51 protein-coding genes are annotated in these 52,946 nt (G+C 72.9%); 20 read left to right on the forward strand and 31 right to left on the reverse strand.

Annotated elements, in window-relative coordinates; all coding sequences use genetic code 11:
• The 5 genes from AC07D6_RS31500 to AC07D6_RS31520 all read left to right on the forward strand — a co-directional run.
• On the forward strand, positions 1-396 hold a 396-nt coding region (locus tag AC07D6_RS31500), incomplete at its 5' end, for a hypothetical protein (protein ID WP_479050100.1).
• 355 nt (positions 397-751) lie between these two features.
• Entirely contained in the window at positions 752-934 is a 183-nt protein-coding gene (locus AC07D6_RS31505) for a DUF397 domain-containing protein (protein ID WP_479050102.1), read from the forward strand.
• Entirely contained in the window at positions 931-1,161 is a 231-nt protein-coding gene (locus AC07D6_RS31510; protein WP_250335498.1) for a hypothetical protein, read from the forward strand. Before AC07D6_RS31505 ends, AC07D6_RS31510 begins: the two co-directional genes overlap by 4 nt.
• Complete coding sequence (locus AC07D6_RS31515; protein ID WP_479050104.1) at positions 1,158-1,406, forward strand: hypothetical protein; 249 nt, start codon at positions 1,158-1,160, stop codon at positions 1,404-1,406. The genes AC07D6_RS31510 and AC07D6_RS31515 overlap by 4 nt, the downstream gene beginning before the upstream one ends.
• A gap of 226 nt (positions 1,407-1,632) precedes the next feature.
• Positions 1,633-2,022 carry a beta/gamma crystallin domain-containing protein gene (locus AC07D6_RS31520; protein WP_479050106.1) on the forward strand — a complete coding sequence of 130 codons (390 nt, stop codon included), beginning with the start codon at positions 1,633-1,635 and terminating at the stop codon, positions 2,020-2,022.
• On the opposite strand, the gene AC07D6_RS31525 is transcribed toward AC07D6_RS31520, so the two are convergent.
• Positions 2,012-2,158, reverse strand: a complete 147-nt coding sequence (locus tag AC07D6_RS31525; protein WP_479050108.1) for a hypothetical protein — start codon at positions 2,156-2,158, stop codon at positions 2,012-2,014. The two genes, AC07D6_RS31520 and AC07D6_RS31525, sit on opposite strands and share 11 nt — an antisense overlap.
• A gap of 483 nt (positions 2,159-2,641) precedes the next feature.
• On the opposite strand from AC07D6_RS31525, the gene AC07D6_RS31530 reads away from it, so the two are divergent.
• Positions 2,642-3,637, forward strand: coding sequence for an NAD(P)/FAD-dependent oxidoreductase (locus AC07D6_RS31530; RefSeq protein ID WP_479050110.1), 996 nt, complete (start codon positions 2,642-2,644; stop codon positions 3,635-3,637).
• 265 nt (positions 3,638-3,902) lie between these two features.
• On the opposite strand, the gene AC07D6_RS31535 is transcribed toward AC07D6_RS31530, so the two are convergent.
• On the reverse strand, positions 3,903-4,793 hold the full coding sequence (locus AC07D6_RS31535) for an NAD(P)-dependent oxidoreductase (protein ID WP_479050112.1): 891 nt from the start codon (positions 4,791-4,793) through the stop codon (positions 3,903-3,905).
• A 112-nt stretch (positions 4,794-4,905) separates the two neighbouring features.
• Between AC07D6_RS31535 and AC07D6_RS31540 the strand changes: the two genes are divergently transcribed.
• The 4 genes from AC07D6_RS31540 (at position 4,906) to AC07D6_RS31555 (ending at position 8,967) form a co-directional block, all read left to right on the forward strand.
• Positions 4,906-5,499, forward strand: a complete 594-nt coding sequence (locus AC07D6_RS31540) for a TetR/AcrR family transcriptional regulator (RefSeq protein ID WP_315877600.1) — start codon at positions 4,906-4,908, stop codon at positions 5,497-5,499.
• Between the two features lie 433 nt (positions 5,500-5,932).
• Positions 5,933-7,027 carry a peptidoglycan-binding domain-containing protein gene (locus AC07D6_RS31545; RefSeq protein WP_479050114.1) on the forward strand — a complete coding sequence of 365 codons (1,095 nt, stop codon included), beginning with the start codon at positions 5,933-5,935 and terminating at the stop codon, positions 7,025-7,027.
• 458 nt (positions 7,028-7,485) lie between these two features.
• Positions 7,486-7,929, forward strand: a complete 444-nt coding sequence (locus AC07D6_RS31550) for an N-acetyltransferase family protein (protein ID WP_479050116.1) — start codon at positions 7,486-7,488, stop codon at positions 7,927-7,929.
• Between the two features lie 159 nt (positions 7,930-8,088).
• On the forward strand, positions 8,089-8,967 hold the full coding sequence (locus tag AC07D6_RS31555) for an alpha/beta fold hydrolase (RefSeq protein WP_479050118.1): 879 nt from the start codon (positions 8,089-8,091) through the stop codon (positions 8,965-8,967).
• Positions 8,968-9,349: 382 nt separating this feature from the next.
• Here the strand turns inward: AC07D6_RS31555 and AC07D6_RS31560 are convergent, their stop codons facing one another.
• Both AC07D6_RS31560 and AC07D6_RS31565 read right to left on the reverse strand, forming a co-directional pair.
• Positions 9,350-10,246, reverse strand: a complete 897-nt coding sequence (locus AC07D6_RS31560) for a glycoside hydrolase family 19 protein (RefSeq protein ID WP_479050120.1) — start codon at positions 10,244-10,246, stop codon at positions 9,350-9,352.
• Positions 10,247-10,416: 170 nt separating this feature from the next.
• Positions 10,417-12,141: a PP2C family protein-serine/threonine phosphatase gene (locus tag AC07D6_RS31565; protein WP_479050122.1), complete on the reverse strand. Its 1,725-nt coding sequence runs from the start codon at positions 12,139-12,141 to the stop codon at positions 10,417-10,419.
• Positions 12,142-12,385: 244 nt separating this feature from the next.
• Between AC07D6_RS31565 and AC07D6_RS31570 the strand changes: the two genes are divergently transcribed.
• The gene (locus AC07D6_RS31570; protein WP_479050124.1) at positions 12,386-13,924 is read left to right on the forward strand and encodes a substrate-binding domain-containing protein; all 1,539 of its coding nucleotides are present in this window, start codon (positions 12,386-12,388) and stop codon (positions 13,922-13,924) included.
• Between the two features lie 188 nt (positions 13,925-14,112).
• Here the strand turns inward: AC07D6_RS31570 and AC07D6_RS31575 are convergent, their stop codons facing one another.
• Complete coding sequence (locus tag AC07D6_RS31575; protein ID WP_315877607.1) at positions 14,113-15,396, reverse strand: adenylosuccinate synthase; 1,284 nt, start codon at positions 15,394-15,396, stop codon at positions 14,113-14,115.
• Between the two features lie 173 nt (positions 15,397-15,569).
• On the opposite strand from AC07D6_RS31575, the gene AC07D6_RS31580 reads away from it, so the two are divergent.
• A complete protein-coding gene (locus tag AC07D6_RS31580; RefSeq protein WP_479050126.1) occupies positions 15,570-16,448 on the forward strand; it encodes a diacylglycerol kinase in 879 nt (292 codons plus the stop codon).
• Positions 16,449-16,467: 19 nt separating this feature from the next.
• Here the strand turns inward: AC07D6_RS31580 and AC07D6_RS31585 are convergent, their stop codons facing one another.
• Positions 16,468-17,016: a GbsR/MarR family transcriptional regulator gene (locus AC07D6_RS31585; RefSeq protein WP_479050128.1), complete on the reverse strand. Its 549-nt coding sequence runs from the start codon at positions 17,014-17,016 to the stop codon at positions 16,468-16,470.
• A 93-nt stretch (positions 17,017-17,109) separates the two neighbouring features.
• Here AC07D6_RS31585 and AC07D6_RS31590 point away from each other — a divergent pair, with 93 nt between their 5' ends.
• Complete coding sequence (locus AC07D6_RS31590; RefSeq protein WP_315877610.1) at positions 17,110-18,006, forward strand: ABC transporter ATP-binding protein; 897 nt, start codon at positions 17,110-17,112, stop codon at positions 18,004-18,006.
• Positions 18,007-18,146: 140 nt separating this feature from the next.
• Positions 18,147-19,658, forward strand: a complete 1,512-nt coding sequence (locus AC07D6_RS31595) for an ABC transporter permease (RefSeq protein WP_479050168.1) — start codon at positions 18,147-18,149, stop codon at positions 19,656-19,658.
• Here AC07D6_RS31595 and AC07D6_RS31600 read toward each other — a convergent pair.
• The 15 genes from AC07D6_RS31600 to AC07D6_RS31670 form a co-directional block, all read right to left on the reverse strand.
• The gene (locus tag AC07D6_RS31600) at positions 19,648-20,853 is read right to left on the reverse strand and encodes a cytochrome P450 (protein ID WP_315877611.1); all 1,206 of its coding nucleotides are present in this window, start codon (positions 20,851-20,853) and stop codon (positions 19,648-19,650) included. The two genes, AC07D6_RS31595 and AC07D6_RS31600, sit on opposite strands and share 11 nt — an antisense overlap.
• Before the next feature lie 261 nt (positions 20,854-21,114).
• Positions 21,115-21,774, reverse strand: a complete 660-nt coding sequence (locus tag AC07D6_RS31605; protein WP_315877612.1) for a response regulator transcription factor — start codon at positions 21,772-21,774, stop codon at positions 21,115-21,117.
• Positions 21,771-23,069, reverse strand: a complete 1,299-nt coding sequence (locus AC07D6_RS31610) for a sensor histidine kinase (RefSeq protein WP_479050132.1) — start codon at positions 23,067-23,069, stop codon at positions 21,771-21,773. The genes AC07D6_RS31605 and AC07D6_RS31610 overlap by 4 nt, the downstream gene beginning before the upstream one ends.
• Positions 23,070-23,152: 83 nt before the next feature.
• On the reverse strand, positions 23,153-23,980 hold the full coding sequence (locus AC07D6_RS31615; RefSeq protein ID WP_315877614.1) for an NmrA family NAD(P)-binding protein: 828 nt from the start codon (positions 23,978-23,980) through the stop codon (positions 23,153-23,155).
• Positions 23,981-24,334: 354 nt separating this feature from the next.
• Complete coding sequence (locus AC07D6_RS31620) at positions 24,335-25,204, reverse strand: alpha/beta hydrolase family protein (protein ID WP_479050134.1); 870 nt, start codon at positions 25,202-25,204, stop codon at positions 24,335-24,337.
• 94 nt (positions 25,205-25,298) lie between these two features.
• On the reverse strand, positions 25,299-26,678 hold the full coding sequence (gene kynU, locus AC07D6_RS31625; protein ID WP_479050136.1) for a kynureninase: 1,380 nt from the start codon (positions 26,676-26,678) through the stop codon (positions 25,299-25,301).
• Complete coding sequence (locus tag AC07D6_RS31630) at positions 26,671-27,525, reverse strand: tryptophan 2,3-dioxygenase (protein ID WP_479050138.1); 855 nt, start codon at positions 27,523-27,525, stop codon at positions 26,671-26,673. The genes kynU and AC07D6_RS31630 overlap by 8 nt, the downstream gene beginning before the upstream one ends.
• Positions 27,526-27,994: 469 nt before the next feature.
• On the reverse strand, positions 27,995-28,408 hold the full coding sequence (locus AC07D6_RS31635; protein WP_315877618.1) for a DUF3151 domain-containing protein: 414 nt from the start codon (positions 28,406-28,408) through the stop codon (positions 27,995-27,997).
• A 43-nt stretch (positions 28,409-28,451) separates the two neighbouring features.
• Positions 28,452-29,621: a MalY/PatB family protein gene (locus AC07D6_RS31640; RefSeq protein ID WP_479050141.1), complete on the reverse strand. Its 1,170-nt coding sequence runs from the start codon at positions 29,619-29,621 to the stop codon at positions 28,452-28,454.
• A gap of 73 nt (positions 29,622-29,694) precedes the next feature.
• A complete protein-coding gene (gene fbaA, locus AC07D6_RS31645) occupies positions 29,695-30,735 on the reverse strand; it encodes a class II fructose-bisphosphate aldolase (RefSeq protein ID WP_315877730.1) in 1,041 nt (346 codons plus the stop codon).
• 177 nt (positions 30,736-30,912) lie between these two features.
• Positions 30,913-31,461, reverse strand: coding sequence for an orotate phosphoribosyltransferase (pyrE, locus tag AC07D6_RS31650; protein WP_479050143.1), 549 nt, complete (start codon positions 31,459-31,461; stop codon positions 30,913-30,915).
• 35 nt (positions 31,462-31,496) lie between these two features.
• Positions 31,497-32,288, reverse strand: a complete 792-nt coding sequence (locus AC07D6_RS31655) for an aldose epimerase family protein (protein ID WP_479050145.1) — start codon at positions 32,286-32,288, stop codon at positions 31,497-31,499.
• A gap of 11 nt (positions 32,289-32,299) precedes the next feature.
• A complete protein-coding gene (locus tag AC07D6_RS31660) occupies positions 32,300-33,298 on the reverse strand; it encodes an SRPBCC domain-containing protein (RefSeq protein WP_479050147.1) in 999 nt (332 codons plus the stop codon).
• Positions 33,299-33,361: 63 nt separating this feature from the next.
• Positions 33,362-33,898 (reverse strand): DUF2617 family protein, encoded by a 537-nt coding sequence (locus AC07D6_RS31665; RefSeq protein WP_479050149.1) that lies wholly within the window; start codon positions 33,896-33,898, stop codon positions 33,362-33,364.
• Between the two features lie 338 nt (positions 33,899-34,236).
• Entirely contained in the window at positions 34,237-34,500 is a 264-nt protein-coding gene (locus tag AC07D6_RS31670; RefSeq protein WP_479050151.1) for a hypothetical protein, read from the reverse strand.
• A gap of 435 nt (positions 34,501-34,935) precedes the next feature.
• Here AC07D6_RS31670 and AC07D6_RS31675 point away from each other — a divergent pair, with 435 nt between their 5' ends.
• On the forward strand, positions 34,936-36,117 hold the full coding sequence (locus tag AC07D6_RS31675; RefSeq protein ID WP_479050153.1) for a pyridoxal phosphate-dependent aminotransferase: 1,182 nt from the start codon (positions 34,936-34,938) through the stop codon (positions 36,115-36,117).
• A gap of 98 nt (positions 36,118-36,215) precedes the next feature.
• On the opposite strand, the gene AC07D6_RS31680 is transcribed toward AC07D6_RS31675, so the two are convergent.
• A complete protein-coding gene (locus AC07D6_RS31680) occupies positions 36,216-36,791 on the reverse strand; it encodes a type III secretion system chaperone family protein (RefSeq protein ID WP_315877625.1) in 576 nt (191 codons plus the stop codon).
• A 271-nt stretch (positions 36,792-37,062) separates the two neighbouring features.
• Positions 37,063-39,666, reverse strand: a complete 2,604-nt coding sequence (gene clpB / locus AC07D6_RS31685) for an ATP-dependent chaperone ClpB (RefSeq protein WP_315877626.1) — start codon at positions 39,664-39,666, stop codon at positions 37,063-37,065.
• A gap of 125 nt (positions 39,667-39,791) precedes the next feature.
• On the opposite strand from clpB, the gene AC07D6_RS31690 reads away from it, so the two are divergent.
• Complete coding sequence (locus AC07D6_RS31690) at positions 39,792-40,205, forward strand: pyridoxamine 5'-phosphate oxidase family protein (protein WP_479050156.1); 414 nt, start codon at positions 39,792-39,794, stop codon at positions 40,203-40,205.
• Positions 40,206-40,338: 133 nt separating this feature from the next.
• Here the strand turns inward: AC07D6_RS31690 and AC07D6_RS31695 are convergent, their stop codons facing one another.
• A complete protein-coding gene (locus AC07D6_RS31695; protein ID WP_023587884.1) occupies positions 40,339-40,656 on the reverse strand; it encodes a Rieske (2Fe-2S) protein in 318 nt (105 codons plus the stop codon).
• A 334-nt stretch (positions 40,657-40,990) separates the two neighbouring features.
• Here AC07D6_RS31695 and AC07D6_RS31700 point away from each other — a divergent pair, with 334 nt between their 5' ends.
• Positions 40,991-42,052, forward strand: a complete 1,062-nt coding sequence (locus AC07D6_RS31700) for a helix-turn-helix transcriptional regulator (RefSeq protein ID WP_315877629.1) — start codon at positions 40,991-40,993, stop codon at positions 42,050-42,052.
• Positions 42,053-42,219: 167 nt separating this feature from the next.
• On the opposite strand, the gene AC07D6_RS31705 is transcribed toward AC07D6_RS31700, so the two are convergent.
• The 5 genes from AC07D6_RS31705 to dnaK form a co-directional block, all read right to left on the reverse strand.
• On the reverse strand, positions 42,220-42,807 hold the full coding sequence (locus AC07D6_RS31705; RefSeq protein ID WP_479050159.1) for a DUF4232 domain-containing protein: 588 nt from the start codon (positions 42,805-42,807) through the stop codon (positions 42,220-42,222).
• Between the two features lie 102 nt (positions 42,808-42,909).
• Positions 42,910-43,362 carry a heat shock protein transcriptional repressor HspR gene (locus AC07D6_RS31710; RefSeq protein WP_315877631.1) on the reverse strand — a complete coding sequence of 151 codons (453 nt, stop codon included), beginning with the start codon at positions 43,360-43,362 and terminating at the stop codon, positions 42,910-42,912.
• Between the two features lie 4 nt (positions 43,363-43,366).
• Positions 43,367-44,542: a molecular chaperone DnaJ gene (gene dnaJ, locus AC07D6_RS31715; RefSeq protein ID WP_315877632.1), complete on the reverse strand. Its 1,176-nt coding sequence runs from the start codon at positions 44,540-44,542 to the stop codon at positions 43,367-43,369.
• 75 nt (positions 44,543-44,617) lie between these two features.
• Complete coding sequence (gene grpE / locus AC07D6_RS31720) at positions 44,618-45,277, reverse strand: nucleotide exchange factor GrpE (RefSeq protein WP_315877633.1); 660 nt, start codon at positions 45,275-45,277, stop codon at positions 44,618-44,620.
• Positions 45,274-47,121 carry a molecular chaperone DnaK gene (dnaK, locus tag AC07D6_RS31725; RefSeq protein ID WP_479050162.1) on the reverse strand — a complete coding sequence of 616 codons (1,848 nt, stop codon included), beginning with the start codon at positions 47,119-47,121 and terminating at the stop codon, positions 45,274-45,276. Before dnaK ends, grpE begins: the two co-directional genes overlap by 4 nt.
• Positions 47,122-47,449: 328 nt before the next feature.
• Between dnaK and AC07D6_RS31730 the strand changes: the two genes are divergently transcribed.
• The 3 genes from AC07D6_RS31730 to AC07D6_RS31740 all read left to right on the forward strand — a co-directional run bounded on the left by AC07D6_RS31730 (position 47,450) and on the right by AC07D6_RS31740 (position 51,465).
• Positions 47,450-47,929, forward strand: coding sequence for a sugar transferase (locus AC07D6_RS31730; RefSeq protein ID WP_315877635.1), 480 nt, complete (start codon positions 47,450-47,452; stop codon positions 47,927-47,929).
• A 146-nt stretch (positions 47,930-48,075) separates the two neighbouring features.
• The gene (locus tag AC07D6_RS31735; protein ID WP_479050164.1) at positions 48,076-50,370 is read left to right on the forward strand and encodes a (Fe-S)-binding protein; all 2,295 of its coding nucleotides are present in this window, start codon (positions 48,076-48,078) and stop codon (positions 50,368-50,370) included.
• Between the two features lie 183 nt (positions 50,371-50,553).
• Positions 50,554-51,465 (forward strand): Yip1 family protein, encoded by a 912-nt coding sequence (locus AC07D6_RS31740; RefSeq protein ID WP_315877637.1) that lies wholly within the window; start codon positions 50,554-50,556, stop codon positions 51,463-51,465.
• Between the two features lie 213 nt (positions 51,466-51,678).
• Here AC07D6_RS31740 and AC07D6_RS31745 read toward each other — a convergent pair whose 3' ends face one another.
• Both AC07D6_RS31745 and dcd read right to left on the reverse strand, forming a co-directional pair.
• Entirely contained in the window at positions 51,679-52,176 is a 498-nt protein-coding gene (locus AC07D6_RS31745) for a phosphoribosyltransferase (protein ID WP_479050166.1), read from the reverse strand.
• A gap of 2 nt (positions 52,177-52,178) precedes the next feature.
• Positions 52,179-52,754, reverse strand: a complete 576-nt coding sequence (dcd, locus tag AC07D6_RS31750) for a dCTP deaminase (RefSeq protein WP_315877639.1) — start codon at positions 52,752-52,754, stop codon at positions 52,179-52,181.
• Between the last annotated feature and the right edge of the window lie 192 nt (positions 52,755-52,946).

A 52,946-nucleotide genomic window follows, 5' to 3' on the forward strand; every position in this document is an offset into this window, starting at 1 on the left:
CGGCGCCGGCGGCCGGGTGCTGCACCTGGCCGGCCGGCCCCGACCCTGGGTCATGACGCCCGGCTCACGGCAGGTGTACCGACCAACGTGATCGGAAACTGCTGGTACGGATTCACCCTCCCCAAGGAAACCACGGCGGAAATCACCGAACGGTGGCGCGAACCACCGGGAATCGGACCGGTCTTCTGCCTGGAGCCGGGCGGACACGACGCACCGCACCGGGCCTGCGTGATCAGCCTGACCGTGGGAGCGGTGTGGGTGGAATGGACGGAGTGGAGCAACCCGGAACCACGGCTCCTCCTGCTGCCCGACTGCCCGGCAACCAGCCCCGACGGCATGGACGCATGCTCGATGTACGACGAACACGAAGGCCCACACACCTGGGAGAGGATCTGAACGACCCCTCCTTGCAGACCCCACCCCTGCTGAGGGGCACACTGCCTCCCCCTCCGAGACCCCAGCGGAGGCGGCTTCCACGGAACTTCCCTCTCGTGTCTCGGTCGGCGCGGTGCCGGGCGGCGGCGATCAGCCAGGGCAGACCGACGGTCGGGCGCGCGGGTGCGGTGGGCATGATCGTGGAGACTCCGGGGCACGAACACCTCGTCCACCTGGAACCCCGGGACGGGATCCCTCTGTTCGGTGACCCGGCGAAGGCGCGCACGTACGCGCAGCGGTGTGCGAGGATCCGAGGACAGTCCCTTTCCCTTCCTGAATCGCTGTGTCCCATCGAGCAGTCGGCAGGAGAACAGCCATGAGCGACACCCCCCAGTGGTTCAAGTCCAGCCACGGCATCCCCCACGGCGGTGAGTGCATCGAGGCCGCCGTCTGCTCCCGCACCGGTCACGTCCGGGGCCCCAAGAACCCCGGCGGCGGCTCCTTCGCCGTCGCACCCTCGTCCTGGACGGCGTCCCTCGCGGACGCCACGGCCCCGTGAGAACGGTGATCGCCGGGCGGCTCGTCGAACTGCCCGGCACCATCGCGGCGATCCGGGCGGCCCTGGACGAGGACCGGGCGCGGGCCTTCGACGCGGAGATCCCGCACGTCCCGGTGGCGGAGCTGCCCATCGCGCTCGCCCGCTGGGCGCTGTCCACGACGGACGCGGACCGGGAGGACGCCGAGTTGTTCGACCGTCTGGCACGCGGCGAGGGCGTACGGGAGTGAGCTGTTACCGCCTCCAGTACGCGCCGCCGGCGGACCTCGCCCTCGACTCCATGGGCGCCTCCCTCCGCACCCGGTTCGACGCGGGGATGCGTGCCCAACTGGCCCCGGACCCCTACGGGTACGGCTCGGTGCCGATCGGCACGGACGAGGACCGGCGGGAGGCGACGGTGTCGGGCGTGGTGATCCGGTACTACGTGAGCCGTGGCGTCGCGACCGTCACGGTCGTCCGCGTCGTCTACCTCTGAGGGACCGTCGACGCGATCCGCCGTACCGTGGGCGCCGGATGCGAACGGCGGGCACCGCCGGTGGACTTCCGCCCTGGCGGACAACGGGCGCACGGCATGGGGCTTCACGGCTCGCCGGGTCGCCGGGCGGTTCCCTCCGAACATTCGGGCAACTCCCCGGGGCTGAACGGGCAGAACCGATGCGAACCGTTGAATTCCGATCGACAGGGCAAGTAGCGTAACCGCCGTGAAAAATAATCGCCTTGTCAATATTCAGAGATTCTTCACGAGGGCTCTCGTCGCAGTGGTGGCCGCTGCCGGTTTGACGGTCGCGGTTCCAGCGGCCCCCGCTTTCGCGATCAACGTCACTTCTTGCGGAGACCCCATCCTCCCCCCGCGGACCGACCTCGTGTGGTTGACGACGAGCTCCGGCAGCCGAACGTGTTACGCCAACGCCGGCAGCTTGTCGCCGAACCTCACTCATGTCAGGCACTTCCACTCGGGCAACAACAAGGTCACGTTCAGCTACACCATTATGGAGAGTGGCTACACGAACAACCTCACCTTGGAGAAGTGGCAGGACCAAACCCTTTCGTTCGGTCTCCACGCCCACGTGACCCACATGGTCATCTGGTGACGCCGTCGAAGTAGCGCAGGGTCGGGGCGGCACGACGCCGTACCGACGAGGCCGGCGCCACCCCGGCGTCCGCAGGGGCCGCGGGACCGCGCAGCGTGATCACGGGTGAGGCGGAGGGGTCGGTCCTCTTGTTCACCGGGTATTTCCGTGGCGCCTTCCCGTTACCGCCAGACGGATTTCCGGGCACAGAAGTGAACGAGGCAGGTGACCGTACTTCTGTCCCGGAGAGCGTCATTCATCGCCCGCGGGGAAAAGTCTTCGGCCTAGTTCAGGAATGAGGCCACTTCCAGGACCGGAACCGAACAAGCGGCCTCTGGAAATTTCCTCCCGCGCCCATTTCCCAGGGCCGGACCGGCCGCCGGTGGGACCGCCTGCCGCAGGTTCTGCCGCCAAAAGTGCGACGTCCCACCATTCCGTCGCGCGGCGGGACGACGGGACCGGCCGGGCCGTCCATGTACATCGCTTCGTGGACCGCTCAGGCGCGGCCTCACAGCGCCGACCGCCACGAAAGCGGCAAACACAGCCGCTGTACGCGCACACCGCGCACGGACGATCGGGATCATTGCGGAAACGGCAACGAGGTTTGCCCTCGGGGGCCGGGCGGGGCGACGGTGCCGATATGGACACCAACGGGCTGAAGAACATCGAAGATCGCATCTGGGACGTCGTCGTGGTCGGCGGTGGCGCCGCCGGCCTCTCCGCCGCGCTGCTGCTGACCCGCGTACGGCGCTCTGTCCTGGTCATCGACGCAGGCGAACCCCGCAACGCCCCGGCCGTCCGGGTCGGCGCCCACAACATCCTCGGCCGGGAGGGCATCTCCCCCTTGGAACTCCTGCGCGTGGGCCGCGAAGAGGTCGCCTCCTACGGCGGAGAATTCGTCACCGGACGGGTCGAGCGGGTCGCACGCGACGACAGCGGGTTCGTCCTCACCACCCAGGACGGGCAGCGCGCCCGTGCGCGGCGCGTCCTGGTGGCCACCGGCCTGGTCGACGAACTGCCCGACATCCCCGGCCTGGCCGAGCGGTGGGGACACGACGTGATCCACTGCGTGTACTGCCACGGCTGGGAGGCCCGCGACACCAAGGTCGGCGTCCTCGGCAACTTCCACCAGGCCCTGCTGTTCCGGCAGATGACCGACCGGGTCGCCCTGTTCGCGCACCACGCGCGGACGGAACTCACCGAGGAGCAGTGGGACCAGCTCGCCGCCCTCGGCATCGAAGTGGTCCACGGCGATGTCGTGGCCCTGGAATCCGACCCCGAGCAGGACAAGCTGACCGGCGCCCGCCTCGCCTCCGGCACCGTCGTCCCCCTCGACACCCTCGTCGTCGCCCCCGCCTTCACCGCCCGCGGCGGCTTCCTCGAAGACCTGGGCCTGACCCTCGGCCCCCACCCCGCCGTCCCCGGCGTCCAGGTCGCCGTCGACCCCTCCGGCTTCACCGGCGTACCCGGCGTGTGGGCCGCCGGGAACGTCAGCGACGTCCTCGCCGCCGTCCCCCAGTCCGCCGGCGCCGGCACCACCGCGGGCGGCGCCATCAACATGGACCTCATCCTCGAAGACGCCCGGCGAGCCACCGAGGCACGCGCGCGGCGCCGGCCCGGGCGTGCGACGGCGTGAGGGAAGCGGAAGTGCCACGACACGCCCTGGGGATCCGCGCCCATGGCTCCGGAGGGCCGCGCACGGCCGGCGGCCCCACCCCGCCGGTGGGGTCCGGTGAAGACGGCTCGCTACGGGAAGTCCCCGGCGATCCCCCACCGCCCGGCCCGCTCACGGGCGGACCGCCGGTACGGGCGGCGGCCCCAGGACCGCGGAGAACACAACGGCGGTGGGGAACCGGGGCGCCGGGGCCCGGGTGTCGCGGCGCCCTTCCCCTGCGCCCGGTTCAGGCCGCGGGCCGCTTCAGCACCTCCACCAGGACGGACGTGCTGTCCGCCGCGTGACCGGCCTCCGCGGCGCGGCGGAAGATCCGGGCGACGGCCTCCGGGACCGTCGTGTCGAGGCCCGCGTCCGCGGCCGTGTGGAGGACGTGCTCGGTGCTCGCGACGGCCATGGAGAGCCGGTCGACGTCCCCGCCGTGGTCGCCCGCGTCGACGCGGGGCGTGTAGAACTCCACGAACTGCCCCAGGTTCAGGGCGTCGACGGCGAGCGGCCGGATGTCGGCGGCCGACAGGCCGTGGGCGCCGGCCAGCGCCAGGGCCTGCCAGTAACCGGACAGGGCGGTCCAGAACATGACCATGTTGAGCTGGTACAGGAGCGCCGCCAGCCCCGGGTCCTCGCCCCGGTGGTCGGCGCCCGACAGCACCTCCAGCGTGGCGCGATGGGCGTCGAAGACGTCGCGCGGGCCGCTGTAGAGGGTGGTGGAGGCGGGGTCGCCGATGCCCGAGGGCGGGGTCAGGACGCCGCCGGTGAGCTGCGTGGCACCCCGCTTCGCGGCCCAGGTGGCCGCCTCACGGGCCTTGTCGGGGGTGTCGGAGGTGAGGTTCACCAGGACGCGGCCCTTCAGGGCGGCCGGGTCGACGTCGCCCAGCAGGGCGTACATCGCGTCGTAGTCGGTGAGGCTCAGCACGACCAACTCGGAGGCTGCCAGCGCCTCTTCGGCGTTGGCGGCGAGGTGGGCGCCGCGCTCGACGAGGTCGGCGGCGCGGGAGGGGGTGCGGTTCCAGACCGTGACGGCGTGGCCGCGGTCGAGGAAGACACCGGCCATGGTGCGGCCCATGGGGCCGAGACCGATGACGGTGACGGGGGCGGGGGCGTTGACGGACGTGCTGCTCATGGGATCCACCTTTCGGGACACCTCTAGAACGAACGCTCTATCCAGGCGAGGACACGACCGTAGCACACCCCTAGAACGAACGCTCTACTCATTTTCTCGGTACGATCGCCCCATGCAGACAGCCACCGCGACCGCCTCCTCCGCCGGGACCCGCGACCGGATCGTCACCACCGCCGCGCGCCTCATCCAGCGCCAGGGGTACGTCGGGACGGGCATCAAGCAGATCGCCAAGGAGGCGCAGGCCACCCTCGGCTCCGTCTACCACTTCTTCCCGGGCGGCAAGGAAGCCGTGGCGGTCGCCGCGATCGGGCACAGCGGCGCGGAGTTCGCGGCGTTCCTGCGGGAGGCGCTGGACAGCGCGGAGGACCCGGCCGAGGCCGTGGAGAACTGCGCCGTCCGGCTCGCCGTGGAGCTGCGCGCGTCGGGGTGGATCGACGGGTGCCCCGTGACGGCGGCCGCCCTGGAGACGCTCGGCGGCGAGACGGGGATCCAGCAGGCGTGCGCGGAGGCGCTGCGCGACTGGGAGCGGCTCGTCTCCGAGAAGCTGCTGGGCGCCGGCTTCGCCGCCGCCGACGCCCGCGAACTGGCGACCACCGTCATCGGCGCCCTGGAGGGCGCGGAGGTCACCGCCCAGGTCAACCACAGCGAGGAGCCCCTGCGGATGGCGGGCCGCCAACTGGCCCGCCTGATCCGCTCGTACGCCTAGGCCGCCCCTCCTGGGCCCCTCGCGGACCGGCGAGTCGGCGGACCGGCAGGCCAGCGGATCGGCAGATCGGCGGGTCAGCGGGTCAGCGGGTCAGCGGGTCAGCGGGGGCGACTGTGACGCGTGGCCGGTCCGCTCGCCGACCGCCTCGGACGCGTTGCCCGGAAGCACGCGGCCGGCGCACCCCGCACCCCCTCCACGCCCCGGTCGGACCGCGCCGACCACCCCGTCCCGAGGGGGGCGGATCGCGCGTCCGGCCCACACAGGACACCTCGTCCCACCGGGCTTAGAGTGTCGGTAAGAGGCGTTCCGCCCCACTTCGTCACCGTCATCGCGGCCCACGGGGCGGGGTGCGGGACTTCACGCGGTCGGGCAGGCACGGCCAGCGGGGGATCAGCCTCGCCGTCCGGCCCTGAGTACAGGGATCCGATGCGCCATGGCTGACGTGAAGGTCGTGTGGACCGGACTTGAGTGCCGCATCAGGCAAGAGGTGGAAGACGACATCTTCGGCAGCGTCCAGGTGATCGCCGGGTTGTCTCCGCAGCCGCCGCTGAAGTTCCCGGACGGCGGCACGCTGCGGTTCGGGCCTCCGGGACTGAGGATCTTCAGCGCCCAACGCCTGCTGTACTCCGGACCGGCGCAGGACCTCAGCGTGTCGCTCGCGCTCGTGCAGCACGACTCCGGCGACATAGAGGAGGAGAAGCAGGCCGTCGCCCAGGCCCTCTCCGCCGCGGCGACCGCGGCCGTCGCCAAGCTGACCGGCGGGGCGGGCACGGTGCTCAAGCCCTTCATCGACCTCCTGTCCGAAGCCCTGGTCAACGCCGTGAGCGATCTCCTCGGCCTCGCCGACGACCCGTTCAACCCGTCGGCCGTCTTCATCCCGAAGGACAAGCTGCTGGACGCGAACAGCCGCCGCCGCATCCTCCAGCGCCCCGACGATCCGCGCGTGGTGCAGTTCACCGACGAGCTCGTCTGCAGCGGTACGGACGGTGACGGAGACCTGGGGGTGTACGCGCTGTACCTGGACGTCCAGCCGTCGGGGGTCTCGGGCGGGGGCACGCCCCCCGTGGACGACGGCATCGGCACGCCCACCCTGAGCAGGGGTTCGCGGGGAGCCGCGGTGGAGAAGCTCCAGCGGCTGCTGAACGCCCACATGCCGGATCTCCGCCCCCTGGAAGTCGACGGGGACTTCGGCTCCGTGACGGACGATCGCGTCCGCGAGTACCAGCGCCGGGTCGAGATCGAGGTCGACGGCGTCGCGGGTCCCCAGACCTGGGGCATGTTGCTGGGCGGTGAAACGGCGCAGGAGGAGGCCGCCGGGACGCCGACGCTGAGCAACGGCTCGCGCGGCCCGGCGGTCCGCAAGCTCCAGCGGCTCCTGAACGCCCGTGTGCCGGACCTCGATGCCCTCGCGGTCGACGGGGTCTTCGGCTCCCTGACGGAGAGGCACGTCCGCAGGTTCCAGACCCGCCTCGCCATCACCGTCGACGGTGTCGTCGGCCCCCAGACGTGGGGGGCGCTCATGCTCTGACGCGCTGCCGCGCTGCCGCTCTGCCGCTCTGAGGCTCTGAGACTCTGAGGCTCTGAGGCGAGACGCGCGGAGCCCGTCCGGCGGGCGGTGCCGTGCGCCGGCGAGCGCGCGGGGCCCCGCGAGGAGCCCCCGTCCGGCGCACCGGGCCGGCGCACCGGGGCGGGCCGGGGCCGGGCGGGTCCATCCGGGACGGGTCGGCCGGGGCCGGGCGGGTCGGCCCGGGTCCGATCGGATCCGGGCGGGTCGGCCCGGATCGGGGCCGGTCGGATTCACCTGGGCGGATCGGGAGGGGCCGGGGCGGACCTATCCGGGTCGGGCCGGATAGGCCCAGGCCGGATCGGGGAGGACCGGTTCGGGAAGGACCGGATCGGGAAGGATCGGGTCTGCTCGGGTCGGGACCGGGAGCGGCCGGTCGCAAGTCGGTTGACGGCCGGGCGGGGTGCCGCTTGGCTCCCCGGATGAACGAACTCCGTATCGAACAGGTGGACGGCGAGTCCGGCATCGAGGACTGGCGGCGCATCCACAACGAGATCATCCCTACGCACCTGCTGTCCCCGGACGACGTCCGCGAGCGTTCCGGGCGGAACGTACTGGAGGTGGCCTACCTCGGCGACACGGCCGTGGGGTGCTCCACCGTGCGCCCGCCGACCGCGGAGGCACCGGGGACGGCGACGGTGATCGCGCGGATCCTGCCCCCGTACCGGGGCCGGGGCCACGGCGGGAAGCTGTACGCCCGGGGCCTGCGGCGGGCCCGCGAGCTGGGCGCGACGGAGATCGAGACGGTGGTGCTGGCCTCGAACGAGTCCGGTCTGCGCTTCGCCCTGCGGCACGGCTTCGTGGAGGTGGAGCGGTACCTGCTGGAGGGCGACACGATCCCCTGGATCGACCTGCGGCTGGCCTGACCCTCCGCACGCGGCGGGGGCGCGCGGGGGTCCGGTGGCGCGAGCGCGACCGGACCCCCGCGGGAAAAACCGTGCGGGCGGTTCCGCGACGCGCTACGGTGTACTCACGAGACGAGACGTCTCGTCTAATACATGGCTCCGGCCCGAGGGGGAACACCCATGCACCGTGAACACTTCGTCGACGTCGCGCCCGGGGTCCGCCTGTGGGCCGAGGAGCGGGGGGACGCCGACGCTCCGGCGCTGCTGCTGATCATGGGCGGGCAGGCGTCCGGGCTCGGCTGGCCCGACGAGCTGGTGGACGCGCTGGCCGCGCACCACCGGGTCATCCGGTACGACCACCGCGACACGGGCCGCTCGACCTGGTCGTACGAGACCGAGCCGTACGCGATCACCGACCTCGCGGACGACGCGCTGGCGGTGCTGGACGGGCTGGGGGTGGAGCGGGCCCACGTCGTCGGCATGTCCCTGGGCGGCATGCTGACCCAGCTCCTCCTCGCCGACCACCCGGAACGGCTCCGCACCGCCACGCTCATCGGCACCTGCGCGCTCAGCACCACCCCGTACACCCGGCCGGACGGGAGCGTCACGCCCGTCGAGGAACTGCCGCCCATCGACCCGCGCATCCTGGACATGTGGGCCCACCGCCCCGAGGACCTGGACCCGGAGGCCGAGCTGGACTGGCGGGTCACGCACTGGCGGTTGCTCAACGGCGACGGCATCCCGTTCGACGAGGAGGCGGTGCGGGAGCTGGAGCGGCGGATCGTCACGCACACCGGGCACGCCCGGGTCAGCACCGCGCACGGGCGGGCGGACCACTCGGGGATGCTCCGCACGGAGGCCCTGGCGGCGACCGGCGTACCGACGCTGGTCGTGTCCGCCACCGCCGAGCCCGTGTTCCCGCCGCCGCACGCGCAGCACCTGGCGCAGGTCATCCGGGGCGCGGAGCTGGTGGAGATCCCGGGCATGGGGCACGCGCTGCCCCGGCCGGTGCTGGAGCCGCTGGCGAAGACGATCCTCGCCCACACGGCGACGGCCTGACGGGAACGGCCCGACGGGGCGGCGGGCCCCCGTTGCCGACGGGGCGGCGGACACCCGGGGACGGACGGAGGCGGCGGGCCCCCGTTCCCGACGGGGCAGTGGGTCCCCGGGACGGGCCGGAGCGGCGGGCCCCGGGACGGACGAGGGGCGACGGGTTCCCCGAACTGACGGGGTGTCGGACCCTCGGGGCAGGCAGCGGCGGCGGCCGTACCGGACGCCTGTCCGCACCGGCCCGCCACGTCCCCGGGCCTGACGGGGCGGCGGCCCCGAAGGCGGACCGAGCAGCGGCCCCGAAGACGGACGGCCCCGCCGGCCCCGGCGCGGGACGCCTGGGGCCGGACGGGGCCGTCCGGGAGCGGGGCGGTAAGGCCGGGAAGCCGTCTCAGCAGGAGAGGTTGGCGCCCGGGGCGACGCCCAGGATCTGCGTGAACTGCTGGTACTTCGACACCCGGCTCTGCACCTGCGCCGGGTTCCTGCCGTCGCACTCCAGCGCGCCGTTGATGGAGCGGATCGTCTGGCCGAAGCCCGCGCCCGTCACCATCGCGTTGTGCGCGGTCATCGTGCCGGGGCCGTTCTGGGTGTTCCAGTACCAGAGGGCCGTCTTCCAGGCGACCGCCGCCTCGCGCTCGACGCGGTGCGGGTTGTTCAGCAGGTCGATGCCGAGCGCGTCGCCCGCCGCCTTGTAGTTGAAGTTCCAGCTGAGCTGGATCGGGCCGCGCCCGTAGTAGGCGGCCTGGCCCGCGGGACAGCCGTACGGCTGGCTCTGGTCGCAGTAGTGCGGGTAGTTGGCGGTGTTCTGCTCCACGATGTGGACGAGGCCGCCCGTCTCGTGGCTGACGTTGGCCAGGAAGGCCGCCGCCTCCTGCCGGCTGACCGTGGCGCCGCCCGTCGTCGCGAAGGCCGGGTACGCGCTGAGCGCCGCCTTCAGCCCGCTGTACGTGTAGAACGGGTTCCTGTTCGGGAACATCTGGTTGAACTGGGCCTCGGAGACGACGAATCCGGACGGTGCCGGGTCCGTCGGGCCCGGGTCGGGCGTGCCGGAACCGCAGGTCCCCTGGTCGGCCCAGACCACCGCCGCGCCGGGGCGCTCGTTCTGGGTCCACCACTTCGCCTGCCAGTTGTGGCCGTTGAACGAGGCGGTGTTGCCGCCCACGTAGACGGCGGACGAACTCCAGGGGGCCGCGCAGTCGGCGGCGGAGGCGGTCGTGGCGGGCAGGAGGGCCGTCAGGCCCACCGCCGTGGCGAAAGCGGCCAGCAGGGCGCCGAAGCGTCGTGACACGTCATCACTCCTTCGCGGGGGGGGTGCCGGCCACTTCACCGCATTGGTCTGGACCTGTCAAGGGGTCTAGACCAGATGACCACCCGGGGTTCGTGAGGGAGCGTCACGGTACGGGTGGCATCCGCGCCCGCCACCCGCACCGGCGGTCAGTCCGGGATCCGCACCGGCGGTCAGCCCGGGATCCGCAGCGCCAGCATCGCCACGTCGTCCTCGTTCTGCGCCGGTCTGGCCCGCTGGAGCAGCTCGTCCGCGAACGACTCCACGGACCGGTGGGCCAGCGCCGCGGCGTGCCGGCGCAGCCGGTCCAGGCCCTCGTCGATCGAGCGGCCTGGCTCCTCGATCAGGCCGTCCGTGTACAGCAGCAGCGTCGATCCGGGCGGCAGCTCCGCCTTCGCCTCGGCCCGGCCCGTCCGCGCCTTGTGCGGCCCGAGCCCCAGCAGGACGCCGTGGCCCTCGGTGAGGTACTGCGCCACGCCGTCGTGCGTGACCAGCAGCGGCGGCGGGTGCCCGGCGTTGCTCCAGGACAGCTCGCACCGCCCGTCGTCCCACATGGTCATCCGGCCGAAGACCAGCGTGGCCATGGAGACCTCCGCGATGTGCAGCGACGCCTGGTCCAGCCAGTCGACGATCTCGCTCACCGGCCCCCGTTGCGACCACGCGTACGCGCGCAGCATGTTGCGCAGTTGTGCCATCCCCGCCGCCGCGTCCAGGTCGTGGCCGACCACGTCGCCGATGGCCAGGGCCAGCACCCCGTCCTTCAGCGTGAACGCGTCGTACCAGTCGCCGCCGACGTGCGAGGCGTCCGGCGCGGGCAGGTACCGGGCCGCCATCCCCAGCCCGGGCACGGTCGGCAACTGCGGCAGCAGGTGGCGCTGCATGGTCTCCGCGACCTTCCGCTGCCGCTGGTACAGGCGGGCGTTGGCCAGGGCGAGACCGGCCCGGCGCGTGATGTCCTCCAGCAGCGCCACGTCGGCCCCCGTGAACACCTCCGGCCGCTCGGAACGGCCCAGGGTGAGCGCCCCGAGGACCTCCCGCAGGCCCCGGATGGGCGCGATGACCGCCGAGTGCATCCCCGTCGTCTCGAACAGGCGGCGCTGCTCCAGCGCGATCCCCGAGTCCGGCAGGCCCTGGTACGTCTCCGGGCCCGCCAGCGCGGACGACTCGCCGCGCAGCGCCCGCGACAGGGGCATCGGCGACTGCTCCGGCACCGGCGGCATCGGGCCCTCCAGGTCCTCCGCGTGCACGAGGGCGTCGCCCTCCGCCCGCACGACGGCGGTGCGCCAGACCTCGTCCGGCTCCCTGATCAGGTCGATGACCGCCCAGTCCGCGAGCCGCGGCACCACCAGGCCCACCAGCCGGTTCAGCGCCTCGTCCACGTCGAGCGTGGACGTCAGCGTCGTCGTCGTCTCGGCCAGCAGCGCCAGCCGCTCCAGCTCCGACAGCGGCGTGGTGATCCGCGCCGGAGATCCGGAGGCCGGGTAGACGGGCTCGTACGGGTGGAAGAGCACCAGGGTGGCCGGCGCCCCTCCGCCCCGGGCGTAGGGCGTGGCCAGCCACGACAGCCGCAGCAGCGACCCGTCGCCGTGCAGCGCCCACTCGCCGTCGCTCTGGGCCGTGCGCCCGGCGAGGGCGGCCTTCCGCAGCGCGCAGTGCGCCCTCGGCGTGGGGGCGCCGTGCCGGTCGCGGTGGAGCAGCTCGTGCGCGTCCCGGCCGACGAGCTCCGCGGCGGACCGGCCCAGGACCTCCTCGGCCGCGGCGTTGGCGACGATGATGCGGCCGCTCTCGTCCAGCAGGCAGGCACCCGCCGCGATCTCGCCCAGCGCCGCGGCGAGCACACCGCGGGGATCGCCCGGGGACTCCCCGCCGGACGCGTCCGCCGCTCCCGTGGCCGTCATCTGCCCACTCGCCTCCCGCCCCGACCGGGGCCCGCACCCTGGTGCCGCCTGTCCTCACCTTTTCCCCTCCACCGGACACTGACGCCTCGGCGCGCCGTGGCGCGGCCTGGCGCGGTCTCCCTGCGCCGGTGGAGTTGAACCTCGTATGAACATACGGCACCCGTGTCCGCGCCGTGCTTCCTCGCGTCCTACCGTGACCTCCACACGTCCCGCCGGCCATCTGTGCGAGCGAGGGGGAGCGCCCGTGGAGTGGTTCAGCGCCGAGAACGTCGTCGCCGTCCTCACCGCCGTCCTCGGCGTGCTCGCCTCCGTCGCCGCGCTCTGGTACGAGCGGCGGGTGCCGCGCCGCAAGCGCCTCGGGTACCGCGTCCAGATGGACACCCCGATCGGCAGCGACGTCCGCGGCGGTGGCCGCGCCAACGTACGGGTCGGCCTCTTCGGCGAAGGGCCCGAGGTGGACCTGTCCGACGCCACCCTCGTCCTGCTCCGCATCGAGAACGACGGCCCGCAGAGCGTCGGCGACGCCGACTACACGGGCCGGCCGCCGCACGGGCTGACCGTCGAGTTCACCGGCCGCGAGATCCGGGGCGTCGCCGTCACCCAGCCAGGCGACGCCGACCACCTGATGGAGCACTTCGCCCCCGAGGCCGGGATGACCCACAGCGGCGGCACGCTCCACCTGCCGCGCGTCCCGCTCAACCCCGGCGAACACTTCAAGCTGCTGTTCCTGCTCACCGGCGGGCCGGTCGACAGTCCCGTCCGCGTCACCGGCGGCCTGCGCGACGGGGAGGTGCGGCCCAACACCGCCGTCCCCTCCGACGGCAGGCCGCCCGTGTTCAGCCGCCCGGCCCGGCTCATCACCGTCCTGCTCACCGTGTGCGTGGTCACCCTGGCCGGGATCGTCGTCGGCCGCGACGACACCCGCCCGCCCATCGGCTGCGCCACCGGCACGCTCACCGTCGTCGGGTCCACGGCCTTCGCGCCCGTGGCGGAGGAGACGGCGCGCAAGTACGAGGAGGACTGCCCCGGCTCCACCGTGACGGTCGACGCGCGCGGCACCACCACCGGCATCCGCGCCCTCGCCGAGGCGGGGGCCCGGCACCGGGGCGGCTCCCCCGCCGTCGTCGCCCTGTCCGACGGGCCGAAGCCCGACCGCGGGTACGAGGAGCTGCGGGAGAACCGGGTCGCCGTGTCCGTCTTCGCCCTGGTCGTCAACGACCGCGTGCCGCTGCGCGGGCTGACCACCGCCGACGTGCGGCGCGTCTACCGGGGCGAGGTGCGGCGGTGGTCCGAGCTGGGTGGCCCCGACCTGCCGATCGCCCTGGTCAGCCGCAACACGAACTCCGGCACGCGGGAGGTGTTCCAGCGGCGCGTCCTCGGCGGGTACGAGCCGGCGCCGTCGTCGGGCGACTGCCGGGTGAAGGCCGATCCGGCGGCGCGGGTGCTGCGGTGCGAGGTCGACTCGACGCGGCAGGTCATGGCGACGGTCGCCGAGGTGCCCGGCGCGCTCGGCTACACCGAGCTGCGGTCCGGCCAGGACCTGCGGGGGCTCCACCGGCTGGACCTCGACGGGCGGACGCCGTCGATCGACGACGTGGCGGAGAGCGGATACCCGTACCGGGAGGTCGAGTACGCGTACACGTACGGCCGGCCGCCCGCGGACTCGCTCGTGTCGAGCTTCCTCGGCTACCTGGTGCGGGGAAGCGGCCAGGACGTCGTCCGCACCCACGGCCACCTGCCCTGCGCGTCCCCCGAGGGGCTGCGGGTCTGCGCCGCCCCGTGAACCCGGGTCCGGCCGCGGCACGGCGCGGCAGCGCGCGCGGCACGGCCGACGGCGTCACAACGGCGCGGCACGGCGGCACAGCGCCGTGCCCGGGGCCTCGCGCGGGGGTGCGCGGGGCCCCGGGCACGGGGCGGGACTACGCGGTACTACGGGACTACGGGGACTGCGGAACTACAGGACTACGGGGACTACAGGAAGGAGTTGATCTCGATGGTCTCGGTGCGGCCGGGGCCGACGCCGATGGCGGAGATCGGCGCGCCCGACATCTCCTCCAGCGCCTTCACGTACGCCTGCGCGTTCTTCGGCAGGTCCGAGAAGGTCTTCGCCTTGGAGATGTCCTCCGACCAGCCCGGCAGGTACTCGTAGACCGGCTTCGCGTGGTGGAAGTCGGACTGCGAGTACGGCAGCTCCTCGACGCGCCGGCCGTCGATCTCGTACGCGACGCAGACCGGGATCTGCTCCCAGCCGGTCAGGACGTCCAGCTTCGTGAGGAAGAAGTCCGTCAGGCCGTTCACGCGCGTCGCGTACCGGGCGATCACCGCGTCGAACCAGCCGCAGCGCCGGTCGCGCCCGGTGGTGACGCCGCGCTCGCCGCCGATGCGGCGCAGCGCCTCGCCGTCCTCGTCGAACAGCTCCGTCGGGAACGGGCCGGCGCCGACGCGGGTCGTGTACGCCTTCAGGATGCCGATGACGCGGCTGATCTTCGTCGGGCCGACGCCGGCGCCGGTGCAGGCGCCGCCGGAGGTCGGGTTCGACGAGGTCACGAACGGGTACGTGCCGTGGTCCACGTCGAGGAGCGTGCCCTGGCCGCCCTCGAAGAGGACGACCTTGCCCTCGTCGATCGCGTTGTTCAGGATCAGCGTCGTGTCCGCGACGAACGGCCTCAGCTCCTCCGCGTACTGGAGCATCTCCTCCACGACCTTGCCGGCCTCGATCGCGCGCCGGTTGTAGATCTTGGCGAGGAGCTGGTTCTTGACCTCCAGCGCCGCCTCGACCTTCTGGGTGAGGATCGACTCGTCGTAGAGGTCCTGGACGCGGATGCCGACGCGGTTGATCTTGTCGGCGTACGTCGGGCCGATGCCGCGGCCGGTCGTACCGATCTTCCGCTTGCCGAGGAACCGTTCCGTCACCTTGTCGAGGGTGACGTTGTACGGCGTGATGAGGTGAGCGTTGCCGCTGATCAGGAGCTTGGAGGTGTCGACACCGCGCTCGTTCAGCCCGCTCAGCTCGGAGAGCAGGACGGCCGGGTCGACGACGACGCCGTTTCCGATCACGGGGGTGCATCCGGGGGAGAGGATGCCGGAGGGAAGCAGATGCAGCGCGTACTTCTGGTCGCCCACGACGACCGTGTGACCGGCGTTGTTGCCGCCCTGGTAGCGCACCACGTAGTCGACGGATCCACCGAGGAGGTCGGTGGCCTTTCCCTTGCCCTCGTCACCCCACTGAGCACCGAGCAGCACAAGTGCGGGCACAGGCGTACACCCCTTCCGGGCGGGGCATGTCCAAGGCCAGGGGCGGGAGACGTCGTACGGCGGTGTACGACGGCAGCCTGAGCCGTTGGACCGGTGCCCCGGAATAGACGAAGCCCCTGGCGCAATAGCGCAAGGGGCTCTTGCACAAAGATGCTACCCGAGGAAGGACCGAGGTGTCGGCTCCCGACCAGCTACTGGTGGTCATCGACCCGGTCGCGCGCCGCTTCGACGGCGAATCGGTACGGATCGCGAAGGACGTGCTGTGCGGTGGCGCCGCCGCGAAGGTGTGCCTGCCCGACACCCCGGAGGAGTTCGCGCGGGCCCTGGCGCGGCGGGGTTCCCGGCGGCCCGTGGTGATCGGCGACGACCGGGCGCTGGTGCGCGCCGTGGGCCTGCTGCACCGGGGCGGCGGGCTGGGCGGGAAGGCCCTGTCGCTGGTGCCGGTGGGACCGGGCGAGACGGTGCGGCTGGCCCTGTCGCTGGGCGCCCCGCCCGGCGCGGTGACGGCGGCACGGGCGGTGCTGGACGGGGTGGAGCGGCGGCTCGACCTGCTGGTGGACGACGGGGGCGGGGTGGTCGTGGGCGGCCTGCGCATCCCGGAGGGGTCTCCGTCGCCGGTGCCCGCGGCGGCGCCGGAGGCACGGTTCCGCCTTTCGGGCGGCGGGGTGCCGGCGCCGTCGGTGTGGGGGACGTGCCGCTCGCTGGTGCGGACCCTGGTGGGGCCGGGCACCGGGCGGGTGCCGCAGATGCGGGGGCAGCGGCTGCGGGTGGAGGCCGACGGGCGGCTGCTGGCCGACGTGGACGACCCGGTGGAGGGCGTGACGGTCGTGTCGCGGGACGGCGCGGCGGAGGTCGTGGTGCGCCCGCGGGCGGCCGCGCCCCGGCGGACGGACGCCCGCACGGTCACCGTGTCGGTCCCGGCCGGTGCGGGGTTCCGCTACCGGGCGGACGCCGAGCCGACCGGGCCGGTCCGCAGCCGTACGTGGACGGTCCGGCCGGCCGCCTGGTCCCTGCTGGTGCCGGCCCCGGCGCTGTCGCCGGAGGGCGCCTAGCGACGGGGCCCGGCCGCCGTCAGCCGGTCGCGGCCTTGTGCTCCCGCCACCGGTCCATGATCTGGAGCAGTTCCCCGTGGAGGAACTGGAAGAACTCCGCCGTCTCCGCGATCCGCGCACCCGCCGCCGTGTCGACGCCCAGCGTCTCGGCCCCCTCGCGCAGGGTCTTCTGCCAGCGGTTGAGGATCTCGTCGCGGCGGGTGAACACCTCGTACCACATGCCCTCGTGGAGCACGTACCGCTCGCGCCGCGAGCCCGGGTCGCGCTCCCGGCCGATCATGTTGACCTGCGTCAGGTAGCGCACGGCGCCCGAGACGGCGGCCGGGCTGATCCTCAGTTGGTCGCCCAGCTCGGCGGCGGTCATGGCCGCCCCCTCGGAGACGAGCAGCGCGGCGAAGACCCTGGCCGCCATCCGCTGCATCCCGGCCTGCGTCAGCTCCCCTGCGAAGCGCTCGACGAAGCGGGCCACCGCCTCCTCGTCACGGCGTACCGCCGCCTCCTCGTCGCGACGGGCCACCGCCTCCTCGTCGCGCTCCGGCCGCTTCCCGAGCCGGTCGTCCGTCGCCATGCGCCCCTCTTCTCCCGTCGTCCTCCGAACCCCGCCGATTTTATACGGTTCCTTAACTTCAGAATTTTGTGAAAGTAGTCGTACCGTCGAAGCATGACGAACGCCATCACCGTCACCGGACTGCACAAGTCCTTCGGGCGCACCCACGCGCTCGCCGGCCTCGACCTGACCGTCGCGGCCGGCGAGGTCCACGGCTTCCTCGGCCCCAACGGCTCCGGCAAGTCGACCACCATCCGCGTCCTCCTCGGCCTGCTCCGCGCCGACTCCGGCACCGCCCGGCTCCTCGGCCGCGACCCCTGGCGGGACGCCGTCGAGCTGCACCGCCGCGTGGCGTACGTCCCCGGCGACGTGACGCTCTGGCGCGGCCTGTCCGGCGGCGAGGTGATCGACCTGTACGGCAGGCTGCGAGGCGGCCTGGACGAGGCGCGGCGCGCCGAACTGGTCGAGCGGTTCGAACTGGACCCGACGAAGAAGGGCCGCACCTACTCCAAGGGCAACCGCCAGAAGGTCGCCCTCGTCGCCGCGTTCGCCTCCGACGTGGACGTGCTGGTCCTCGACGAGCCGACCAGCGGCCTCGACCCGCTGATGGAGGGCGTCTTCCAGGCGTGCGTGCGCGAGGAGCGCGACCGGGGCCGCACGGTGCTGCTGTCCTCGCACATCCTCAGCGAGGTCGAGAGCCTCTGCGACCGGGTGAGCATCGTCCGCAGGGGCCGCACCGTCGAGTCCGGTTCGCTCGCCGAGCTGCGCCACCTGACCCGCACCAGCGTGGCGGCCGAGCTGGCCGCCCCGCCGAACGGGCTCGCGCACCTGCCGGGCGTCCACGACCTGCGGGTCGACGGCACCCGCGTACGGCTCCAGGTCGACACCGACCGGCTCGACGCCGTCCTGCGCTCCCTCACCGAGGCCGGGGTGCGGTCGCTGACCAGCGCGCCGCCCACCCTGGAGGAGCTGTTCCTGCGCCACTACGAGGACGAGGCGGTGGCCCGGTGACCCCCACCGCTTCCGCCACCTCCCGTGCCGGCGGGTCCCGCACGGGTGGGTCCCGTGCCGGTGGATCTCGTGCCGGTGGGCCCCGCCACCTCGCCGGGACCGGGGCGCTGCTGCGGCTCGCCCTGCGCCGCGACCGGGTGATGCTGCCCGTGTGGGTGCTGGTCCTCGGCACCGTGGTCGTCAGCGGCGCCGGCTCCGTCGACGCCCTGTACGGCACCCGGGCCGAGCGTGCCGAGGTGGCCGCGTCGATGACCGCCAACAGCTCCCTGCGGTCCCTGTACGGGCCGGTGTTCGGCGACTCCACGGGCGCGCTCGTCGCCTGGCGGTTCGGGGTGTTCGCGGCGGTCCTCGCCGCCGTGATGAGCCTGGTCGTCGTCGTCCGGCACACCCGCGAGGAGGAGGAGACCGGACGCCAGGAGATGCTGTCGGCCGCCGTGGTCGGGCGGCGGGCGCCGCTGACCGCCGCGCTGCTCGCCGCGCTCGCCGGCAACACCGCCATCGCCCTGGCCGTCACCGCCGGGCTGGCCGGCCGGGGTGCGGGCAGCGCCCTCGCGCTGGGGCTCGCGATCGGCCTGACCGGCACGGTCTTCGCCACGGCGGCGGCGGTCGCCGCGCAGTTGACGGAGAGCGCCCGGTCGGCGAAGGGCCTCACGGCGGCCGTGCTGGGCGCCGCGTTCGTCCTGCGCGCGGCGGGCGACGCGGGCCGCGCCGACGGCGGGTCGGTCCTCACCTGGCTGTCGCCGATCGGCTGGGCCGAGAACGTCCGGGCGTTCGCCGGGGACCGCTGGTGGGTGCTGCCGCTGCCGGTCGCCGCCGCCCTGGTCCAGGGCCTCGCCGCGTACGCGCTGGCCGGGCGCCGCGACGTCGGGATGGGCTTCCTGCCCGCCCGGCCCGGCCCCGCCCGGGGGCGGATCGCCACGGCGGGCGGTCTGGCGTGGCGGCTCCAGCGCGGTTCCCTCGCCGGCTGGACGCTCGGGTTCCTCGTCGCCGGAGCCGTGTTCGGCGGGATGGTCGAGGGCGCCGCGGACCTGGTCGGGGAGAACGAGCGGGCGCGGGAGGTCTTCACGCGCATGGGCGGCGCGCAGGCCCTCACCGACGCCTTCGTGTCCGCGCTGGCCGGGCTGTTCGGGATGGTCGCCGCGCTGTACGCGGTCGGGTCGGTGCTGCGGCTGCACGGCGAGGAGACCTCGCAGCGCGCCGAACCGGTGCTGGCGAACGCGGTCGGGCGGCTGCGCTGGGCCGCCGGGCACCTGGTGGTCGCGTTCGCCGGGTCCGCCCTGCTCCTCTGCGCGGCCGGGCTCGGCATGCACCTCTCGTACGGGCGGGACTTCGGCGCCGTCATGGGCGCGGTGGCCGTCCAACTGCCCGCCGTGTGGCTGCTCGGCGCGCTGGCCGTACTGCTGCACGGCGCCGTCCCGAGGGCGGCGGTCGCGGCGTGGGGCGCGGCCGGGCTGTCCGTCGCGATCGGCTGGGTCGGGCCGGCGCTGGACCTGCCGCGGGCCGTCCTCGACCTGTCACCGTTCGGGCACCTGCCGAAGCTGCCCGGCGCCGCCATGGCGTGGCAGCCGGTGCTGGTCCTGCTCGCCGGGGCCGCGCTGCTGGTCGCGGCGGGGCTCGCGGGGCTGCGGCGCCGCGACCTTGTCACAGCGTGACCAGCAGCTCCTCCAGGCCCCGGATCACGTAGCCGGGCCGCCACCGCGGCTCCTCGACCGGGCGCAGCCCCGGCGCCCGGTCGAGGAGCGCGCCGAACGACGCGGCGAGCTCCAGCCGGGCCAGTGGCGCGCCCAGGCAGTAGTGGACGCCCGCGCCGAAGCTGACGTGCGGGTTGTCGGCGCGCGCCAGGTCCAGGCGGTCCGGGTCGTCGAACCGCGCCGGGTCCCGGTTCGCGGAGCCGAACAGCAGCGCCACCTCGGAGCCGCGCGGTACGACCACCCCGCCGATCTCGATGTCGTCGAGCACCCAGCGCTCGAACATCTGCAACGGCGTGTCGTAGCGCAGCAGCTCCTCCACGGCCGTGGACAGCGGCACCTCACCGGCGCGCAGCTCCGCGAGCCGCTCGGGGTGCCGGAACAGGGTCCACCAGCCGTTGACGGTCGAGTTGACCGTCGCCTCGTGGCCCGCGTTGAGCAGCAGCACGCACGTCGACACCATCTCCTGCCCGGTCAGCCGGTCGCCCTCGTCGTGCGCGGCGATCAGCGCGGACACCAGGTCGTCGCCGGGCTCCTTCCGCCGCCGGGCGATCAACTCGCGCAGGTACGCGGAGAACTCCGTGGACGCGACCACCGCGCGACGGGCGGTCTCCTCGTCCGGGTTCAGCTCGAACATCCCGCAGATCGCCGCCGACCAGGGGCGCAGGAGGGGCCGGTCGGCCGCCGGGATGCCGAGCACCTCCGCGATCACCGCGACCGGCAGGGGCTCCGCCACCCGGGTGAGGAGGTCGCCGCCGCCGTCCGCGACGAGGCCGTCCACGAGCTCGGCGGCGAGGCGGCGCACGACCGGCTCCAGCCGCTCGACCGTGCGGGGCGTGAACGCCTTCGCCACCAGGCGGCGGATCCGCGTGTGGTCCGGTCCCTCCAGGTCGAGCAGGCCGTGCCCGTTGAGCGTGGTGAACGGCTCGTGCGCGGCGGGCGGCGGGGTGCGGCCGAACTCCTCGTGCGTGAAGCGGTGGAGGTACGTGCGGCCCAGGCGCCGGTCGCGCAGGAGGGCGGAGACGTCGGCGTGGTGCGGGACGAGGTACTGGCGGGTGGGCGCGAACCAGTGCGCCCTGCCACCGGCGCGGAGCGCCGCGTACGCCGGGTAGGGGTCGGCGACGAACCCGGGCGACCAGGGGTCGAAGGGCAACTCCATGCGGGGACGCTACACCCGCCGGCCCGCCACGGGCAGCCGCCGACGCGGGCATCGCGGCGCGGCGCGGGAGCCCGGACGGGCGGACCGGCGGCACGGGCACAGGGGCGCGGGCACGAGAGCACGAACCAGCGGACCGGACACAAGGGCGCGGGCACGAGAGCACGGACCAGCAGGACCGGACACGGGGGCGCGGGTCGGCAGACCGGCAAACCGGGCACAGGGGCGCGGACCGGCGAACCGGTGGCGGACCGGGTGCGGGGGTCAGCGCGGGGTCACGAGGCGGGCCTCGTAGGCGAAGACCGCGGCCTGGGTGCGGTCCCGCAGACCCAGCTTCACCAGGATCCTGCTCACGTGCGTCTTGATCGTGGACTCCGCCACCACCAGGTGCGCCGCGATCTCCGCGTTCGACAGGCCCTGCGCGATCAGCACCAGCACCTCCGTCTCCCGCTCCGTCAGGTCGCCGACCCGGGACAGCGCCGCTGCCCGCGGCGACTCCACGCGCTGGGCGAACTCGGTGATCAGCCGCTTCGTCACCGACGGCGCCAGCAGCGCCTCCCCGGCCGCCACCACCCGCACCCCGTCCGCCAGTTGTCGCGCCGACGCGTCCTTCAGCAGGAACCCGGACGCCCCGGCGCGCAGCGCCTGGTACACGTACTCGTCCAGGTCGAAGGTGGTCAGCACCAGCACCTTCGCGTCGCCGTCCGCCGCGACGATCTCCCGGGTCGCGTCGATGCCGTTCATCTCCGGCATGCGGATGTCCATCAGCACCACGTCCGGCCGCAGCGCCGCGACCTGCGCGACCGCCTCGCGCCCGTTGACCGCCTCGCCGACGACCTCGATGCCCGGCATCGCGTTCAGCAGGACGGAGAAGCCCTCCCGCACCATCACCTGGTCGTCCACGACCAGCACCCTGATCGTCACGCCGCCGCCCCGTCCCTCGCCACGGGGACGAACGCCGCCACCTCGTACCCGCCGTCCTCCGTCGCGCCCGCCGTCAGCTCCCCGTCCAGCATCGCGATCCGCTCCCGCATGCCGGTGATGCCGTGCCCGGCGCCCGGCGACGGCTTGCCGAGGCCGCGCGGCGGGCCGTTCACGACGCGCAGCCCGAGTCCGCCCAGGACGTAACTGACCTCCACGCGGGCCGCCGCGCCCGGCGCGTGCCGCAGCACGTTCGACAGCGCCTCCTGCACGATGCGGTACGCGGACAGCTCCACACCCGGCGGCAGCTCCCGCACCGCGCCCGTCACCGTCTTGTCGACGGCCAGCCCGGCGTCGCGGACGTTGGCGAGCAGCCCGTCCAGGTCGGCGAGGGTCGGCTGCGGGGCGTCGGGCGCCTCGTAGTCCTCCGCGCGGACGACGCCGAGGACCCGCCGCAGCTCGGTCAGCGCGGCCACCGCGTTCTCCCGGATCGTCACGAACGCCTGCTCCAGCTCGGGCGGCGGGTTCTCCACCCGGTACGGGGCGGCCTCCGCCTGGATGGCGACGACCGACATGTGGTGGGCGACCACGTCGTGCAGCTCCCGCGCGATCGTGGTGCGCTCCTCCAGCAGGGTGCGCATCGAGCGCTCCTGCGCGGTGGCGGTCCGCTGCGCCGTGACCTCCTCCCGCGCCGCGCGCCGCACCTGCCACACGGTGACGACGAGCAGGGTGAACGCGGCGGTGAACAGCACGTTCGCCGTCCCGACGCCGCCGTAGCCGCCGCCGAGCACGGCCTCGACGAACAGGCCGTACACGCCGGTGACCGCCCACATCCACGCCGCCGCACGGGGCCGGGTCCGGGCCGCGACGACCGTCATGACGACGACGTGCGAGAAGAACACGGTGGGCGGCCACGCCCCGTCGCCCCCGACGACGACCGCGTACGCCGACGCGGTCAGCAGCGACGCCCAGAAGGCGGCGACGGGCCGGACCAGCGTCAGGAGCACGGCCGCCGCCGGAACGAGCGCGACGGGGAAGAACCCCGTGGTGTCGTACCCCACGGAGAAGGCCATCAGGGCGGCCGCGGCGACCAGGGCGTGCGGGGCCCACACCGCGTACCGGCGTATCCGACCCGGCAGCCGCCGGGTGACGGGGCCGTCCACGGCCATGGGAGGGAGCGGCCGGTAGGCGAGGGCGTCCTGCAGGAGGTCCTCCCGCAGGCCCCGGAGCAACTCCGCGGCGTGGTGGAACTCGGGGCTGCGGCCGCCCGGGGCGGTGCGCTGCGTCGTCTCGGTCACGACAGCCACCGTACGGGGGCGGCCTCGGCGCCGGCGTCGGACTGGAGAGGGTTCCGCGGGGTCCCTCCTGAGTACTACGGGGTCTAGGGCAGGAACGCCGCCGCGTGCTCCCGCGCCCACGCGGCGAACGTCCGCGCCGGGCGGCCCGTGACCCGTTCCACCGTGTCGACGACGGTGCGGCCCTCCACCGGGGTGTTCCCGTACACGTCCAGCAAGAAGTCGATCAGCTCCGGCGGGCGGCCCTCCGCGCGCCAGCGCGCCACCGCCTCGTCGGGGCTCAGCTCCACCAGCCGCACCTCCCGGCCCCGGGCCGCGGCTATCGCGTCGACCTTGTCCCGGAGGGTGAGGACCTGCGGGCCGGTGATCAGGTACTCCTGTCCGGCGTGCCCGTCCTCGGTGAGCGCGGCGGCGACGACCGCACCGATGTCGGCCTCGTGGACCATGGCGCTGAGCCGGTCGACGAAGGGCTCGTGGACCTCGTCCTCCGTGCGGACGGAGTCGGCCCACTCCAGCGCGTTCGCCATGAACTCGACGGGCATGGCCACCGTCCAGGCGAGCCCGCTCGCGCGGACCGCGTCCTCCACGGGCGTGGGCCCGCCGCCGTGGAGGACGACCAGGCGCCGCACCCCGGCGGCGCGGGCCTGCTCGACGAGGGCGCGGCCGGTCTCCAGCGGGGTGTAGCCGGAGCCGTCGAAGGTGATCAGGTGCAGTCCGGTGACGCCGTCGAGGGCGCCGGACGCGGCGAGGGAGCCGGGGTCGGTGAGGTCGCCGCGCACGACCTCGACCCCGGCGGGGAGGTCCGCGGACGCGGGGTCGCGGGTGAGTGCGCGGACGGGCGCGCCGCGGCGGAGCAGTTCGGCGGTGACGTGGCGGCCGACGGTTCCGGTGGCCCCGGTTACGAGATACGTCATGGGGAGCACGTTAGGGAGCGTCGCGGTCAGCTTCGGTCCGCGAGCCGGCGCCACGACACCACGGCACCCCGGGGTGCGGTCACCCGGAGAACGGCCGCCTGGGCACGGACACCGGACACGGCCCACGGGGCACGGCCGCCGGAAGCGATCCCGGGTACGGCCGCCCGGACGCGAGCCCGGAAACGGCCACCGGGGAGACGGCCACCGGGGGCACGGCCGCCTGGACGCGGACACCGGGCGCGGTCCACGGGGCACGGCCGCCGGAAGCGGCCTCCGGGCATGCCCGCCTGGAGGCGGACACCGGGCGCGGCCCCCCGGGCACGGACACCCGGGCACGGACACCCGGGCGCGGCGTCACCAGGCGAGTTGGGCGATCTCCTCCGCGACCACCGCGCACGCGTCCGCCGCCGGGTCGATCAGCGGGAAGTGCCCCACGCCGTCCAGCACGGTCAGCCCGACCATCTCGCCCGCCCGCGCTGCCGCCTCGACGTACGCCTCGGCGACCGGCGGCGGGACGACGGTGTCCTCGCGGCCCTGCACGACGGTGGTGGCGATGCCCGTGGGCAGCAGCAGGGCGGGGTCCGCCGACGCGGACCGCTCCTTGAAGGCGCCCTCGCCGCCGAGGAGCTGCGTCACGGCACCGTCGCACACGCCCAGCTCCACGGCCCGCTCGAAGTGCGCGATCGGCGCGAGCGCGACGACGCCGCGCAGCTCGGACGGCTCCGGCAGCCGCCACGGCGACCCGGCGGGCAGGACGTGCCGGGCGGCGGCCCACAGCGCGAGGTGGCCCCCGGCGGAGTGGCCGGTGACGACGGTACGGCGCGGATCGGCCTGCGGCAGGTGCGCGGCGGCCAGCGCGGGCAGCGCGTCCAGCGCCGCCGCCACGTCGTCGAAGGTCTCGGGCCACCGCCCCGCCACCGGGCCGGTGCCCCGGGGCGCGGGGAGGCCGGTGCCGCGCCGGTACTCGACGCTGGCGACGGCGAAGCCGTGGCGGGCGAGGTAGTCCGCGAAGGGGGAGACGTGCCGCCGGTCGTACGGCGCCCGCCAGGCGCCGCCGTGCAGGACGACGACGAGCGGCACCCGGTCGTGCCGGTCCCGGGGCGCGTAGAAGTCCACGACCTGGTCGGGGTGTGTGCCGTACGGGGCGGTGGAGTCGGGTGCGACGGCCGGGTGGGACAGGGCCGACGCCTCCTCGGCGGCGTCGCGAGCGGCGGGGTCGGGCATGCTGCTCAACCTTTCGGTGACGGGGCCGAATTGGCCTGACCTGCGGGGACCGTATCAGGACTGACGCCCCCGCAGGCCGGCTCGTACGGCGGCGCTACCGCTCCACGCCCGCCTCCGCGTCCGCCTCCGCGCACACCTCCGCGAGCACGCGGGCCGCGCGCTCGGCGTCGGCGAACCCGACGTACAGCGGGGTGAAGCCGAAACGCAGCACGTCAGGGCGGCGCAGGTCGCCGACGACACCGCGTTCGATCAGCCGCGCCATCACCGCGGGCGCGTCGGCGCAGGACAGCGCGACCTGGCTGCCGCGCTCCGCGTGGGCGGTCGGGGTGAGGGAGGTGAGCCGCCCCTCGGGGACGTACGCGCGGACGCACTCCAGGAAGAAGTCCGTCAGCGCGAGGCTCTTGGCCCGCACCTCGTGCACCGACACCCCGTCCCACACGTCGAGGGCCGCCTCCAGCGCCAGCATCGACAGGATGTCGGGCGTACCGACCCGGCCGCGCCGCGCGCCGTCCACCGCCGCGTAGCCGGGGGCCATCGCGAACGGGTCCGCGTGCGAGTTCCAGCCGGGCAGCGGGGAGTCGAAGCGCGCCTGGTGGCGCTCCGCGACGTACAGGTACGCGGGGGCGCCGGGCCCGCCGTTGAGGTACTTGTACGTGCAGCCGACGGCCAGGTCGACGCCGTTCGCGTCCAGGTCGACGGGGAGGGCGCCCGCGCTGTGGCACAGGTCCCACACCGCGAGGGCACCCGCGTCCCGCACGGCGGCGGTGATGCCGGGCAGGTCGTGGAGGCGGCCGGTGCGGTAGTCGACGTGGTTGACGAGCGCGGCGGCCGTGCGCGGGCCGACCGCGGCCGGGACGTCGCCCGGCGCGACGGGCACCAGGCGGCGGCCGGTCATCCGGGCGGCGGACTCGGCGATGTACCCGTCCGTGGGGAACGTCGTCGCGTCCACGACGATCTCGTCCCGGCCGTCGTCACCGGCCAGGCGCACGGCGCCGACCAGCGCCTTGAAGACGTTCACGCTGGTCGAGTCGCCGACGACGACCTGGCCGGGCGCGGCGCCGACGAGCGGGGCGACGCGGTCGCCGATCCGCTCGGGCGCGGTCCACCAGCCGCTCTCGTCCCAGGAGCGGATGCGCATCCGCCCCCACTCGTGGGAGACGACGTGCGCCATCCGGGCCGGTACGTGGCGGGGCAGCGCGCCGAGCGAGTTGCCGTCGAGGTAGACCACGCCGTCGTCGAGCGCGAACAGGTCTCGCCGTTTCACCAGCGGGTCGGCGGCGTCCAGCGCGGCGGCCCGCGCGGCCAGGGATTCCGCGCCCGGGGACTCCGGGGCCGGAGTCTCCACGGCTGGGGCCTCCGCGGCCGGGACCGGGACGCTCCGGGCCGTACCGGTCTCCTGCGTGCGCTCGGTGCTCCGGGCGCCCCGGCCGCTTCCGATGTCCCGGCCGCCGGTGTTCTGGAGGACGTCAGACATGGCTGCGCGCCGTCCACAGCTCGGGGAACACGTTCTTGCGGGCCCGCTTCTCCAGCCAGGCGACCCCGGCGGAGCCGCCCGTACCGGTCTTGGAGCCCATCGCCCGGCGGGTGGCGACCAGGTGGTCGTTGCGCCAGCGCCACACGAGTTCGGCCACGTCGGTGAGGGCCTCGCCCAGCTCGACCAGGTCGCCGTGCCGGTCGGGGGCCGCGTACAGCTCGGCCCAGACCTCCTCGACCCGCGGCGACGGCTCGTACCGCTGCGTCAGGTCCCGCTCCAGGACCTCCGCCGGCACGGGCAGCCCGCGCCGGGACAACAGCCGCAGCACCTCGTCGTACAGGCTGGGCTCCGCGAGCGCCTTCTCCAGCTCGGCGTGGACGCGGGGCGCGCCGCGGTGCGGCACCAGCATGGACGCGGACTTGTCGCCGAGCAGGAACTCCATGCGGCGGTACATCGCCGACTGGAAGCCGGAGCCCTCGCCGAGCGCGGCGCGGTACGCGTTGAACTGCGCCGGCGTGAGGCGGGCGATCGGGCTCCAGGAGGCGTTCAGCGCCTCCAGCTCGTACACCGAGCGGCGCAGGGCGGCCATCGCGTCGGGGACCCGGTCCGCGCGCAGCGCGCGGCTCGCGGTCTCCCACTCGTGGACGATGACGGTGAACCACAGCTCCATCACCTGGGTGGTCACCAGGAAGACCATCTCTCCGGGGTCGTCGGAGCGCGGGTGCTGGAGGTGGGTGAGGACGTCCGCCTGGACGTAGTCCTCGTAGGGCGTGGTGCCCGCGAAGTCCAGGTTCGGCATGTCCGAACCCGTCTCGGAGGCGGCAGGGGTGGTAGGCGAAGTAGACATCGCTGTCTCCGTCAATGCGTGCTACCGGGTAGCGGTCCGCTCCTTCCGCAGCGTGGTGGAGCCCCGGTCCCCTCGGGACCGGGCGCGATCAGCGCCGCCGGTCCCGATCGCATCATGACACGATCGGCCCCGCGATGTAACGGCCTTCCTCGCCGTACGGCCGGGCACCGGGGGCGGGCCGCGCCGGCCCCCGGCCCGTCGCGGCCTTCGGGTCCGCAACGCCCGCAGCCACCCGCTCCGGCCGGGCCCTCGACGTCCGAAGCCCGCCCGTCCCGGTGGTGAACGCGGCGCCCGGAGCCCGCCCCTCCCAGTGGGAACGCGATGCCCGGAGCCCGCCCGTCCCGGCCGGAAACGCGACGCCCGAAGCACCCTCCCCGGCCGGGCTCGCCACCGGCCCGGGCTCGCCACCGGCCCGGACGCGCGGACGGCCCGGACGCGCGGACGGCGCCCGGGCCGGCGGCGGAGGGGGTCAGCCGAGGGTGTCGGCGGCCAGCGGGGAGGAGTCGCGCAGGAACGTCGAGCAGCGCTCGTACTCCTCCTGCTCGCCGATCTCCCGCGCCGCCCGCGCCAGGGCGTGCAGGGAGCGCAGGAAGCCCCGGTTCGGCTCGTGCTCCCACGGCACGGGGCCGTGGCCCTTCCAGCCGTTGCGGCGCAGCGCGTCCAGGCCCCGGTGGTAGCCGGTGCGGGCGTACGCGTACGACTCGACGACGCGGCCGCCCTCGTACGCCACGTCGGCGAGCCGCGCCCAGGCGAGCGAGGACGTCGGGTACTTCGCGGCGACCTCCTCGGGCGCGGCGCCGGACTCCAGCAGCTCCCGCGGCTCGGGCTCGTCGGGCAGGTGGGTGGGGGGCGGTCCCCCCAGCAGGTTCTCGTGAATGGCCATGGCCCCAGTCTCCTACGGCCGGCGGGTCGGACCGCCCCTCGGGTCAGGCCGCCCCGCGGGTCAGGGTGCGGACCACCGCGTCGATCCCGTGCTCGGCCTTGCTCCGCGGGCAGCCCAGGTTGATCCGCACGAAGCCCTTCGCGCCGTACGCCGCGCCCGGCCGTACGGCGACCTTCTCGCGCGCGACGAGCTCGTCGTTCAGCGCCTCGCCGTCCACGCCCAGCGGGCGCAGGTCCAGCCACGCCAGGTACCCGGCCTGCGGCGGCGCGTACAGGGAGCGGCCCGGGAAGGCGGCCTCCAGCCGGTCGGCGAGCAGCCGCAGGTTGCCCAGGACGTACGGGCGCAACCGGTCCAGCCAGGCCGCGCCGTGCCGGTACGCGGCGGTGTGTGCGACCAGGGAGAGGGCCGACGGCGAGTTGAGGCCCTCGCCGCGCTCCACCCGGCGGACGAACTCGGCGTGGTCGTCCGGGTTCCCGAGCACCCCGTAGGAGCCGTTCAGCGCGGGGAAGTTGAACGCCTTCGACCCGGACGTGATCACCGCCCAGCGCCCGTCCTCCGGCGCCACGGACATCCACGGCACGTGCCGGTGCCCCGCGTGGGCCAGGTCCGCGTGGATCTCGTCGCTGACGACGGCCGCGCCGTGCTCCTCGGCCAGCGCCGCGAACCCCCTCAGCTCCGCCTCGGTCCACACCCGGCCCGTCGGATTGTGCGGCGAGCACAGCAGCAGCACCCGGCTGTCGGGGCGGGCCAGCTCCCGCTCCAGGGCCGCGGTGTCCCCGACCGGGACGCCCCGCGGCTGCCGCCCGAGCCCGTCGAGCGTCTTGAGGAACCCGTCGTACGTCGGGGTGTGCACCACCACGCCGTCGCCGGGCTCCGTCCACATCCGCAGCAGTTGCGCCAACTGGTTCAGCACGGACGGCCCGAAGACCAGCGCCTCCGGATCGAGCTCCACGCCGTGACGGTGCGCGTACCAGTCCCGTACGGCCTCCGGGAAGCCGGTGTGCCGCCAGTCCGTGTAGCCGAACACCCCCCGCTCGACGCGCCGCCGGACCGCCTCCAGCACCTCGGGCGCGAGGCGGAAGTCCATGTCGGAGACGGTGAACGGCACCAGGTCCGGCTCCCCGTACAGCTCGGGCAGCACGTCCCACTGGAACGAGCCGGTGCCGCGTATCCCGACCACCGTGTCGAAGTCGTACGTCCTGTCGTGCGCCATGGGCCCCTCCTACGGAACGGGCCCGGCACCGCGCTGTGCGATGCCGGGCCCGGCCTGGTGTCGTGGTGACGCCTTACTTCAGCTTCGTACCCGCCGAACGCAGCGACTGGCACGCCTCGACGATGCGCCGGGCCATGCCCGCCTCGGCCAGCTTGCCCCAGGTGCGCGGGTCGTACGTCTTCTTCGAGCCGACCTCGCCGTCGACCTTCAGGACGCCGTCGTAGTTCTTGAACATGTGGTCCGCGACCGGACGGGTGAAGGCGTACTGCGTGTCGGTGTCGAGGTTCATCTTGACGACGCCGTTCTCCAGCGCGGTGGCGATCTCCTCCTGCGTGGAGCCGGAGCCGCCGTGGAAGACGAAGTCGAACGGGTCGGCCTTGCCGAAGCGCTCGGCGACACCCTGCTGGAGGTCCTTGAGCAGCTCGGGGCGGAGCACGACGTTGCCCGGCTTGTACACGCCGTGGACGTTGCCGAAGGACGCGGCCAGCAGGTAGCGGCCCTTCTCGCCCAGGCCGAGCGCCTCGGCCGTGCGGATCGCGTCGTCGACGGTCGTGTACAGCTCGTCGTTGATCTCGTGGGTGACGCCGTCCTCCTCGCCGCCGGTCGGGGTGATCTCGACCTCAAGGATGATCTTGGCGGCGGCGGCCTGCGCGAGCAGCTCCTGGCCGATGGCCAGGTTGTCCGCGAGGGTCTCGGCGGAGCCGTCCCACATGTGGGACTGGAACAGCGGGTTCTCACCCTTGGCGACGCGCTCGGCGGAGACCGCCAGCAGCGGGCGGACGTAGCCGTCCAGCTTGTCCTTCGGGCAGTGGTCGGTGTGGAGCGCGACCGTGATGTCGTACTTCGCGGCGACGATGTGCGCGAACTCGGCCAGGGCGACCGCGCCGGTCACCATGTCCTTGTTGTGCTGTCCACCCAGGAACTCCGCGCCACCGGTCGAGATCTGGATGATGCCGTCGCTCTCGGCCTCGGCGAAGCCGCGCAGGGCGGCGTGCAGGGTCTGCGACGACGTCACGTTGATGGCCGGGTAGGCGAACTTGCCTGCCTTCGCCCGGTCGAGCATCTCGTTGTAGACCTCGGGGGTTGCGATGGGCATCTGTCCGCTCCTTGTGATCTGCGGTTGCGTGCGTTGCTGATCCCTGACCTGGGGGCGACGTCATCGTCGCACCTATCTTTCCAGACGGGCTCCGAGGCTCCACCCCCTGGACTCACCGGGCACGCGAGAGGCGTGCACCGTTTCACGTGAAACAGCGCACGCCCCAATGAAGCCGCAGGTCAGCCGAGGGACCGGTCAGGCGAGACCCAGCTCGTCCAGCGCGTACGCGTAGCGGTACGGCACGCCGGCCGTCTCGCTGATCTTCTCGGCGGCCCCGGTCGCGCGGTCCACGATCGTGGCGACCGCGACGACCTCGGCACCCGCCTCGCGGACCGCCTCGACAGCCGTCAGCGGGGAGCCGCCGGTGGTGGAGGTGTCCTCCACCACCAGGACGCGGCGGCCCTTGATGTCCGGGCCCTCGACGCGGCGCTGCATGCCGTGCGCCTTGGCGGCCTTGCGGACGACGAACGCGTCCAGCGTGCGGCCGCGCGCGGCGGCGGCGTGCAGCATCGACGTGGCGACCGGGTCGGCGCCCAGGGTCAGGCCGCCTACCGCGTCGTAGTCGAGGTCGGCGGTCAGATCGAGCATGACCTGACCGACGAGCGGCGCGGCGGCGCCGTCCAGCGTGATCCGGCGGAGGTCGACGTAGTAGTCGGCCTCCAGACCCGAGGAGAGGGTCACCCTGCCGTGCACCACGGCCTTGTCCTTGATCTGCTGGAGCAGATCCGCTCGTACGTCAGTCATGCCCCGAGCTTAAGCCGCGCCGGCCGGGCCCCGCGTCAGAGGCGGCGCCACGTCCAGGTCGACTCGATCTCCAGCGGCTCGATGGGCGTGACGAGCCGCGGCGCGGTGTTCAGCCCGTTCGGCGGGCCCGACTGCGGCTCCACGCACACGGCGGGCTCCTGCTCGTCGTACACGACGACCCACGGGGTGCGGCTGGTGACCTTCAGCTCCAGCCGCTCCGGCCAGGTGAGGGTGACGTCCACCCCGTCCGGCATGCCGAAGCAGTCGTCCCACGGACCGGGCCGGGGCTCGATGCGGCGGCCGGTGGGAAGGTGGTCGTCGCCGCGCTCCTCCTGCCACTCGGGCGTGAAGTCGATCTCGACCGCGCTGCCGTCGAGGACGCGGTTGAACCACGGGTGCCACCCGGCCTGTGCCGGGAACGAGTCGCCGTACGTCTCGACCCCCAGCCGCAGGGTGAGCGAGGTGTCGGTCAGCTCGAAGACCTGGGTGACCCGGCCGGAGTACGGCCACGGGTCGACCAGGTCGTAGGTGAACACCGCCTCCGCCTTGTCGGCGCGGGCCGTGTGCCAGGCGGTGTCGCGGCCGGTGCCGTGGATGGCGTGCGGCGGGGCGTTGAGCGGCAACTGGTGCCGCGTCGCGCCGTTCAGGAACCGCCCCCGATCGGTCCGCCCGCACCAGGGGACCATCGGGAAGCAGCCGTACCGCTCCCCCTGGCGCAGCAGTTCGGCGCCGCCGATCCGCAGGCTCGCGATGCGGCAGCCGTTCTCCGGCGTGATGGTCAACTCGACGTGTCCGGCGGCCAGCCGGACCTCTTCGCTCATGCTCACACCGCCTGACCTTACGCGCGCCGGTGCTGCTTCCGGTGGCGCAGCGCACGGCTGACGACGACCGCCGAGACGAGCAGGAGGGCGGCGGCGGGGACGAGCCAGCGCAGCACGCCGGTCCCGGGGCCCGTGTCGGGGCCGGGCACGGGCGCGTACCGGCCGCGCGGCGGGGCGTGGTCGACTTCCTCGGCGCTGCGTCCGATCATCGTCCGCCGGGCGTGCGCGGCCTCGACGGGCGGCTCGGCCTCGTCGACCGGGAAGTCGTCCACGGCGAACGGGTCCAGCGAGGACGGCGGCACGGGCGCGTCGAACACACCGGGCCGCCGCCCACCCCCGATGGCACCGTCGTCGACCCCGTCGTCGTCCACGTCGTCGACGTCGTCCAGGTCGTCAATGCCCGCGTCGTCGACGTCGTCGAAGTCCGCGTCGTCCGCGTCATCGATGTCCGCGCCGTCGACGGCAGCGGGGTCTGCGACGGCGGCGGGGTCCGCGCCGTCGGCGGGGTCCGCGCCGTCGGCGGCGGTCGCCCCGGTCCCGGCGGCGGCCGTCTCACCGGAAGTGTTCGCGCCGTCGCCCGGCGCCTGGTCCGCCTCCTCCGCGAGGGCTTCGCCGAAGCGGTCCAGGAGACGGCGCGCCGTCGTCGTGAGCGTGTCGGCGGGGAGGTCCGCCAGACGGCCCTCCGCGCTCGCCGTCCCGGTGAACGCCAGGCCGGTGCCGCCCTCGGCGGGGGAGAGCCGGACGGTGAGCGCGACCTTCACACCGCCGCCCCCGCGCGCCTCCGCGCCCTCGCCCGCCACGTCGTACCCGGCGTCGTTCCGCGCGGCGAGGCGCAGCGCGCCCCGGTAGGTGATGGTCTGCCCGCCGGTGCGCACCTTGAGGCGGCCCGCCAGCGGACCCGCCGACGCGTCCGCGTCCTGCTGGAACCCCGGGACGCAGCGGGCGACGCGTGCGGGGTCCGCCAGGACGGCCCGGAGGGACCGCGCGGGGACCGGAACGAACACCTCATGCTCCATGACAGTCGAGCCTACCCACGCCGGGCCGCCGCGTACCCCTGCCGCGCACGGCCCGTCGCGAAGTCAGCCGCACGGGTACGGCCGCCGCCGGCCCCTCGGAGCGAGACCGACGCTGGTCCGGGTCACCACGAGCTGCCCCTCCTGCGGGTACGCGTGCCAGGTGTACCACCCCACCCGGCCCTCGTGCCGCCGCGCCAACATGGCCGTGAACGCGTGCGGCGAGCCCGGGAACGTACCGGCCAGGCCGTGCGGGTGGTCCGCGACGAGCGCCAGCAGCTCCTGCGCGCGGCCCGCGAACGAACCCTGCGACAGCTTCTCCACGCGCGCCGCGAACTCGTACTCCCAGACGCCGATCCGCTTCGCCACGCCCAGGGGCAGCGGTGTGCTGCTGCCGGGCATGCAGGCGACCGTCTCCGAGCAGGTGGCGTCCCCCTCCTCCAGGAGCACCTGGTGGGACGCCCCGAGGAGCCTCATCTGGAGCCTGGCGCCGGACAGCTCCAGGTCGAGGACGGCGAGGGCGGGCAGCGCCTCCTTCCCCAGCGTCCAGGCCAGATCGGCCGCACGCGTGTCGGTGTACGCAGTCTGAAGGGTGGTGAGCATGAGTCAGCTCCGCAAGCACGGTGACGTGACGGTGGACCGAGGGGGGTGGCGTCGTCCCGAAGACGTTCCGGGGAACTTGAGGTACCGGCTCGGATTCGCACGGGAACCGAAGGCTCGATGTACTCGTCAACGAGCGAAGCATGAACCGTCGGATGCTTACAGCGTCTTTACCCAACTCGGTTGCGAATACATCCCCTCGGGGGCCTGGGGGTTCAACTGTTCAACGCACAGCGCGCGATGAGGCGCACATGCGTGAACGAGGGCGCACCCAGCGGGAGTTCACTCCCGCTGGGCGTCCCGCCGCGGTCGGCGCGGACGTGCGGACCGGCTGCCCCGTGTCAGCCGCCTCCGCCCCCGCACCCGCCGCCGCCCCCGCCTCCCCCGTCGCAGGAGCCTCCTCCCCCGCCGCTCCCGCTGTCGCAGGACGACTCGACTCCCCCACCGCCACCGCCGGAGTCGGCCCACAGGGCCGCCCCGCCGACGCCGCCGGTCGCACCGCCCCCGCCGCCACCGCGGCCCCGCGAGGAGCGGCCTCCCATGAGGACCGCGAACCCCACCAGGAGCATCAGCACCGCTCCGCACACCACGATCGCTCCGGTCATGTCGACTACCTCCTTCCCCCTAGGAGCCCCCGCCGCAACCACCACCGCCGCCCCCGCACGAAGAGGACGAGCTCCCGCACGAGGACGACGAGCTCCCGCACGACGAGCCGCCCCCGTCCCACCAGGCGCTGCTCCCGCTCCCGCCGCTGTCGTGCGACGAGGCGTGCCGCCGTCGCCGGCGTCCGCGCCGCCCACCGCGCGACCCCGCGTACGCGAGGGTGACAGTGACCCCCAAGAACACCAAGAACACCAAGAACCCCATCAGCACCACCGCGCCGATGAACAGCACACCGAATTCCATCCCGTGTCCCTCCCCCGTGTGATGTGTGCCTGGGAGATGCCCACCCCCGGGACGCGCCCAATCCGCACTTGAGGAACTCCAGAGGTTTCACCCGCCCGCGCGCGCCCTTGAGGCGGCCTCCGCTTCCCCGCAGGATGGCGCCCATGACCAGAGCACCGCTCAACCGCCGCCTCGCCGGGTTCGGTACGACGATCTTCGCCGAGATGTCCGCCCTCGCGACCGCCACCGGCTCCATCAACCTCGGGCAGGGCTTCCCCGACGCCGACGGCCCCGAGGAGATCCGCGAGGCGGCCGTCCGCGCCCTGCGCGAGGGGCGCGGCAACCAGTACCCGCCCGGCCCCGGCGTCCCCGAGCTGCGCACCGCGATCGTCGACCACCAGCGGCGGTGGTACGGCCTCGCGTACGACCCCGACACCGAGGTCCTGGTCACCGCGGGCGCGACGGAGGCGATCGCCGCGGCCCTGCTGGCGCTGGTCGAACCGGGTGACGAGGTCGTCGCCCTGGAGCCGTACTACGACTCGTACGCGGCGTGCGTCGCCATGGCGGGCGGCACGCGCGTCCCCGTCACCCTGCGCCCGGACCCGGCGGGCGGCCGGTTCGTCCTCGACCTGGACGAACTGCGCGCGGCCGTCACCAGCCGCACCCGCCTCATCCTGCTCAACACCCCGCACAACCCCACCGGCACCGTCCTCACCCGCGACGAGCTGGCCGCCGTCGCCGCGCTCGCGGTCGAGCGGGACCTGCTGGTCGTCACCGACGAGGTCTACGAGCACCTGGTCTTCGACGGGGCGGAGCACGTGCCGCTCGCGACGTTCCCGGGGATGCGGGAGCGGACGGTGACCATCTCGTCCGCCGGGAAGACGTTCTCGTTCACGGGGTGGAAGGTGGGCTGGGTGACCGCGCCGCCCGCGCTGACGGCCGCCGTGCGCACCGCGAAGCAGTTCCTCACCTACGTGGCGTCGGGGCCGTTCCAGTACGCCGTCGCGGAGGCGCTGCGGCTGCCGGACTCGTACTTCGACACGCTGCGGGCGGACCTGGAGGGAAAGCGGGACGTCCTCGCGGCGGGGCTGGTGGCGGCCGGCTTCGAGGTGTACCGGCCGCGCGGCACGTACTTCGTCACCGCGGACGTCGCCGCGCTGGGCGAGAAGGACGGCGTCGCGTTCTGCCGGGCGCTGCCCGAGCGGTGCGGGGTCGTGGCCATCCCGAACGCGGTCTTCTACGACCACGTGGACGCGGGGCGGACGCTGATCCGGTTCGCGTTCTGCAAGAAGGAGGCGGTGCTGCGGGAGGCGGCGGAACGCCTCGCCCGCCTCTGACCGGGCCGACCGGGAACGGGCCGGGAACGCGGCCGGGGCGGTGACCTCGTACGGTCACCGCCCCGGCCGCGTCACGGCCGCGTGGCACGCGGGGCCGCTCAGCCCTCGGCGCCCTCGGCGCCCTCGCCGGGCTCCAGGCCCAGCTGCTCCACGATCCACCGGTCGAACTCGATCGACGCGCGGACCCAGCTGACGGTCGACGACACGAAGTGCTCCAGGCTGACGCCCGTGCCGATGAGCATCTGCGCCTCGCCGATGAGCCGAACGGTGGCGCCGCCCTGCTCGTCCTCGTGGAGGTGGCTGTACACCTTGGGCCACAGGGTGCGGCGGTTCCAGTCGTCGATGGTCTCGAGGATCTTCGTACGCTCCTCGACCGGATGCGGGCGGTCGTAGAACGTGCGCACGGAGAAGACCTGCTGCTCCGCCTCGCCGCGGAACATGAAGTAGGTGCGGAAGTCCTCCCACGGCGCCGCGAGGTCACCCTCGTCGTCGACGACGTACTTGAGCTCCATCTGCTCGAGGAGCTGCTTCACCAGGTCCTGATCGGGGACGACGGGGCCCGCCGGTCCTGCGGCCTGAGGCTGGGGCTGCTGTCCCCCGAAATTCGGAATCGAGGACGGGTCGATGCTCACCGGGTAATTCCCTTCGTACGGATAGCCGCCATCCTCTCCCATCCCGGCCCGTCGGTGGCAAGCCCGACCGGCCGCGATCCGCTGCGAGCTGACACGGCCGCGCCCCCGCCGGGACGGGCGGGGGCGCGGACCGGGGCCGGCCCCGGCCGGGTGGGGGTCACCGAACCGGACGGGGCCGGACGGGAATCACCGGACCGGAGGGGGCCGGCCCCGGCCGGGCGTGGATCACCGGACCGGACCAGGCCGGACCGGACGAGGCCGGGCGTGGATCACCGGACCGGACCAGGCCGGACCGGACGAGGCCGGGCGTGGATCACCGGACCGGCGCCACCGACAGGCCGCCGTCCACGCGGTCCACGCGGACCGTGTCCCCGTCCTGGATCTCGCCGGACAGGATCTCCCGCGCCATGCGGTCCCCGATGGCCGTCTGGACCAGACGGCGCAGCGGCCGCGCCCCGTACGCCGGGTCGTTGCCCTCGTCGGCGAGCCACTCCAGGGCCGCCGGGGTGACGTCCAGCGTGAGGCGGCGCTCCGCGAGGCGGCGGGCCAGCCGGCCGGTCTGGAGCCGGGCGATGTGGGCCAGCTCGTCGCGGGTGAGCGCCGAGAAGACCACGATGTCGTCCAGCCGGTTCAGGAACTCCGGCTTGAAGGAGGCGCGGACCACCTCCAGGACCTGCTCCCGCTTCTCGGCCTCCGTCGTCGTCGGCTCCATCAGGAACTGGCTGCCCAGGTTGGACGTGAGCACCAGGATCGTGTTGCGGAAGTCGACCGTGCGGCCCTGCCCGTCCGTGAGCCGGCCGTCGTCGAGGACCTGGAGGAGGATGTCGAAGACCTCCGGGTGGGCCTTCTCCACCTCGTCCAGCAGGATCACGCTGTACGGGCGGCGGCGCACGGCCTCCGTGAGCTGGCCGCCCTCCTCGTAGCCGACGTAGCCGGGGGGCGCGCCGACGAGACGGGCGACGGAGTGCTTCTCGCCGTACTCCGACATGTCGATGCGGACCATCGCCCGCTCGTCGTCGAAGAGGAAGTCCGCGAGCGCCTTGGCCAGCTCCGTCTTGCCGACGCCGGTCGGGCCGAGGAAGAGGAACGAGCCGGTCGGCCGGTCGGGGTCGGCGATGCCCGCGCGCGTACGGCGCACGGCGTCCGAGACGGCCCGGACGGCCTCCGTCTGCCCGATCAGGCGCGTGCCGAGCTCCTCCTCCATGCGGAGCAGCTTCTGCGTCTCGCCCTCCAGGAGCCGCCCGGCGGGGATGCCGGTCCAGGAGCCGACGACGTCCGCGATGTCGTCGGGGCCGACCTCCTCCTTGACCATCTTGTCCGCGCCGCCGGTCCCCGTCCTGGCGGCCTCCTGCTCGGCCTCCGTCGCCGCGGCCAGCTCCCGCTCGACGGCCGGGATCTCCCCGTACAGCAGCTTGGAGGCCGTGTCGAAGTCGCCGTCGCGCTGGGCCCGCTCGGCCTGGCCGCGCAGGTCGTCGAGGCGCTCCTTCAGCTCACCGACGCGGTTGAGGCCCTGCTTCTCCTTCTCCCAGCGGGCGGTCAGGCCGCGCAGCTCCTCCTCCTTGTCGGCGAGGTCGCGGCGCAGCTTCTCCAGGCGCTGGACGGAACCGGGGTCGGTCTCGTTCTTCAGCGCCAGCTCCTCCATGCGGAGGCGGTCGACGGCGCGCTGCAGCTCGTCGATCTCCACGGGCGACGAGTCGATCTCCATCCGGAGGCGCGACGCCGCCTCGTCGACGAGGTCGATCGCCTTGTCGGGGAGGAAGCGGGAGGTGATGTACCGGTCGGAGAGCGTCGCGGCGGCGACCAGCGCCGAGTCCGCGATCTGCACCTTGTGGTGGGCCTCGTACCGACCCTTCAGGCCGCGCAGGATGGCGATCGTGTCCTCGACGGTCGGCTCCGCGACCAGGACCTGCTGGAAGCGGCGCTCCAGCGCCGGGTCCTTCTCGATGCGCTCGCGGTACTCGTCGAGCGTGGTCGCGCCGACCATGCGCAGCTCGCCGCGGGCCAGCATGGGCTTGAGCATGTTGCCCGCGTCCATGGCGGAGTCGCCGCCGGCGCCGGCGCCGACGACCGTGTGCAGCTCGTCGATGAAGGTGATGACCTGGCCGTCGCTCTCCTTGATCTCGGAGAGGACGCTCTTGAGGCGCTCCTCGAACTCGCCGCGGTACTTCGCCCCGGCGACCATGGCGCCCAGGTCGAGGGCGACGAGCCGCTTGTCGCGCAGCGACTCGGGGACGTCGCCCTTCACGATGCGCTGGGCGAGGCCCTCGACGACGGCGGTCTTGCCGACGCCGGGCTCGCCGATGAGGACGGGGTTGTTCTTGGTGCGCCGCGACAGGACCTGCACGACGCGGCGGATCTCCTGGTCACGGCCGATGACCGGGTCGAGCTTGCCCTCGCGGGCGGCGGCCGTGAAGTCCGTGCCGAACTTCTCCAGCGCCTTGTACTGGCCCTCCGGGTCCGGCGTGGTGACCCGGCGCGTGCCGCGGGACCTGGTGAAGGCCGCCAGCAGCTTCTTCGCGTCGGCGCCCTGCCGGGTGAGCAGCTCGCCGGCCGGCCCGCCCTTGGCGGCGACGCCGATGAGCAGGTGCTCCGTCGACAGGTACTCGTCACCGAGCTCGCGGGCGCGGGCCTGGGCGTCGGCGATGACGGCCAGCAGGTCGCGGTTGGGCTGCGGCGGGGCGACCGTCGACCCGGTGACGCTCGGGAGGCCGGCGAGGATCCGCTCGGCGCCGGAGCGCACGGCGGCCTGGTCTGCCTCGACGGCGGCGAGCAGGTCGACGAGGTTCTCGTTGTCCTGGCCGGAGAGCAGCGCCAGCAGCAGGTGCGCCGGGGTCAGGTCCGGGTGTCCGTCGGACACGGCGCGGCTGGTGGCGGCGTTGAGCGCGTCCCGGCTCTTGTTGGTCAGCTCGGCGTCCACTTGTGCTTGGTCCTCCTCGGCTGCTGGATGCGTACGTACCGGCTATGACTCAGCCAACGTCCACAAACTTGAGTCTATTCCACTCAAGGTGATGAGGGCCAGCAGCCGCCGGTAGGTTCCGACCCATGGCCATCGACCTGCGCGATCCCCACCCCTCCTACGTCAGCTTCTGGCGGGAGCGGCACATGTGCACCCTGACGACCCTCCGCCCGGACGGCACCCCGCACGTCGTGGCGGTGGGCGTGACGTACGACCCGGAGGGCGGCGAGAAGGGGATCGCGCGCGTGATCACCAACAAGAACAGCCGGAAGGTGGCCAACGTCCTGGCCGCCGGCCCCGACGGCGCGCGGGTCGCCGTGTGCCAGGTGGACGCGGGGCGGTGGGCGACCCTGGAGGGCCGCGCGGTGGTCCGCACGGAGCCGGACGCCGTCGCGGACGCCGTCGCCCGGTACGCGGAGCGGTACGGGCGCACGCCGGCGCCGAACCCGGACCGGGTCGTGATCGAGATCACCCTCACCCGGGCCATGGGACGCGCCTAACGACCACGCGGCGCCGCGGGCGCGGTCCGCCCCCGTGCGCGCGCAGCACAGCGGCGCCATCGTGTTTCAGGTCCACGATGGCGCCGCTGTGTGGGGGAAGCACCTGAGCGATCTACAACGACGGGGGAACCGCTCAGGCGCTGCGGGGGGTGGCTGTGGTGGTCTCGGCCTCGACGAGCTGGTGGTCACGCTGGTCGAGGTTGACGAAAATCATTCCGTAGCGAATGGCGCAGCGGACGGGCTGCGGCGCGCCGCGCGGCCGACGGAGGCACCGGTAGGCGCGGATGTCCTCGTCCTCTCCGCGGGTGATGACGATCGGCTCGCCGAAGAGGGTGACCATCAACGAATCGCCACCCTGCGGCACGGCGGTGACGAGGTCGATGAAGTGCCACCCGGATCGGTAGGCGGACGCCATCTCGCGGCGGAAGCGGGAGTCGTCGGGGACGTTCATGCGACGACACCCGTCGGCGCGGAGTCGGCGCTCTCCCAGGAGGGCTCGCCGAAGGTCGACGGGGCAACCTCCCACGAGGGCTCGCGCGGGGCCGTCGGTCCGACCTCCCACGAGGGCTCACCTGCGACGACGCTGCCCGTGGACACCGTATCCCACGACGGCTCGCCGCTGAGGGCGGCGACACCGCACGCGGCCGCCGCGGCGACAGCTATGGCGCTAAGTGCACGAACCATCCTGGTCATGGACGATCTCCACCTCTTTTTGTCCTTACCTCCTCCCCCGCGCCTATGACGATGGCTCACTCCGAACGCTTCCACCAGCCGATACAGGCATCATGTTCCTGAAATACAGGACCCTGAGGGGGGTGCAGATGCCGTCGAAGGTGGACAATCCGGAAACCGGGCACAGTCATGACGAGCTGTGCGAAGCCGGAAAGCACCTGTACGCGGCCGCCCTGCGTGCCGGCCGGATAGCCCGCTCCGAGGTTGGCGCGGCGCCCTGCCTCATCGACCTCGCCCTGCTGCATCCGGATCCGGACGATCCGCAGTGGCTTCGGCCCGTCCCTCCGTCCATCGCCCTCAACCAGCTGATACACCCCATCGAGCGGGAGATCCAGCAACGACGGCAGCGGGCGCTGTCATTGGCCGATGCATTCGAGCCGTTCATGACGATCCCCGCGGCGGCCCCCAGCACGAGCGACGCGATCAACGTCCTCGAAGGACTCGCCGTCATCAACGCCGAACTCGACCGCGTGACGGACGAGTGCGCGGTCGAACTCCTCACCATCCAGCCCGGCAGCGGACGCAAACCCGAGACTGTCAAGGCCGCCCTGCGCCGGGTGGAGCCCCTCCTCGGCCGCGGTGTCCGAATGCGGACCCTCTACCAGCACACGGCCCGGCACCACTCGGCGACCATGGGGTACGTCGAGCGGATCACGCCGTACGGGCTGGAGGTGCGCACGCTGGAGGAGATCATCGACCGGCTGATCATCGTCGACCGCAAGGTCGCCTTCATCCCGGCCCGCAGCGACCGCCAGGTCGCGCTGGAGCTGCGGCACGAGGGGCTCGTGCAGTACCTCGTCGGCGTCTTCGAGCAGTTCTGGTTGCACGGCATCCCCTGGGAGGAGGAGGTCGTCGCCTACACGCCCGCCCTCAACGGGATAAGCGGCATCCAGCGCTCCATCGCCAAGCTCCTCGTCGAGGGCCACGTCGACGAGGCCATCGCCCGCCGCCTCGGCATGAACGTCCGCACCTGCCGCGCCCACATAGCCAAGCTCGCGTCCACGCTCGGCAGCGGCAGCCGCGCCCAGCTCGGCTACCTCATCGCCCGGTCCGGCATCCTCGACCAGGAGCCCGGCCAGGGGCAGGACCAGGAGCAGGTCCGCTGCCACGACTGACGGCCCCCGACCCGGGCGGCCACCCGGACCCGGCGCACCCACCCGGCGGCCTTCCGGCCCCGGCGCGTCACAGCCCCGGCGCACCCGTCGCTCCAGAGCGTCGCAGCCTGGTGCACCCAGCCGCCCCGGCACTCCGGCACCCGCCACCCCGGCGCGTCGCCGCCCCGCTACGCGCCGCCCTCCGGCGTCCAGGGCGTGACCTCCACGGCGTCGGTGGTGCCCAGGTCCAGCGGCCCGTCGTGCGGGGCGACCGTCTGAGCGGCGGCCCCCCGGCCGGGCGTGACCCGCAGGTACGCGCCGTTCGTCGCCGTGACGTCCGACCGCGTCACCGTGTTCCGCCACAGGACCCCCGACCGTGCCCGCTGCCCCGGCCGCAGCACGAACGTCGAACGGGTCGCCCCGCCGTCCACCGCGTCCGTGCCGAGGCGCACGGTCACGTCGAGCTCCTCGCGCTCCGCGTCCAGTACGGCCACCTCCGGGTAGCCGCTCACCCCGAACGGCCGGCCGCCGCAGTTGTCGAGGAACACCGACAGCGCCCGCAGCCCCAGGGCGGCCTCCGTGGCCCCCAGCGTGACCCGTACGCCCGACTCCGGGCACGCGCCCGCCGAGGGCCCCGCGGGCGCGGAGAGGCCCGGTACGGGTGCCGAGGGCGACGGGGACGCCGCGTCCGGCGTCGCCCCGCCCGCCGAACACCCCGCGGTCACCACCGTGACCACCGCCGCGGCCGTGACCACCGCGCTCCCCCTCGTACGCATCCCCGGATCATCGCACGGGAAAGGCCCCCTCCTCGGAGGGGGCCTTCCAGGTCCTGCCGGCGCTTCCGGGCGCTCGCCGCCACGGGGCACGGGAGTGCGGGACTACTCGCCGCCGCGCTTTCCGGCCGGCCGCCACACGACCAACGCACTGGTCTGCTGCACGTCCTGATAGGGCACCAGGTCCCGCCGGTACGAGGCGTGCACCTGCGCCTCGCGCTGACGCATCGCCACCGCCGCGCCCTCCAGGGCCGCGGTCAGCTCGGCCACCCGGGCCTCCAGCGCGGTGACCTGGTTCTCCAGCTCGATGATGCGCTTGATCCCGGCCAGGTTGATGCCCTCGTCCTGCGACAACTGCTGCACCTGCCGGAGCAGCTCGATGTCGCGGGCCGAGTAGCGCCGGCCCCGGCCGGCCGTACGGTCCGGGGAGACGAGCCCCAGGCGGTCGTACTGGCGCAGTGTCTGCGGGTGCAGCCCGCTGAGCTGCGCCGCCACCGAAATGACGTACACCGGGGTCTCGTCGGTCAGTTCGTACGGGTTGCGTCGGCGTGCGTCCATTGCCTCAAGCCCCCTTCGCGGCCTGGAACAGCTCCGCCCGCGGGTCCTCTCCCGCGGTAGCTTGACGGTACGTCTCCAGGGCCTCGCGCGCCTTGTCGTTCAACTCCTTCGGCACGGCGACCTCGACCGTGACCAGCAGGTCGCCACGCGTGCCGTCCTTGCGGACCGCGCCCTTGCCCCGGGCCCGCATCGTACGGCCGTTGGGCGTACCGGCGGGGATCTTCAGCGTGACCGGCGGTCCGCCGAGGGTCGGCACCCTGATCTCGCCGCCGAGCGCCGCCTCCACGAACGAGACGGGCACGGTGACGGTGAGGTTGTCGCCCTTCCGGCCGAAGACCGGGTGCGCGCCGACGTGGACGACCACGTACAGGTCGCCGGGCGGGCCGCCCCGCTCGCCGGGCGCACCCTTGCCGCGCAGCCTGATCCGCTGCCCGTCGGAGACCCCCGCCGGGATGCGGACCTGCATCGTGCGCGAGGACTTGGCGCGGCCACTGCCGTGACACACCTCGCACGGGTCCTGGGCGATCAACCCGCGGCCCTTGCAGTCCACGCACGGGTCGGTCAGCGAGAAGCCGCCGCCCGAACCGCGCGACACCTGGCCGGTGCCGACGCACGTCGGGCAGACCCGCGGCGTGCCGTGCTTGTCGCCCGTGCCGGAACAGGCCTGACAGGGCTGCTGGCTGGACATGCGCAGCGGGACGGTGGCGCCGTCGACCGCCTCGGTGAAGCTGAGCGTCACCTCGGACTCGACGTCCTGACCGCGGCGCGGCTGCGTCCGGGTGCCCGTGGCGCCGCCCCGGTTGAACAGGCCGCCGAAGACGTCCCCGAGCCCGCCGCCGAAGCCGCCGGCGCCGCCCGCCCCGCCCTGGCCGCCGAACAGGTCGCCCAGGTCGAAGTTGAACGTGCCGCCCGCGCCACCGGGCCCGGGCCGGAAGCCGCCGTTGCCGAAGAGGGCGCGCGCCTCGTCGTACTCCTTGCGCTTCTTGGGGTCGCCGAGGACGTCGTTCGCCTCGGAGATCTCCTTGAAGCGGGCCTCCGCGGCGGTGTCGCCCTTGTTGGCGTCCGGGTGGAACTCGCGGGCGAGCTTCCGGTACGCCTTCTTGATCTCGGCTTCGGTCGCGTCCTTGGGGACGCCGAGGACCTTGTAGTAGTCCTTCTCGACGAAGTCCTTCGTACTCATCGACGTCCCTCCTCCCGGACGATCACTGCGTCAGCCCCGGGGCCGGCGGTCCTGCGACCGCCGGCCCTGTGGCTGTCAGCCCTCCTCGGGGCCACCGTTCTCCTCGTCGGCCGACTGCTCTTCCTTCGGAGCCGGCGCGGCACCCGGCTGGGGCTCGGCGACGGCGACACGTGCGGGACGGATGGTCCGCTCGCCGATCCGGTACCCCGGCTGGAGGATCGCCACGCAGGTCGTCTCGGTGACGTCCGGCGCGTACGAGTGCATCAGCGCCTCGTGCACGGTCGGGTCGAAGGGCTCGCCCTCCTTGCCGAACTGCTGGAGGCCCATCTTCGCGACGACGGTCTCCAGCGACTCGGCGACCGACTTGAAGCCGCCGACCAGCTCGCCGTGCTCCCGCGCCCGGCCGATGTCGTCGAGCACGGGCAGCAGCTCGCTCAGGAGGTTCGCGACGGCGACCTCCTTGACCGCGACCCGGTCCCGCTCGACCCGGCGGCGGTAGTTCTGGTACTCGGCCTGGAGCCGCTGGAGGTCCGCGGTGCGCTCGGCGAGCGCGGTGCGGGCCTGGTCCAGCTGGGCGGTCAAGCCGACGGACTGGTCCGTCTGGTTCGCGTCCCCGGCCGGGGCCGCCGCGCCCTCCTCGACGGGAGGGTTCTCGGCGGCCTCGACGGCGTCGTCGGAGGTGGCGCCGGAGGGGACGTCGGGCTTCTCCTCGAAGCCCGGGGTCTCCTCCGTCATGCGGCCCCACCCTTCGGCTTCTCGTCGTCGACGATTTCGGCGTCGATCACGTCGTCGTCGGCCTTGGCGCCCTCGGCGCCCGCCTGGGCACCGCCCGCCGCCTGGCCGGCCTGCGCGTCGGCGTACATGGCCTGGCCGAGCTTCTGGGAGACGGCCGCGACCTTCTCGGTGGCGGTGCGGATCTCCGCGGTGTCCTCGCCCTTCAGCTTCTCCTTGAGCTCGTTCACCGCCGCCTCGACCTCGGTCTTGATCTCGCCCGGGACCTTGTCGGCGTTGTCGGTGAGGAACTTCTCGGTCTGGTAGACGAGCTGCTCGCCCTGGTTGCGCGTCTCGGCGGCCTCGCGGCGCTTGTGGTCCTCCTCCGCGTACCGCTCGGCCTCCTCACGCATCCGGTCGACCTCGTCCTTCGGGAGCGAGGAGCCGCCGGTGACGGTCATCTTCTGCTCCTTCCCGGTGCCGAGGTCCTTGGCGGTGACGTGCATGATGCCGTTGGCGTCGATGTCGAAGGAGACCTCGATCTGCGGGACGCCGCGCGGGGCCGGCGGGAGACCGGTCAGCTCGAACATGCCGAGCTTCTTGTTGTACGCCGCGATCTCGCGCTCGCCCTGGTAGACCTGGATCTGCACGGACGGCTGGTTGTCCTCCGCCGTCGTGAAGATCTCGGAGCGCTTCGTCGGGATCGTCGTGTTGCGCTCGATCAGCTTGGTCATGATGCCGCCCTTGGTCTCGATGCCGAGGGACAGCGGGGTCACGTCGAGGAGCAGGACGTCCTTGACCTCGCCCTTGAGGACACCGGCCTGGAGCGAGGCGCCGATCGCGACGACCTCGTCCGGGTTCACGCCCTTGTTGGCCTCCTTGCCGCCGGTCAGCTCCTTGACGAGCTCGGCGACGGCCGGCATGCGGGTCGAGCCGCCGACGAGGACGACGTGGTCGATCTCGGAGAGCTGGATGCCCGCGTCCTTGATCACGTTGTGGAACGGGATCTTGCAGCGCTCCAGCAGGTCGGCGGTGAGCTGCTGGAACTGGGCGCGCGTGAGCTTCTCGTCCAGGTGCAGCGGGCCCTCGGCGGACGCCGTGATGTAGGGGAGGTTGATCGACGTCTCGGTGGACGAGGACAGCTCGATCTTCGCCTTCTCGGCGGCCTCGCGGAGGCGCTGGAGTGCCATCTTGTCCTTGGAGAGGTCCACGCCGTGGCCGCTCTGGAACTGCTTGACCAGGTAGTCGACGACGCGCTGGTCCCAGTCGTCGCCACCGAGGTGGTTGTCGCCGTTGGTGGCCTTCACCTCGACGACGCCGTCGCCGATCTCCAGCAGCGAGACGTCGAAGGTGCCGCCGCCGAGGTCGAAGACGAGGATCGTCTGGTCGTCCTTGTCGAGGCCGTACGCCAGGGCGGCGGCGGTCGGCTCGTTGACGATGCGCAGGACGTTCAGGCCCGCGATCTCGCCGGCCTCCTTGGTGGCCTGGCGCTCGGAGTCGTTGAAGTACGCCGGGACGGTGATGACCGCGTCCGTGACCTTCTCGCCCAGGTACGCCTCGGCGTCCCGCTTCAGCTTCTGCAGGATGAACGCGGAGATCTGCTGCGGGTTGAAGTTCTTCCCGTCCAGCTCGATCTTCCAGTCCGTGCCCATGTGGCGCTTGACCGAGCGGATGGTCCGGTCGACGTTGGTGACGGCCTGCCGCTTGGCGACCTCACCGACGAGGACCTCGCCGTTCTTGGCGAAGGCGACGACGGACGGCGTGGTCCTGGCGCCCTCGGCGTTGGTGATGACGGTGGGCTCGCCGCCTTCCAGAACGCTGACGACGGAGTTAGTCGTGCCCAGGTCGATGCCGACCGCACGTGCCATTTCGATTCCTCCAGCTGACTTGAGTGGAACAGACTCAAGGATGCACCACTCACTCATCGCGGTCAACAGACCTGAGTCAATCCGACTCAAGTTTTATCCCGCCCTTATGCGCAACACGCGGTGCGTCGCACCCGGCGCCGGCGATCGCCCGCCCCTATCGTTCTGCCCGTCGGGTCATTCCGCCCATAAGCAACTTCCAGCGCCTTCCACACTTTCTACGCTTCATTCGCTTCTCGGGTACATTCCGCCATCCGGGATGTGCCACCTCAACGCCACGACGTCCCCCGCCACCCCGCCATGACCCCCCAGAACGGTCAGGTGTCGCGCCATGCACCCCAAGCGCATCCTGGATCTGGCCCTCGGCTGCACCCTCCTCGCCCTCGCCGCCCCCGCGCTCCTCACCGCCGCGGCCGTCCGCGCCCTCCTCCGCCCGCCCGGCGGCGTCCTCGTACGGGAGGCGGCGACCGGTCTGCACGGCCGGACGTTCACGCTGCGCACCCTGCCGATCCGCCTCCTGCGCCTCGACGCGCTGTCGCGGCTGACCCACGTCGTGGGGGGCGAGATGTCGCTCGTGGGGCCCGCGCCGCTGCCGCCGGGGTCCCCCGGCGCCGACGCGGCGTGGCGGCAGCTCGTCAAGCCGGGGCTGACGGGGCTGGCGCAGGTGAAGCGGGGCTCCGAGCTCCCGTGGGACGAACCCCTGCTGCTGGACCAGCACTACGTGGAGCACCATGGGATGGGACTGGACGCGGCTTTGCTCCTCCGTACGCCCGCGGCCCTGATCAGCGCCTCGCGGCGTCGGGGGCGATGAGCGGCGGTCAGGCTCACCTGAGCGACGCAGATCACCGCGTACGCGGCTACAGTGCGGCGGAATAACTGGGTACGCTCAGCATCGAACCCATTAAGTTACCGCTTAGTAGTGCTGGATCCCCCACCTCGCAGGCCCGAGGAGCCCCCATGCAACTCGCCGCGATCATTGTGTCGCTGACCCTGACCGTGGTCGGCGTTGCGCTCTTTGCCCGAGCGATCGCGCACATCTACCGGTTCGTGAGGCTCGGCCAGCCCGTGCCGGCCGGCAGCCGCACCGACGACTGGAAGGCCCGCACGGTCACCGTGGTCCGGGAGTTCCTCGGCCACACCCGGATGAACCGCTGGGGGATCGTCGGCTTCGCGCACTGGTTCGTCGCGGTCGGCTTCCTCACCCTGCCGCCCACGCTGGCGCAGGCGTACGGGCAGCTCTTCCAGGCCGACTGGACCCTGCCCGTCATCGGCGGCTTCCTGCCGTTCGAGATGTACACCGAGCTGATCGGCCTGCTGACGGTCCTCGGCATCGCCGTCCTGATCGTGATCCGGCTGCTGAGCCTGCCGTCCCGCCCCGGCCGCAAGTCGCGCTTCACCGGCTCCAAGGCGTGGCAGGCGTACTTCGTCGAGTACGTCATCCTCACCATCGGCCTGGTCATCCTGGTCCTGCGCGGCCTGGAGGGCGCGCTGCACCACGTCGACTCGTACGACCCGGCCTACTTCGTGTCGTACCCGCTCGTCCTCGCCTTCGACGGACTGAGCACCGGCACCCTGCAGAACCTGGTCTACTTCGCCGCCATGGTGAAGATCAGCGTCTCCCTGATCTGGATGATCACGGTCTCGCTCAACACCAACATGGGCGTCGCCTGGCACCGCTTCCTCGGCTTCCCCAACATCTGGTTCAAGCGCAACGCCACCGGCGAGACCGCGCTGGGCGCCCTGCTGCCGATGACGTCCGGCGGCAAGGAGATCGACTTCGAGACCGTCTTCGACGACGAGGAGGGCGCGGAGGAGACCGTCTTCGGCGTCTCCCAGGTCGAGCACTTCTCCTGGAAGGGCATCCTCGACTTCTCGACGTGCACCGAGTGCGGCCGCTGCCAGTCGCAGTGCCCCGCCTGGAACACGGGCAAGCCGCTCTCCCCGAAGCTCCTGATCATGTCGCTGCGCGACCACGCGCACGCCAAGGCGCCGTACCTGCTCGCCGGCGGCGGCAAGACCATGGAGGGCGAGGAGAAGGCGTCCGAGGAGGCCCTGAAGGACGTCCCCGCCTCCGCCCTCGCCGAGGCCGAGCGCCCGCTGATCGGCACCGCCGAGGAGAACGGCGTCATCGACCCGGACGTCCTGTGGTCCTGCACCACCTGCGGCGCCTGCGTCGAGCAGTGCCCCGTCGACATCGAGCACGTCGACCACATCGTCGACATGCGCCGCTACCAGGTGATGATCGAGTCCGCGTTCCCGTCCGAGGCGGGCACGATGCTCAAGAACCTGGAGAAGAAGGGCAACCCCTGGGGCCTGGCCAAGAAGCAGCGCGTCGAGTGGACCAAGGAGGTCGACTTCGAGGTCCCGATCGTCGGCAAGGACATCGAGGACCTGTCGGAGGTCGACTACCTGTACTGGGTCGGCTGCGCCGGCGCCCTGGAGGACCGCGCCAAGAAGACCACCAAGGCCTTCGCGGAGCTGCTGCACATGGCGGGCGTCAAGTTCGCGATCATGGGCGGTGACGAGAAGTGCACCGGTGACTCCGCCCGCCGCCTGGGCAACGAGCCGCTGTTCCAGCAGCTCGGCCAGGAGAACGTCGCGATGCTGAACATGGCGTTCGGCGAGACCCTCGACGAGGACGGCGGGGTGGACGAGTCGACGAAGAAGCCCAAGGCGTCGAAGAAGATCGTCGCGACCTGCCCGCACTGCTTCAACACGATCGCGAACGAGTACCCGCAGCTGGGCGGCGAGTTCGAGGTCATCCACCACACGCAGCTGCTCCAGCACCTCATCGACGAGGGCCGGCTCGTCCCGGTGACCCCGGTCGACGGCCTGATCACCTACCACGACCCGTGCTACCTGGGCCGGCACAACAAGGTCTACACGCCGCCGCGCGAGATCATGACCGCCGTCCCCGGCCTGCGCCAGCAGGAGATGCACCGCCACAAGGAGCGCGGCTTCTGCTGCGGCGCCGGCGGCGCGCGGATGTGGATGGAGGAGCGCATCGGCAAGCGCATCAACACCGAGCGCGTCGACGAGGCCCTGTCGCTCAACCCGGACATCGTATCCACCGCCTGCCCGTTCTGCCTGGTCATGCTGACCGACTCGGTCAACGGCAAGAAGAACGAGGGCCAGGCCAAGGAGTCGCTCCAGGTCGTGGACGTGGCGCAGCTCCTCCTGGAGTCGGTGAGGACCCCGGCGCCCGAGGCCCCGGAGTCCGACGCGACCCCGGAGCCGGAGCCGGCCCAGTAGCACCACCGGCACCCGGTGCCCCGGTGCCGGCCGACGGAACGGCCGGGTCCGCCCTGCGGAGGGCGGACCCGGCCGTTTTGTCGTCGGACGCGTCCCCTAGGGGATGTCACAGCTCAGCAGCAAAGAGGGCCCGGTGAACGGCCGCGTACGTCCGTGCGCGCGGAACCGGGTACGTTCGTAGACGTGGCTGGATTCAGGATCGGACGCGGCCGGGGCAACCGCACCCCGCGCCAACAAGGGCAGCAGCCCCCGCACCCGCGGCAGGGACCGTACGGCAACGGCAACGGCGACACGCCCGTACCGCCGTCGTACGGGGCGCCGCAGCAGTGGCCGCGGGACGGCCGCACGCACGGCGAACCGGAGTACTTCGGCGACCCCTACCAGCAGCAGGCCGCCCCGCACCCTCACCACCCCCACCACCAGCAGCCCCAGCAGCCGTACGCCCCCCACGCGCACACCGCGAACAACCCGGGCCACACCCAGGTGTTCAGCGTCCACGAGGACCCGTACGGCCCGCCGGACACCTACCGGGCGGGCGCCGCCGCCCCCTCGGGCCCGCGCCTGCCGTGGCAGCAGCTCCTGACCGGCATCGTGCTGCGCCCCGGCCCGACGTTCTGGCAGATGCGCGACCACGCGGTCTGGCTGCCGGCGCTGACGGTGACCTTCGTGTACGGCCTGCTGGCGCTGTTCGGCTTCGACAAGGCCCGCGAGGAGACGATCAACGCGACCCTGTCGGCGGCGATCCCGTCCGTCCTGGTCACCGGGGTCATGTTCGTCGTCGGCGGTCTGATCCTGGGCGCGGTGACCCACACCCTGGCCCGCCAGCTGGGCGGCACCGGGGCGTGGCAGCCGACGGTGGGCCTGTCGATGCTGATCATGTCGATGACGGACGCCCCGCGCCTGCTGTTCGCGATGTTCCTGGGCGGCGAGAACGCCCTGGTGCAGGTGATCGGCTGGCTGTCGTGGCTGGCGGCGGGCGCGCTGTTCACGTCCATGGTGAGCAAGTCCCACGACCTGCCGTGGCCGAAGGCCCTGGGCGCGTCGGCGATCCAGTTGGTGGCGCTGCTGTCGCTGATCAAGCTGGGAACGCTGTAGGAACCCGCCACGAGGAGCCGGAAAGGGCCCGGGGTCGCGAAGACCCCGGGCCCTTTCCCTTTTCTTGCTTCTCCGCTTCCCGCTTTCCTGCTTCCGCGCTTCCCTCTTCCCGCTTCCGCGCTTCCCGTCCCTGCGCCCCTCAGGACTCCAGGGCTTCAGGACTCCAGGGCTTCAAGGCTCCCAGGGGCTTCAAGGCTTGGGGGCTCAGCGCCCTCAGGCGTCGAGGACCTGCCCGGAACGCCGGACGACGGGCTTCTCGACGCTCCAGGGGAAGTTGATCCAGTCGTCGGTGCGCTTCCAGACGTACTCGCACTTCACGAGGGAGTGGGACTTCTCGTAGATGACGGCGGACCGGACCTCGGCGACGTGGTCGAGGCAGAAATCGTGGACGAGCTTCAGGGTCTTCCCGGTGTCGGCGACGTCGTCGGCGATCAGGACCTTCTTGTTGCTGAAGTCGATCGCGTTCGGGACGGGCGCGAGCATCACCGGCATTTCCAAAGTGGTGCCGACACCCGTGTAGAACTCCACGTTCACGAGGTGGATGTTCTTGCAGTCGAGCGCGTAGGCGAGCCCGCCGGCCACGAAGACACCGCCGCGGGCGATGGAGAGCACGACATCCGGCTCGTAGCCGTCGTCCGCGACGGTCTGGGCGAGCTCGCGCACCGCGCGCCCGAACCCTTCGTACGTGAGGTTCTCCCGTACAGCACTCATGCTCACACCTGCGTCCGATGGAAGTTCTGGAAGGACCGCGAGGCCGTGGGCCCGCGCTGCCCCTGGTACCGGGACCCGTACCGATCGCTGCCGTACGGGAACTCGGCCGGCGAGCTGAGCCGGAACATGCACAGCTGGCCGATCTTCATCCCCGGCCACAGCTTGATCGGCAGGGTCGCGAGGTTCGACAGTTCCAGGGTCACATGTCCGGAGAACCCGGGGTCGATGAAACCCGCGGTCGAATGCGTGACGAGGCCGAGCCGCCCGAGGGAGCTCTTGCCCTCCAGCCGGGAGGCGATGTCCTCGGGCAGGGAGATGACCTCGTACGTCGAGGCGAGCACGAACTCGCCGGGGTGGAGGATGAACGCCTCGTCCCCGTCCGGCTCCACCAGCCGGGTGAGATCGGCCTGCTCCACGGCGGGGTCGATGTGGGGGTAGCGGTGGTTCTCGAACACCCGGAAGTAGCGGTCGAGCCGCACGTCGATGCTCGAGGGCTGCACCATGGATTCGTCGTACGGATCGATCCGCACCCGTCCGGATTCGATCTCGGCCCGGATGTCCTTGTCTGAGAGAAGCACGCCCCGAGGATACGCAGAGCGCGCGGGCCCGCCCCAATCGGACGGCCCCCGCGCGCCTCCCCACCAGGAACGACGGGACGGTACGGGCTACGGGCCGCTAGGTCCTGTCTGACAAAGGATCTTGGTTGGGTTCGCGGAGCCAGAGGATGAGTGAGGCGAGGTGGACTCCGGCCTTGTAGCGGGTGGCGAGTT

The sequence above is a fragment of the Streptomyces sp. NPDC045287 genome, from assembly GCF_056432325.1.

What these genes read in the sequence shown, in the direction of transcription:
- AC07D6_RS31660 (WP_479050147.1), bottom strand. Translation starts at nt 33,298, where the DNA reads ATGGAGCATGAGGTGTTCGTTCCGGTCCCCGCGCGGTCCCTCCGGGCC.
- AC07D6_RS31555 (WP_479050118.1), top strand. Translation starts at nt 8,089, where the DNA reads ATGCACCGTGAACACTTCGTCGACGTCGCGCCCGGGGTCCGCCTGTGG.
- AC07D6_RS31600 (WP_315877611.1), bottom strand. Translation starts at nt 20,853, where the DNA reads ATGGAGTTGCCCTTCGACCCCTGGTCGCCCGGGTTCGTCGCCGACCCC.
- AC07D6_RS31545 (WP_479050114.1), top strand. Translation starts at nt 5,933, where the DNA reads ATGGCTGACGTGAAGGTCGTGTGGACCGGACTTGAGTGCCGCATCAGG.
- AC07D6_RS31680 (WP_315877625.1), bottom strand. Translation starts at nt 36,791, where the DNA reads ATGGGAGAGGATGGCGGCTATCCGTACGAAGGGAATTACCCGGTGAGC.
- pyrE (WP_479050143.1), bottom strand. Translation starts at nt 31,461, where the DNA reads ATGACTGACGTACGAGCGGATCTGCTCCAGCAGATCAAGGACAAGGCC.
- AC07D6_RS31630 (WP_479050138.1), bottom strand. Translation starts at nt 27,525, where the DNA reads ATGTCTACTTCGCCTACCACCCCTGCCGCCTCCGAGACGGGTTCGGAC.
- kynU (WP_479050136.1), bottom strand. Translation starts at nt 26,678, where the DNA reads ATGTCTGACGTCCTCCAGAACACCGGCGGCCGGGACATCGGAAGCGGC.
- AC07D6_RS31695 (WP_023587884.1), bottom strand. Translation starts at nt 40,656, where the DNA reads ATGAACGTCCCCGACGACTCCCGCTTCCGCCGCGAGATGGCGTCCGCC.
- AC07D6_RS31745 (WP_479050166.1), bottom strand. Translation starts at nt 52,176, where the DNA reads ATGAGTGCTGTACGGGAGAACCTCACGTACGAAGGGTTCGGGCGCGCG.
- dnaJ (WP_315877632.1), bottom strand. Translation starts at nt 44,542, where the DNA reads ATGAGTACGAAGGACTTCGTCGAGAAGGACTACTACAAGGTCCTCGGC.
- AC07D6_RS31615 (WP_315877614.1), bottom strand. Translation starts at nt 23,980, where the DNA reads ATGACGTATCTCGTAACCGGGGCCACCGGAACCGTCGGCCGCCACGTC.
- AC07D6_RS31530 (WP_479050110.1), top strand. Translation starts at nt 2,642, where the DNA reads ATGGACACCAACGGGCTGAAGAACATCGAAGATCGCATCTGGGACGTC.
- grpE (WP_315877633.1), bottom strand. Translation starts at nt 45,277, where the DNA reads ATGACGGAGGAGACCCCGGGCTTCGAGGAGAAGCCCGACGTCCCCTCC.
- AC07D6_RS31735 (WP_479050164.1), top strand. Translation starts at nt 48,076, where the DNA reads ATGCAACTCGCCGCGATCATTGTGTCGCTGACCCTGACCGTGGTCGGC.
- AC07D6_RS31585 (WP_479050128.1), bottom strand. Translation starts at nt 17,016, where the DNA reads ATGGCGACGGACGACCGGCTCGGGAAGCGGCCGGAGCGCGACGAGGAG.
- dnaK (WP_479050162.1), bottom strand. Translation starts at nt 47,121, where the DNA reads ATGGCACGTGCGGTCGGCATCGACCTGGGCACGACTAACTCCGTCGTC.
- AC07D6_RS31540 (WP_315877600.1), top strand. Translation starts at nt 4,906, where the DNA reads ATGCAGACAGCCACCGCGACCGCCTCCTCCGCCGGGACCCGCGACCGG.
- AC07D6_RS31620 (WP_479050134.1), bottom strand. Translation starts at nt 25,204, where the DNA reads ATGCCCGACCCCGCCGCTCGCGACGCCGCCGAGGAGGCGTCGGCCCTG.
- AC07D6_RS31710 (WP_315877631.1), bottom strand. Translation starts at nt 43,362, where the DNA reads ATGGACGCACGCCGACGCAACCCGTACGAACTGACCGACGAGACCCCG.
- AC07D6_RS31550 (WP_479050116.1), top strand. Translation starts at nt 7,486, where the DNA reads ATGAACGAACTCCGTATCGAACAGGTGGACGGCGAGTCCGGCATCGAG.
- AC07D6_RS31505 (WP_479050102.1), top strand. Translation starts at nt 752, where the DNA reads ATGAGCGACACCCCCCAGTGGTTCAAGTCCAGCCACGGCATCCCCCAC.
- AC07D6_RS31705 (WP_479050159.1), bottom strand. Translation starts at nt 42,807, where the DNA reads ATGCGTACGAGGGGGAGCGCGGTGGTCACGGCCGCGGCGGTGGTCACG.
- AC07D6_RS31665 (WP_479050149.1), bottom strand. Translation starts at nt 33,898, where the DNA reads ATGCTCACCACCCTTCAGACTGCGTACACCGACACGCGTGCGGCCGAT.
- AC07D6_RS31565 (WP_479050122.1), bottom strand. Translation starts at nt 12,141, where the DNA reads ATGACGGCCACGGGAGCGGCGGACGCGTCCGGCGGGGAGTCCCCGGGC.
- AC07D6_RS31675 (WP_479050153.1), top strand. Translation starts at nt 34,936, where the DNA reads ATGGCGCCCATGACCAGAGCACCGCTCAACCGCCGCCTCGCCGGGTTC.
- AC07D6_RS31590 (WP_315877610.1), top strand. Translation starts at nt 17,110, where the DNA reads ATGACGAACGCCATCACCGTCACCGGACTGCACAAGTCCTTCGGGCGC.
- AC07D6_RS31595 (WP_479050168.1), top strand. Translation starts at nt 18,147, where the DNA reads ATGCTGCCCGTGTGGGTGCTGGTCCTCGGCACCGTGGTCGTCAGCGGC.
- AC07D6_RS31635 (WP_315877618.1), bottom strand. Translation starts at nt 28,408, where the DNA reads ATGGCCATTCACGAGAACCTGCTGGGGGGACCGCCCCCCACCCACCTG.
- AC07D6_RS31700 (WP_315877629.1), top strand. Translation starts at nt 40,991, where the DNA reads ATGTTCCTGAAATACAGGACCCTGAGGGGGGTGCAGATGCCGTCGAAG.
- AC07D6_RS31690 (WP_479050156.1), top strand. Translation starts at nt 39,792, where the DNA reads ATGGCCATCGACCTGCGCGATCCCCACCCCTCCTACGTCAGCTTCTGG.
- AC07D6_RS31730 (WP_315877635.1), top strand. Translation starts at nt 47,450, where the DNA reads ATGCACCCCAAGCGCATCCTGGATCTGGCCCTCGGCTGCACCCTCCTC.
- AC07D6_RS31640 (WP_479050141.1), bottom strand. Translation starts at nt 29,621, where the DNA reads ATGGCGCACGACAGGACGTACGACTTCGACACGGTGGTCGGGATACGC.
- AC07D6_RS31535 (WP_479050112.1), bottom strand. Translation starts at nt 4,793, where the DNA reads ATGAGCAGCACGTCCGTCAACGCCCCCGCCCCCGTCACCGTCATCGGT.
- AC07D6_RS31670 (WP_479050151.1), bottom strand. Translation starts at nt 34,500, where the DNA reads ATGACCGGAGCGATCGTGGTGTGCGGAGCGGTGCTGATGCTCCTGGTG.